At 63.0% G+C, this 57157-nt stretch carries 54 protein-coding genes and 2 pseudogenes (1 of these 56 cut by a window edge); 20 read left to right on the top strand and 36 right to left on the bottom strand.

Annotated elements, in window-relative coordinates; all coding sequences use genetic code 11:
- From FQP90_RS19520 to FQP90_RS19455, 14 genes are all read right to left on the bottom strand, one after another.
- Positions 1-419 carry the 5' end (the start) of a LacI family DNA-binding transcriptional regulator gene (locus tag FQP90_RS19520; RefSeq protein WP_144652725.1) on the bottom strand. 568 nt of this gene lie to the left of the window's left edge, so the window shows 419 of its 987 coding nt (coding positions 1-419); the start codon lies at positions 417-419; its stop codon lies beyond the left edge, outside the window.
- A 39-nt stretch (positions 420-458) separates the two neighbouring features.
- Positions 459-1742, bottom strand: coding sequence for a multiple monosaccharide ABC transporter permease (gene mmsB, locus FQP90_RS19515; protein WP_144652724.1), 1284 nt, complete (start codon positions 1740-1742; stop codon positions 459-461).
- Positions 1743-1747: 5 nt separating this feature from the next.
- A complete protein-coding gene (mmsA, locus tag FQP90_RS19510; RefSeq protein ID WP_144652723.1) occupies positions 1748-3277 on the bottom strand; it encodes a multiple monosaccharide ABC transporter ATP-binding protein in 1530 nt (509 codons plus the stop codon).
- Positions 3278-3394: 117 nt separating this feature from the next.
- Complete coding sequence (gene chvE / locus FQP90_RS19505; protein WP_368666126.1) at positions 3395-4519, bottom strand: multiple monosaccharide ABC transporter substrate-binding protein; 1125 nt, start codon at positions 4517-4519, stop codon at positions 3395-3397.
- Positions 4520-4837: 318 nt separating this feature from the next.
- Positions 4838-5317: a gluconokinase gene (locus FQP90_RS19500; protein ID WP_144652766.1), complete on the bottom strand. Its 480-nt coding sequence runs from the start codon at positions 5315-5317 to the stop codon at positions 4838-4840.
- 28 nt (positions 5318-5345) lie between these two features.
- Positions 5346-6575 (bottom strand): D-mannonate dehydratase ManD, encoded by a 1230-nt coding sequence (gene manD / locus FQP90_RS19495; RefSeq protein ID WP_144652722.1) that lies wholly within the window; start codon positions 6573-6575, stop codon positions 5346-5348.
- Positions 6576-6599: 24 nt separating this feature from the next.
- Positions 6600-7931: a mannitol dehydrogenase family protein gene (locus FQP90_RS19490; protein WP_144652721.1), complete on the bottom strand. Its 1332-nt coding sequence runs from the start codon at positions 7929-7931 to the stop codon at positions 6600-6602.
- The gene (gene uxaC, locus FQP90_RS19485; protein WP_144652720.1) at positions 7928-9325 is read right to left on the bottom strand and encodes a glucuronate isomerase; all 1398 of its coding nucleotides are present in this window, start codon (positions 9323-9325) and stop codon (positions 7928-7930) included. Before uxaC ends, FQP90_RS19490 begins: the two co-directional genes overlap by 4 nt.
- A gap of 2 nt (positions 9326-9327) precedes the next feature.
- Positions 9328-10260 carry a sugar phosphate isomerase/epimerase family protein gene (locus tag FQP90_RS19480; RefSeq protein ID WP_144652719.1) on the bottom strand — a complete coding sequence of 311 codons (933 nt, stop codon included), beginning with the start codon at positions 10258-10260 and terminating at the stop codon, positions 9328-9330.
- A complete protein-coding gene (locus tag FQP90_RS19475; RefSeq protein WP_144652718.1) occupies positions 10257-11453 on the bottom strand; it encodes a Gfo/Idh/MocA family protein in 1197 nt (398 codons plus the stop codon). The genes FQP90_RS19480 and FQP90_RS19475 overlap by 4 nt, the downstream gene beginning before the upstream one ends.
- On the bottom strand, positions 11450-12298 hold the full coding sequence (locus tag FQP90_RS19470) for a sugar phosphate isomerase/epimerase family protein (RefSeq protein ID WP_144652717.1): 849 nt from the start codon (positions 12296-12298) through the stop codon (positions 11450-11452). The genes FQP90_RS19475 and FQP90_RS19470 overlap by 4 nt, the downstream gene beginning before the upstream one ends.
- A 2-nt stretch (positions 12299-12300) precedes the next feature.
- Entirely contained in the window at positions 12301-13236 is a 936-nt protein-coding gene (locus tag FQP90_RS19465) for a carbohydrate ABC transporter permease (RefSeq protein WP_144652716.1), read from the bottom strand.
- Positions 13233-14294 (bottom strand): carbohydrate ABC transporter permease, encoded by a 1062-nt coding sequence (locus tag FQP90_RS19460; protein WP_144652715.1) that lies wholly within the window; start codon positions 14292-14294, stop codon positions 13233-13235. Before FQP90_RS19460 ends, FQP90_RS19465 begins: the two co-directional genes overlap by 4 nt.
- 12 nt (positions 14295-14306) lie before the next feature.
- Positions 14307-15665 carry an ABC transporter substrate-binding protein gene (locus FQP90_RS19455; protein ID WP_208760044.1) on the bottom strand — a complete coding sequence of 453 codons (1359 nt, stop codon included), beginning with the start codon at positions 15663-15665 and terminating at the stop codon, positions 14307-14309.
- Between the two features lie 135 nt (positions 15666-15800).
- On the opposite strand from FQP90_RS19455, the gene FQP90_RS19450 reads away from it, so the two are divergent.
- The 8 genes from FQP90_RS19450 to FQP90_RS19415 all read left to right on the top strand — a co-directional run bounded on the left by FQP90_RS19450 (position 15801) and on the right by FQP90_RS19415 (position 21844).
- A complete protein-coding gene (locus tag FQP90_RS19450; RefSeq protein WP_144652714.1) occupies positions 15801-16823 on the top strand; it encodes a LacI family DNA-binding transcriptional regulator in 1023 nt (340 codons plus the stop codon).
- A 68-nt stretch (positions 16824-16891) separates the two neighbouring features.
- On the top strand, positions 16892-17713 hold the full coding sequence (nadE, locus tag FQP90_RS19445) for an ammonia-dependent NAD(+) synthetase (protein ID WP_144652713.1): 822 nt from the start codon (positions 16892-16894) through the stop codon (positions 17711-17713).
- Positions 17714-17923: 210 nt separating this feature from the next.
- A complete protein-coding gene (locus FQP90_RS19440; RefSeq protein ID WP_144652712.1) occupies positions 17924-18583 on the top strand; it encodes a PadR family transcriptional regulator in 660 nt (219 codons plus the stop codon).
- Positions 18584-18671: 88 nt separating this feature from the next.
- On the top strand, positions 18672-19430 hold the full coding sequence (locus FQP90_RS19435) for a MerR family transcriptional regulator (protein WP_144652711.1): 759 nt from the start codon (positions 18672-18674) through the stop codon (positions 19428-19430).
- A 44-nt stretch (positions 19431-19474) separates the two neighbouring features.
- Positions 19475-20062, top strand: a complete 588-nt coding sequence (locus tag FQP90_RS19430; RefSeq protein ID WP_144652710.1) for a TetR/AcrR family transcriptional regulator — start codon at positions 19475-19477, stop codon at positions 20060-20062.
- 43 nt (positions 20063-20105) lie between these two features.
- Complete coding sequence (locus FQP90_RS19425) at positions 20106-20495, top strand: hypothetical protein (RefSeq protein ID WP_144652709.1); 390 nt, start codon at positions 20106-20108, stop codon at positions 20493-20495.
- 11 nt (positions 20496-20506) lie between these two features.
- Positions 20507-21427: a hypothetical protein gene (locus FQP90_RS19420; RefSeq protein ID WP_144652708.1), complete on the top strand. Its 921-nt coding sequence runs from the start codon at positions 20507-20509 to the stop codon at positions 21425-21427.
- Positions 21428-21625: 198 nt separating this feature from the next.
- Positions 21626-21844, top strand: coding sequence for a hypothetical protein (locus FQP90_RS19415; protein ID WP_208760043.1), 219 nt, complete (start codon positions 21626-21628; stop codon positions 21842-21844).
- On the opposite strand, the gene FQP90_RS19410 is transcribed toward FQP90_RS19415, so the two are convergent.
- The 3 genes from FQP90_RS19410 to FQP90_RS19400 form a co-directional block, all read right to left on the bottom strand.
- Positions 21824-22138 (bottom strand): glyoxalase, encoded by a 315-nt coding sequence (locus FQP90_RS19410; protein WP_244296870.1) that lies wholly within the window; start codon positions 22136-22138, stop codon positions 21824-21826. The genes FQP90_RS19415 and FQP90_RS19410 overlap by 21 nt on opposite strands.
- A 712-nt stretch (positions 22139-22850) precedes the next feature.
- Positions 22851-23258 carry an ASCH domain-containing protein gene (locus FQP90_RS19405; protein WP_144652706.1) on the bottom strand — a complete coding sequence of 136 codons (408 nt, stop codon included), beginning with the start codon at positions 23256-23258 and terminating at the stop codon, positions 22851-22853.
- A gap of 135 nt (positions 23259-23393) precedes the next feature.
- Positions 23394-24995 carry a molybdopterin-dependent oxidoreductase gene (locus tag FQP90_RS19400; protein WP_244296868.1) on the bottom strand — a complete coding sequence of 534 codons (1602 nt, stop codon included), beginning with the start codon at positions 24993-24995 and terminating at the stop codon, positions 23394-23396.
- Positions 24996-25132: 137 nt separating this feature from the next.
- Here FQP90_RS19400 and FQP90_RS19395 point away from each other — a divergent pair, with 137 nt between their 5' ends.
- The 3 genes from FQP90_RS19395 (at position 25133) to FQP90_RS19385 (ending at position 30031) form a co-directional block, all read left to right on the top strand.
- Positions 25133-26644 carry an aldehyde dehydrogenase family protein gene (locus FQP90_RS19395; protein ID WP_144652704.1) on the top strand — a complete coding sequence of 504 codons (1512 nt, stop codon included), beginning with the start codon at positions 25133-25135 and terminating at the stop codon, positions 26642-26644.
- A complete protein-coding gene (locus FQP90_RS19390) occupies positions 26645-28297 on the top strand; it encodes a GMC family oxidoreductase (RefSeq protein ID WP_144652703.1) in 1653 nt (550 codons plus the stop codon).
- A gap of 144 nt (positions 28298-28441) precedes the next feature.
- Positions 28442-30031, top strand: coding sequence for an APC family permease (locus FQP90_RS19385; protein ID WP_144652702.1), 1590 nt, complete (start codon positions 28442-28444; stop codon positions 30029-30031).
- Positions 30032-30048: 17 nt separating this feature from the next.
- Here the strand turns inward: FQP90_RS19385 and FQP90_RS19380 are convergent, their stop codons facing one another.
- The gene (locus tag FQP90_RS19380; protein WP_144652701.1) at positions 30049-31266 is read right to left on the bottom strand and encodes an acyl-CoA dehydrogenase family protein; all 1218 of its coding nucleotides are present in this window, start codon (positions 31264-31266) and stop codon (positions 30049-30051) included.
- Positions 31267-31399: 133 nt separating this feature from the next.
- Between FQP90_RS19380 and FQP90_RS19375 the strand changes: the two are divergent.
- Positions 31400-33117 (top strand): annotated as a pseudogene (locus FQP90_RS19375) (AMP-binding protein).
- 42 nt (positions 33118-33159) lie between these two features.
- Positions 33160-33666, top strand: coding sequence for a MarR family winged helix-turn-helix transcriptional regulator (locus FQP90_RS19370; protein ID WP_144652700.1), 507 nt, complete (start codon positions 33160-33162; stop codon positions 33664-33666).
- Positions 33667-33701: 35 nt separating this feature from the next.
- On the opposite strand, the gene FQP90_RS19365 is transcribed toward FQP90_RS19370, so the two are convergent.
- Complete coding sequence (locus FQP90_RS19365) at positions 33702-35024, bottom strand: HNH endonuclease (protein WP_144652699.1); 1323 nt, start codon at positions 35022-35024, stop codon at positions 33702-33704.
- Between the two features lie 145 nt (positions 35025-35169).
- On the opposite strand from FQP90_RS19365, the gene FQP90_RS19360 reads away from it, so the two are divergent.
- The 3 genes from FQP90_RS19360 to FQP90_RS19350 all read left to right on the top strand — a co-directional run bounded on the left by FQP90_RS19360 (position 35170) and on the right by FQP90_RS19350 (position 37328).
- Positions 35170-36375 carry an MFS transporter gene (locus FQP90_RS19360; protein WP_144652698.1) on the top strand — a complete coding sequence of 402 codons (1206 nt, stop codon included), beginning with the start codon at positions 35170-35172 and terminating at the stop codon, positions 36373-36375.
- A gap of 194 nt (positions 36376-36569) precedes the next feature.
- Positions 36570-36722, top strand: a complete 153-nt coding sequence (locus FQP90_RS19355) for a MerR family DNA-binding transcriptional regulator (RefSeq protein WP_306439416.1) — start codon at positions 36570-36572, stop codon at positions 36720-36722.
- 141 nt (positions 36723-36863) lie between these two features.
- Complete coding sequence (locus tag FQP90_RS19350) at positions 36864-37328, top strand: VOC family protein (protein ID WP_167510522.1); 465 nt, start codon at positions 36864-36866, stop codon at positions 37326-37328.
- Positions 37329-37394: 66 nt separating this feature from the next.
- Here FQP90_RS19350 and FQP90_RS19345 read toward each other — a convergent pair whose 3' ends face one another.
- Both FQP90_RS19345 and FQP90_RS19340 read right to left on the bottom strand, forming a co-directional pair.
- Positions 37395-38285 carry a helix-turn-helix transcriptional regulator gene (locus FQP90_RS19345; RefSeq protein WP_144652696.1) on the bottom strand — a complete coding sequence of 297 codons (891 nt, stop codon included), beginning with the start codon at positions 38283-38285 and terminating at the stop codon, positions 37395-37397.
- A 59-nt stretch (positions 38286-38344) separates the two neighbouring features.
- Positions 38345-39205, bottom strand: a complete 861-nt coding sequence (locus FQP90_RS19340) for a universal stress protein (protein WP_144652695.1) — start codon at positions 39203-39205, stop codon at positions 38345-38347.
- Positions 39206-39311: 106 nt separating this feature from the next.
- Between FQP90_RS19340 and FQP90_RS19335 the strand changes: the two genes are divergently transcribed.
- Complete coding sequence (locus FQP90_RS19335) at positions 39312-39974, top strand: TenA family protein (protein WP_144652694.1); 663 nt, start codon at positions 39312-39314, stop codon at positions 39972-39974.
- On the opposite strand, the gene FQP90_RS19330 is transcribed toward FQP90_RS19335, so the two are convergent.
- The 9 genes from FQP90_RS19330 to FQP90_RS19295 all read right to left on the bottom strand — a co-directional run bounded on the left by FQP90_RS19330 (position 39971) and on the right by FQP90_RS19295 (position 47533).
- Positions 39971-40549: a dihydrofolate reductase family protein gene (locus tag FQP90_RS19330; protein WP_144652693.1), complete on the bottom strand. Its 579-nt coding sequence runs from the start codon at positions 40547-40549 to the stop codon at positions 39971-39973. The genes FQP90_RS19335 and FQP90_RS19330 overlap by 4 nt on opposite strands.
- A 37-nt stretch (positions 40550-40586) precedes the next feature.
- The gene (locus FQP90_RS23385) at positions 40587-40742 is read right to left on the bottom strand and encodes a hypothetical protein (protein ID WP_167510521.1); all 156 of its coding nucleotides are present in this window, start codon (positions 40740-40742) and stop codon (positions 40587-40589) included.
- An 88-nt stretch (positions 40743-40830) separates the two neighbouring features.
- Positions 40831-41127: a DUF4190 domain-containing protein gene (locus tag FQP90_RS19325; RefSeq protein WP_208760042.1), complete on the bottom strand. Its 297-nt coding sequence runs from the start codon at positions 41125-41127 to the stop codon at positions 40831-40833.
- A gap of 62 nt (positions 41128-41189) precedes the next feature.
- A complete protein-coding gene (locus FQP90_RS19320; RefSeq protein ID WP_144652692.1) occupies positions 41190-41969 on the bottom strand; it encodes an enoyl-CoA hydratase in 780 nt (259 codons plus the stop codon).
- A 43-nt stretch (positions 41970-42012) separates the two neighbouring features.
- Positions 42013-42954: a 3-hydroxyisobutyrate dehydrogenase gene (gene mmsB / locus FQP90_RS19315; RefSeq protein WP_144652691.1), complete on the bottom strand. Its 942-nt coding sequence runs from the start codon at positions 42952-42954 to the stop codon at positions 42013-42015.
- An 11-nt stretch (positions 42955-42965) separates the two neighbouring features.
- Positions 42966-44030, bottom strand: a complete 1065-nt coding sequence (locus FQP90_RS19310; protein ID WP_144652690.1) for an enoyl-CoA hydratase/isomerase family protein — start codon at positions 44028-44030, stop codon at positions 42966-42968.
- Positions 44030-45529 (bottom strand): CoA-acylating methylmalonate-semialdehyde dehydrogenase, encoded by a 1500-nt coding sequence (locus FQP90_RS19305; RefSeq protein WP_144652689.1) that lies wholly within the window; start codon positions 45527-45529, stop codon positions 44030-44032. The genes FQP90_RS19310 and FQP90_RS19305 overlap by 1 nt, the downstream gene beginning before the upstream one ends.
- Before the next feature lie 170 nt (positions 45530-45699).
- Positions 45700-47091, bottom strand: coding sequence for a cryptochrome/photolyase family protein (locus FQP90_RS19300; protein WP_144652688.1), 1392 nt, complete (start codon positions 47089-47091; stop codon positions 45700-45702).
- 103 nt (positions 47092-47194) lie between these two features.
- Entirely contained in the window at positions 47195-47533 is a 339-nt protein-coding gene (locus FQP90_RS19295) for a hypothetical protein (protein WP_144652687.1), read from the bottom strand.
- 281 nt (positions 47534-47814) lie between these two features.
- On the opposite strand from FQP90_RS19295, the gene FQP90_RS19290 reads away from it, so the two are divergent.
- Positions 47815-50010: an amylo-alpha-1,6-glucosidase gene (locus tag FQP90_RS19290; RefSeq protein ID WP_144652686.1), complete on the top strand. Its 2196-nt coding sequence runs from the start codon at positions 47815-47817 to the stop codon at positions 50008-50010.
- Here FQP90_RS19290 and hxlA read toward each other — a convergent pair.
- Together hxlA and hxlB are read right to left on the bottom strand one after the other, a co-directional pair.
- Positions 49991-50614, bottom strand: a complete 624-nt coding sequence (hxlA, locus tag FQP90_RS19285) for a 3-hexulose-6-phosphate synthase (RefSeq protein ID WP_144652685.1) — start codon at positions 50612-50614, stop codon at positions 49991-49993. The genes FQP90_RS19290 and hxlA overlap by 20 nt on opposite strands.
- A gap of 48 nt (positions 50615-50662) precedes the next feature.
- Positions 50663-51256 (bottom strand): 6-phospho-3-hexuloisomerase, encoded by a 594-nt coding sequence (hxlB, locus tag FQP90_RS19280; RefSeq protein WP_144652684.1) that lies wholly within the window; start codon positions 51254-51256, stop codon positions 50663-50665.
- 148 nt (positions 51257-51404) lie between these two features.
- Between hxlB and FQP90_RS19275 the strand changes: the two genes are divergently transcribed.
- A complete protein-coding gene (locus FQP90_RS19275) occupies positions 51405-52736 on the top strand; it encodes a helix-turn-helix transcriptional regulator (RefSeq protein WP_144652683.1) in 1332 nt (443 codons plus the stop codon).
- A 33-nt stretch (positions 52737-52769) separates the two neighbouring features.
- Here FQP90_RS19275 and FQP90_RS19270 read toward each other — a convergent pair whose 3' ends face one another.
- Together FQP90_RS19270 and FQP90_RS19265 are read right to left on the bottom strand one after the other, a co-directional pair.
- Positions 52770-54179: a ferredoxin reductase gene (locus FQP90_RS19270; RefSeq protein WP_144652682.1), complete on the bottom strand. Its 1410-nt coding sequence runs from the start codon at positions 54177-54179 to the stop codon at positions 52770-52772.
- Positions 54176-55480 carry an aromatic ring-hydroxylating oxygenase subunit alpha gene (locus FQP90_RS19265; protein WP_144652681.1) on the bottom strand — a complete coding sequence of 435 codons (1305 nt, stop codon included), beginning with the start codon at positions 55478-55480 and terminating at the stop codon, positions 54176-54178. The genes FQP90_RS19270 and FQP90_RS19265 overlap by 4 nt, the downstream gene beginning before the upstream one ends.
- 170 nt (positions 55481-55650) lie before the next feature.
- Between FQP90_RS19265 and FQP90_RS19260 the strand changes: the two genes are divergently transcribed.
- Positions 55651-56583, top strand: a complete 933-nt coding sequence (locus FQP90_RS19260; RefSeq protein ID WP_144652680.1) for a LysR family transcriptional regulator — start codon at positions 55651-55653, stop codon at positions 56581-56583.
- Between the two features lie 20 nt (positions 56584-56603).
- On the opposite strand, the gene FQP90_RS19255 is transcribed toward FQP90_RS19260, so the two are convergent.
- Both FQP90_RS19255 and FQP90_RS19250 read right to left on the bottom strand, forming a co-directional pair.
- The gene (locus tag FQP90_RS19255) at positions 56604-56828 is read right to left on the bottom strand and encodes a hypothetical protein (RefSeq protein ID WP_144652679.1); all 225 of its coding nucleotides are present in this window, start codon (positions 56826-56828) and stop codon (positions 56604-56606) included.
- 5 nt (positions 56829-56833) lie between these two features.
- A pseudogene (locus tag FQP90_RS19250) lies at positions 56834-57157 on the bottom strand (pyridoxal 5'-phosphate synthase lyase subunit PdxS); the annotation flags it as partial.

Below are 57157 nucleotides of genomic sequence, written 5' to 3'. Positions count from 1 at the left end.
ACTATGGGAACGGGAACGGCGACCTCCCGCAGGACCGCCAGAACGTCCGGATGCGGAACCAGGATGACAATGCCGTCCACGGACTGATTCCGGAAATGGGCAATGGCGTCGTTGACGCTGTCACCGGTCACTTCCCTGAGGTTTGCGATGCTGACGAAATAGCCGGCTTCCCTGCCTGCCTGTTCAACGCCCAAAAGGGTGTTGGCAGGTCCGAACTGGCCGGTCTCGCAGGCCAGGACCCCGATGGTTCGGGACCGTCGGGTGACCAGGCTGCGAGCGGCCGTATTGCGGCGGTACCCGAGGACTGCGATGGCGGACTCCACACGCTCCTTGGTTTTTCCGCTGACGTTCGGATGGTGGTTCAGGACGCGCGAGACGGTCTGGTGCGAGACACCCGCCAACTTGGCGACGTCGCCCATCACCGGCGGTCTGGCCCCTCCCCCTCGGGACACCGGAGACTACTTCGCTTCGACGCCGACGGGCTCACCCTTGGCGGCCGGAGCCGCCTCGGTTGCCGGAGGCGTGGTCTTCCACTTGAAACGGCGCCCCATGGAGGAGCCCCCACCGGCACCGGTCCGGTTCTTGTTGAAGATGTCGAAGCCAACGGCGAGCAGGAGCACCAGGCCCTTGATGAGCTGCTGGTAGTCCGTGCCCAGGCCAAGGATGGACATGCCGTTGTTCAGGACGCCCATGATCAGGCCGCCGATCATTGCTCCGGCCACGGTACCGATGCCGCCCTGGACAGCTGCACCACCAATGAAGGCGGCGGCGATGGAGTCGAGCTCGAAGCCCGTGCCACCAGCTGGCTGCGCCGAGTTGAGGCGGGCCGTGAACACCAGCCCGGCCAAAGCCGCCAGGACACCCATGTTGACGAACAGGCGGAAGGTGACTTTCTTGGTCTTGATGCCGGAGAGTTCAGCCGCGTGGAGATTGCCACCAATCGCGTACGTGTGACGGCCGAAGATGCTGTTGTTCATCAACGCCGAGTAAACGATCACGAGGACGGCCAGGACAATCAGGACGATGGGGGTGCCTCGGTAGCTGGCCAGCAGGAACGTGATGATCAGCATCAACACGGCGATGAAGCCGTTCTTGACGGCGAACCAGGCCATCGGCTCATTTTCCAGGTTGAACTTGCGGCGGACCCGGCGTTCCTTCAGCGCCTGGAAGAGGATGGCAGCTGTGCCGCCGACGCCCAGGATGACGGTCAACCATTCAAGGACCGAAGTACCACCGGAGATGTCCGGCAGGAAGCCGCCGCCCAGGGCGCGCAGCTCGTTGGGGAACGGGGTGATCTGCTGGTTCTTGAGCGTGATCAAGGTCAGGCCCCGGAAGATCAGCATGCCCGCAAGGGTGACGATGAAAGCCGGTATGCCCACATACGCAATCCAATAGCCCTGCCACGCACCTACCAAGGCACCGACAAGGAGGCAGGCCGGGATGGCGAGCCACCACGCCCACCCCCAGTGGACGATCATCACACCGGCCACAGCTCCAATAAAACCGGCGATGGAACCGACAGAGAGGTCGATGTGCCCGGCGATGATGACCATCACCATGCCAATGGCGAGGATCAGGATGTAGCTGTTCTGGACCACCAGGTTGGTGACGTTCTGCGGCTGTAACAGGATGCCGTCGGTCAGGACCTGGAAGAGGATGACGATCAGGATCAGGGCGACGAAGATGCCAACCTGGCGGAGGCGGCTTGTGAGGAAGCCAAGGGATTCTCGTAGGGCGGACATGTTCGCTATTCCTTCTCTTTGGTCATGAAGTGCATGAGGGTTTCCTGGGTGGCTTCGGCGATGGGGACCTCGCCGGTGATGTGGCCCGCGGACAGCGTGTAGATCCTGTCGCAGATGCCCAGGAGCTCCGGGAGCTCGGAGGAGATCACAATGACGGCCTTCCCGGCAGCTGCGAGCTCCGCGATGATCGTGTAAATCTCAAACTTGGCGCCGACGTCGATTCCGCGGGTGGGTTCGTCCAGGATCAGGACATCCGGATCCGAGAACATCCATTTGCTCAGCACCACTTTTTGCTGGTTTCCACCCGAGAGCTTGCCGGTAATGGCAGCGACGGAAGGAGCCTTGATGTTCATGCTCTTGCGGTAGTGGTTGGCTACGGTAGTCTCTTGGTTCCCATCCACCCAGCCGCGCTTGGCCAGCTTGTTCAGTGCGGCCATGGAGATGTTGCGCTTGATGTCCTCAATGAGGTTTAGGCCGTAGTGCTTCCGGTCCTCGGTGGCATAGGCGATCCCGTGCTCGATGGCGTCGGAAACGGTGGAAGTGTTGATTTCTTCCCCGTATTTGTAGACCTTGCCCGAAACCGCCCGCCCGTAGGTCCGGCCAAAGACGCTCATGGCCAGCTCGGTCCGGCCGGCACCCATGAGTCCTGCAAGGCCTACGACTTCGCCCTTGCGGACGTTGAGGCTGGCATTGTTCACCACCATGCGGGAATGGTCCTGGGGATGCTGGACTGTCCAGTCCTCGATGCGGAGGACTTCCTCGCCGATGTTCGGGGTTCGGTCCGGATAGAGGCTTTCGAGGTCGCGGCCAACCATGCCGCGAATGATGCGTTCCTGGGTGATCTGGCCTTGGTCGAGCCGCAGGGTCTCAATGGACTTGCCGTCCCGGATGATGGTGACGGCGTCGGCCACCTTGCGGATCTCGTTGAGCTTGTGGCTGATGATGATGCTGGTAACGCCCTGGCCCTTGAGGTGCAGGATGAGGTCCAGCAGGTGATCGGAGTCTTCGTCGTTCAGGGCGGCCGTGGGCTCATCCAGGATGAGGAGCTTCACTTCCTTGGAGAGTGCCTTGGCAATCTCCACCAGTTGCTGCTTGCCGACGCTGATGTGCTGGATTGGTGTCACAGGGTTTTCGCTGAGCCCTACGCGCGCCAGGAGCTTGGCTGCTTCCAGGTTGGTCTTCCGCCAGTCCACCCAGCCGTTCTTGGCCAACTCGTTGCCGAGGTAGATGTTCTCGGCAATGGAAAGGTACGGGCTCAGGGCCAGTTCCTGGTGGATGATCACGATGCCGCGCTTTTCGCTGTCCGTGATGCTGGAAAATTCGCAGGGTTCGTTCTCGAAGAGGATGTCGCCGTCGAAGGTGTTGTGCGCGTAGACGCCGGACAGCACCTTCATGAGGGTTGATTTCCCGGCTCCGTTCTCACCACAGATGGCGTGAACCTCACCTCGGTTGACGTCCAGGGTGACGTCCTGGAGGGCTTTAACCCCGGGGAAGGTCTTGGTGATTCCTCGCATTTGAAGAATGGGTACGTTCATCGTCAATTCCCGCTGACTGGTTGAAACTTGGCCGCGCCGAGGACTCGGAGGCTCTGGGGAGACTGCGGCCCCGCCGCGCTGGACGGTGAAGAACAGCACGGTGGGGCCACAGAGGTGTTACTTGACGTCGGATTCCTTGTAGTAGCCCGAATCGATGAGCTCTTTCTGGAAGTTGTCCTTGGTGATGATGACGGACTTCAGGAGGAACGCCGGCACAACCTTGACCTTGTTGTTGTAGGTCTTGGTGTCGTTGGTTTCCGGCTCGGTCCCCTTGAGGACTGCGTCAACCATCTTCACGGCCTGCGCGCCGAGCTGGCGGGTGTCCTTGAAGATCGTGGAGTACTGCTCGCCGGCGACGATTGACTTCACGGAGCCCTTCTCTGCGTCCTGGCCGGTGACCACGGGCAGGTTTCCGGTGGAGTAGCCGCCGGTGCTTGTCAGTGCGGAGATGATGCCGATGGACAGGCCGTCATACGGGGAGAGCACGCCGTCCAATTTGGTGCCGGAGCTGTACGCCGAAGTGAGGATGTCTTCCATGCGCTTCTGGGCTACGGGTGCCTGCCAGCGGAGGATGGCTGCCTGCTCGAACTTGGTCTGGCCGCTGGGGACCTTCAACGTGCCCGCATCCATGTACGGCTTGAGGGTATCCATGGCGCCGGTCCAGAAGAAGTTGGCGTTGTTATCGTCCGGGCTGCCCGCGAACAGCTCAACGTTGAACGGGCCCTTGCCCTCAACCTTCTTGCCGCTTGCATCCACCAGGCCCAGGCCGGTCAGCAGCGAGGTGGCCTGCTGGACGCCCACGGTGTAGTTGTCGAACGTGGTGTAGTAGTCCACGTTCGGGGTTCCGTTGATGAGACGGTCGTAGGCGATGACCTTGACGTTCTGCTCCTTGGCCTTGGCCAGGACGTCGGTGAGCGTGGTGCCATCGATGGCGGCGATGATGAGGGCTTTCGCGCCCTTGGTCAGCATGTTCTCAATCTGGGAAACCTGCGTGGGAATGTCATCGTTGGCGAACTGGAGGTCCGTCTTGTAGCCGAGGTCCTTCAGCGACTTCTCAACGTTGGCGCCGTCAGCGATCCAACGCTCCGATGTCTGCGTGGGCATGGAGATGCCCACCAACGAGTCACTGGGATTCGCCGTACTGCTGGACTCGGCTGAGCCTCCGCGGCTGCCGCAGCCCGTGGCTCCCACGGTCAAGGTAAGGACAACCGCTACGGCGCCCAGGAGTTTCTTCAATCTCACGTTGCTCTCCTTCCGCGGCAGCATTGCCGCGAACTCTGATGCAGCCGGAGCATCTGCGCGTCCGGCACGGTAAAGCTGGGTGGCCTGTGAGCTGGGGGCGGCACATGCCATGAAAAGGTGATGCGAATGCCATTGTGAACGCTAACAATACCGTCGGTCAAGTGCTGTGGATCACGAAATGATTGCAGCCGGCGCCCACCACCGAAACCCTTGACTTGTAACGTTGTTAGCGTTCACAATTGTCTCCGCGAATACGCCCTGGACGAAGAAAAGCCCGGCACGGCCTTGTGGGCGGTACCGGGCTTCGCGGACCGAGGCCTAGAGCAGCGCCCGGCTGAGAACCGGGCTTACCTCGTTCACGATGTCTTCTACTGGCTTCGCAATATCCACCACTACCCCGTTCTCGTCGCCCTGCAGTGGCTCCAACGTCGCCAGCTGCGAGTCCAGCAGCGAGGCCGGCATGAAGTGCCCGGGCCGGGAATTCATGCGCTCGTTCAACAGCTCCCGCGTGCCGTGCAGGTGCACGAAGACAACGGAAGGGTCGCCGGCCCGGATGATGTCCCGGTAGGCGCGCTTGAGCGCGCTGCACGCGATGACAAGAACAACGTTCGACGCCGTGAATCGCCGTCCGATCTCGGCCAACCAAGGTGCGCGGTCGTCGTCGTTCAGCGGAGTACCCGAGGCCATCTTGTCGATGTTCGCCTGGGGGTGCAGCGAATCGCCGTCGAGAAATTCAGCACCAAGACGCGCGGCAAGGGCGGCACCAATAGTGCTCTTGCCGCAGCCGGCCACACCCATCACCACGATGTGGTGGCGAAGGTTCACATCACCAATCATGAACAGTGCCGTCCACGAGGCGGTTGTAGGGCAGGTACGCCTGCTGGTACGGGAAGGCGGCGGCGGCTTCCTCGTTGAATTCGACGCCAATACCGGGATTATCGCCCGGGTGCAGGTAGCCGTCCTTGAAGGTCATGGACTGCTGGAAGACCTCGTTGGTTTTGTCCGAGTGCTGCATGTATTCCTGGATGCCGTAGTTGTGGATAGCCAGGCCCACATGCAGTTGGGCGGCGAAGCCCACCGGAGAGATGTCCGTGGGGCCGTGGAAGCCCGACTTGATCTGGTACTGGGCCGCGAAGTCCATGACCTTCTTCAGCGGGGAGATGCCGCCGAAGTGGGTGGAGGCCGCGCGGACGTAGTCGATCAGCTGTTCCTTGATGAGGGTCTGGTAGTCCCATACGGTGTTGAAGATTTCGCCGATGGCCAGCGGGGTGGTGGTGTGCTGGCGGACCAGGCGCAGGCCTTCCTGGTTTTCGGCCGGGGTGCAGTCCTCCAGCCAGAAGAGGTCGTACGGTTCAAGGGCCTTGCCGAGCTTGGCGGCTTGGATGGGTGTCATGCGGTGATGGCCATCGTGCAACAGCGGGATTTCCGGGCCGAACTCGTTGCGCACAGCCTCGAAAACGGTGGGCAGGTGGCGCAGGTAGGCACGGGTGTCCCAGTCCTCTTCCAGCGGGAAGTTGCCGCGGCCGGCGGGCTCGTAGTCGTACCGTTCGCCCGAGGCCTGGGCCTGGGCGGCAACACCGTAGACGGCCTTGATGCCGGGGACTGCCGTCTGGATGCGGATGGACTTGTAGCCCAGTTCCAGGTGTTCGCGCACGGAGTCGAACAGGGACGGAATGTCCGCACCCGAAGCATGGCCGTAGGCGCGCAAACCGTTGCGGGAAGCACCGCCCAGCAGCTGGTAGACGGGCATGCCGGCCACCTTGCCCTTGATGTCCCACAGAGCCATGTCGACGGCGGCAATCGCCGCCATGGTCACGGGACCGCGGCGCCAGTAGGAGCTGCGGTAAAGGAACTGCCAGGTGTCCTCGATCCGGTGTGGATCCTTGCCGATGAGCAGCTGGGCCACGTGTTCCTTGAGGTACGCGGCGACGGCGAGTTCACGGCCATTCAGCGTCGCGTCTCCAATGCCCGTCACACCATCCTCGGTGGTGATGCGCAAGGTGACGAAGTTGCGGGACGGGCTGGTCACGAAGACGTCAGCGGCAATGATTTTCATGGTGACGGAGTCCTTCCGGTAGGTCTAGGCGTGGGTGGTGGCGGCAAACGAGTCGAGCTGCCGGTGAATCTGTGAAACAACGGCCGCGTCGTCAGCCAGCTCGGCGCTGATGAGTGCCAGCAACGCAGCGGTACGGTGCTCGCCGTCGAGGTTTTTGGCGTCCTGCATCGTGGCGGCCAGTGGGTCGTGAAAGTCGGTGGTGCAGGACAAGTACGCGATCCAGGCCGCGATCATTCGGGCCGCGCCGTCCCCGGAGCGGCCCGCGGCACGTTCGGCGGCCAGGACGGGCCAGGCACGCATGCGCAGCTTGGTGGTTCCGTCCATCGCGATCTGGGTTAGGTGGTGGGCGATCCGGGAATTACCGAAACGTTCCAACAAAGCCTGTCGATACGCCGGGATGTCCAGCGCATCATCGGACAGGTGCCGGGCAGCTTCGTCCCAGAAGGCTTCCACAGCGTCCCGGCAGAGGTCATCGGACAGCGCCTCCGCCACGGTGGAGTGGCCCCGGACCAGCCCCGCATAGGCCAGGATCGAATGGGCGCCGTTGAGCAGCCACAGTTTGCGATTCTCGTACGGTTCAATGTCGTCCACGAACACTGCGCCCGCATCCTCCCAACGGGGCCTGCCGGCAGGGAAATCACCGCTCAGGATCCAGTTATGGAACGGCTCGGCAACCACCGGCGCCGCGTCCCGGTAGCCGCAGGCCTGGGCAACCACGGCAAGGTCTGCTTCCGTGGTTCGGGGCGTGATGCGGTCCACCGAGGTGCTCACGAAGCTCACGTTTTGGTCGATCCACACAGCAAGGGCCGGGTCCGTCGCCTCGGCGAGGGCGCCCACCGCGGCGCGCGTCACATCGCCGTTTTCCGCGAGATTGTCGCAGCTGACCACGGCGATCGCTCCGCTGCCGGCATCCCTGCGGGCGGCGAGGGCCGTCACCAACCTGGCGAGCGGCGTCGACGTTGTCCCATGGCTTGCCGCGCCCGCAGCGTAGGCGGCTTCCGTGATGGTGAGCGTGATGACCGCGGTGCTGGGTGCCGCCACAAGCTCCGACAACCTTCCGACGTCGGCCCCGTCAACGGCCTCCACAATGCTGCCCACCACCTCGAATGAGTCGCCGCTGCCCGACCTTTCCACCAATGTGAACAGGCCACCCTGCTCTGCGAGGACTTCAGCGGCGTCGGGCCGCCGACCAGTGAATGCGGCGATCCCCCAGTCTGCCGAGTCGCCTGCGTGCTGGGTGTACCAAGCCTGGTGGGAGCGATGAAACGCACCCAAGCCGAGATGGACGATGCGGATGGGCGGCGTGGGCTGGGACTCACTGCGACCCAGCCGTGGCGGCGTCTGGTGGCTGTTCACAGTTTGAAGACCCTTCGAGGTGAGGAGTCCACGACGTCGACAATCAGCTCATGCGCGCGATCGTCGCTGATGCGGTGCTCCGCTACCAGACGCGCGAGAAAAGACGCTTCGATCCTCCGTGAAGCGTCGTGCCGCGCGGGGATGGAACAGAAGGCCCTGGTGTCATCGATGAACCCGGATGACCTGGAGAAGCCCGCGGTTTCCGTGACGGCTGAGCGGAACCGGAGCATGGCATCCGGAGCGTCAAGGAACCACCAGGGCGCCCCTATGTAGACCGAGGGGTAGAAGCCTGCCAGCGGGGCAAGTTCGCGTGAAAAAACCGTCTCGTCCAAGGTGAACAGCACCAAATGGAAGTCCTTGGCGGTGCCGAAATCCTGCAGCAACGGGCGGATGGCCTCCGTGTAGTTGGTTGCGACGGGGATATCGTGGCCGGTGTCCGCCCCGAAGGCTTCGAAAGTGGGCTGGTGGTGGTTGCGGAAAGAGCCCGGGTGGATGGTCATGACCAAGCCATCCTCCACGGACATCCGCGCCATTTGATACATCATGTGGGCTTCGAACACGTTGCGGTCTTGGGCTGTGGCCTCGCCGGAACGGGCCTTCTGGAACAATGCCTCCGCGTCGGCTTGGTCCAGTTTCAGCGTCGCAGGGGTCTTGACTCCGTGGTCTGCGGAGACCGCACCATGGTCCACGAAGTAGCGGCGGCGATTCTCCAGGGCGCTGATGTACCCCCGGTAGCCTGTGCCGCCGTCGGACGCCTCGGAGATGAGCCGCTCCACGTTGGTTGTCCACGACGGGTGGGCGATATTGATGTAGGCGTCCGGACGGAAGGTCGGCAGCACGCGACCGTGGAAGGACGGGTCCTCCGCAAGGGCCCGGTGGCTTTCCAGATTGTCCAAGGGATCATCCGTGGTGGCGAGGACTTCGATGTTGAAGTCCTTGAACAACTCCCGGGGCCGGAACCCGGGCTCCGCCAGCTTGGTTGAAATGGCATCGAAGCTTGCGTCCGCCGCCTCCGCGGACAATTCGCCCTGCCACCCGAAGACCGACTCGAACTGCGTCCGCAGCCAGTACCCGGAGGCGGTGCCATCGAACAAGGGCCACGCGGCGCAGAACTGCCGCCAGATCTCGCGTGGCGCGGCGTTGCCGGGCTGCAGCTGATCCAACGGGACTCCCGATGCATGGATCAGTCGCGTGACGTAGTGGTCCGGGGAGACCAGCAGCGCCGCGGGATCCGGGAACGGCGTGTTCTGTTCGATGACAGCAGCATCCACGTGTCCGTGCGGGGAGATGATGGGCAGGTCCTGGACGCGTTCCAGCAGGGAGCGGGCGATGCTGCGCGTCCCCGGGTCCGCTGGAAGGAGGCGGTCGGGATGGGTGGCAAGGGAATGGGACATTGTCAGCCTTTCGGGATGGAACCGGCGGAGAGATCGGCACTGGCCGGAACTGACAGTCCGGCCAGCTCTGCTACCCGGCGCAAGTACTGCAGATTTTCGGCGGTGCGTGCGGTGAGCGGAACGTCCGTGGAGAAGTCCTCTACTGTCACCCATTCGTCGTAGCCCACCTCGGCCAAGGCTTTGAAGTAGCCCAGGACGCTCCCCTGCCCTTCGGCCAGCGGCGCCCACTCGTTCACCCAAACAGCGGCTCCGGCTTCGTCACGTTCCTCCGTGCGGACCCACCGGGCATTCTTGACGTGGATGTGGGCAAGATACGGTCCCAGCAGCTGGAGGGCGGGCAAAGGTGATTCCCAGCCTTCGATCAACAGGTTGCCCAGGTCATGAATGACCCCAACGTGCTGCGGGTCCAGGCCTTCCAGGAGCCTGCGGGCCGATGATGCCGAGGCCGTCACCGTGCCGTGGTGCAGCTCCACCAGCGCCTTGACTCCGTGGTGCGCGGCGCGTTCGGCCACCCACTCGTAGTGTTCCCGGGTGGCCGCAAACAGCTCAGGGTAGGACAAGCCGCTGGGCTCGCCGCCCCCCATGCTGGAATTGCCCAACGGCAGGACGTTGACCCTGACCTGGCGGGCACCCAAGGCGGCCGTGGCAGCCAGGACCCTTTCAACGCCGTCGTGGTTGTCGCAGCGCGCGTAGCCGCCCAACCCGGAGTACTCAAGTCCTGCCTCCGAGGTGAGCCGGGCGATCTCCGGAAGGGAGTCCTCAAGCCCCGTCATGGGCCAGGTGGCTTTGTTCCCTGCCCAAAAACCAGGCTCCGGGGCATCGGCCTGATCCGTGACCCGCCATTCGATGCCGTGCCAGCCCTGGGCTGCCAGCTCCGAGGCTGCTTCCTGCGGAGTCCATTCCGGTGTGGAGGCCGTGAAGACGGAGAATTTCATGCCGTGACCTCCTCGAGGTGGCCGTTGCCGGTGCGCACCTCAACGTCGTTGTACTTGCCCGCAACCACATCGGCGATGAGCACGGGGCGGCCCAGCGTGGCCGAGACATAGAGCGCGCGCACTGTGGCCAGTGCCGTGACGGCATCCTGGATGGTGACGCCCGCTGGCCTGCCGTTCCGGATGGCGTCCACCACATCCCGGTACTGACGGATGTGGCCCGCCGGGTAAAGGGTTGGATCAAGGTTGGTCTGCACGGGTGGTTCAGCAAGCTTGGCCAGTTCCGCCTCAGCCTGGTTGCCCGCACCGCGAAGGCCCATGGGTCCGCTTTGCGTCTCCTCGTCCGAACCTGCCGCATGGAAGTACTCAAGGTTGTCATTGTCGATCACGGCAGAACCCTTGCTGCCCATGACCTGCAACCTGACGGTGAGTCCCGGATAGGCGGCCGTGGTGGCATGGAGCACGGCGAGCGCGCCGGACTCAAACGTCACGGTGGCCACTGCAGTGTCCTCCACCTCCACGTCCTTGTGTGCCAGGAGCGCTGTTTTGGCACTGATCTCCACCGGACGGCCAAGGAACCAGAGCAGCAGGTCCACGGTGTGGACGCCTTGGTTCATCACGGCCCCGCCGCCATCCATGGCCCACGTTCCACGCCAGGCGCCGGAATCGTAATAGCCCTGGCTGCGGTACCAACTCACCGATGCGATGGCGGACGTCAGGCGGCCGAAGCGACCTGCACGATTGGCTTGGTCCACCACGATGCTCGCCGGATCGAAGCGGTGCTGGCTGATGACGCTGGCTACCAGCCCCTTCGCTTCGGCAGCCTTGGCTGCAGCGAGGATCTGGTCTGTGCGGTCCAGCTTTACGTCCAGCGGCTTTTCGATGACCACGTGCTTGCCGGCGTCGAGTACTTCCAACGCTTGCTGGATGTGCAGTCCGCTGGGGGTAGCGATGATGACAAGATCGACGTCGGCACCAGCGAACGCTTCAGCCAGGCTACGGAAGGTGGCCGGGCGGGCGGTGCCGTTGTCCTCGATGTGCTGCGCCAGGGCGTCGGCGGCTTCCGTGATCTCGTCCACCAGCGCGGTAACGCGAAGTTCCGGGAGCTCACCGACGGAGGCGGCGTGTGTGCGGCCGATGCTTCCGCAGCCGGCGATGGCGACGTTCAGGACGGGATTCTGCGTTTCGGTACTCACTTGGTTTCCACTCCAGCTTGGTTGACGACGTTGGCAAAGGCACGGGCTGCCATTCCGAACGCGGTAGGCCCTGAGAAGCCACCCAGGCCATGTGCTCCGGCAAGATGCGGTTCCAGGCTCGCGAAGCCTATGAAGCCATCCGCTTTCAGCGCCTCCACGGTACGCAGCAGGTCGCCGTCACCTTCACCAGCAGGAACCACGACGCCGTCGGCGAACCGTGCGTCCTTGACCTGCAGGTACTCGAGGTGGGGACGGAGCTTGGCGTAGCCTTCGTCGAAGGGCTTGACGCCCACCTGGACGAAGTTGGCGGGGTCCCAGGCCACTTTCAGTGCCGGTGATGCCACTGATTCGATGATGTCCAGCACGCGATCGGGGGTGTCTCCGAAGATGTCCTTTTCGTTTTCGTGCAGCAGCACCACGCCGGCTTCCTCAGCCACGGTTGCCAGTGCGCGCATGCGGTCGATGACGTCGTCGCGGATGCTCTCCACGGCAACGCCTTCCCCGTAGTAGAAGGAGAAGATGCGGATATACCGGGAGCCCAGCACCTGGGCTGCGTTGGCTGCACGACGCAGTCGCTCCACCTCATGCTCCACTGGCAGCGTGACGTCCACTTTGCCGATGGGCGAGGCGATGGCGGAGACCCCCATGCCCGCTGTGTCCAGGATCTTCTTGAGCTCGCCCAACTGCTCCGCTGAGAGGTCCACGATGTTGGTTCCCCATGCGCTGCGGACCTCGATGTGGTGTGCACCCAAGGCTTGGAGCACCGCGATCTGCATCACGGGGTCGTCGTCGATTTCGTCTCCGAAACCCGAGAGCGTCCACTCCACTGTTGCTGAACCGGTCATTGCTACTTGACTCCTCCGGCGGTGAGACCGCCCACTAGGTAACGTTGGAAAATCAGGTAAAGAATCACGACGGGAGCCGCGCAGACCAGCGAGGCCGCCATCATTTGGCCGTACAGGGGGATAGCTCCACCCTCCTGCGAGGCGCCGAAGATCTGCAAGGCCACTGCCGCCGTCTGGCTGTCAGGCCTGGTCATCACTGAGGCGAACAGGACATCGTTCCATCCGAGCAGGAAGGCGAAGATTCCCGAGACCACAATTCCAGGCCAGCTAAGCGGCAGGATGATGCGGACCAGGACACCAAGGTTGCTGGCGCCGTCGATCCTGGCAGCTTCCTCAAGCTCACGCGGCAGGCCGCGCAGGTAGGTGACCATCACCCAAGTGGAGAACGGCATGGCGAACGTCAGATAGGTGATGAACAGACCCCACTGCGTTCCGATCACCTGGACTCCCAGGTAGCTGGCAGCCGAGGAGAAGAGAACGAACACCGGCAGGACCATGAGTGTTCCAGGTACAGACTGCAGTGCCAGGAGGCTTCGCAGAATGGTAAGCCTGCCGCGGAACTGGTAGCGGACCAGCACGTAGGCGATGGACACCGACATGGCCGCTGAGACCACGGCCGTGGCTCCGGCTACCAGCACGCTGTTGGCAAGGCCTTTGGCGAGGCCGACGCTGGACCAGATCTTGGTGTAGTTCTCCAGGGAGAACGTGGACGGCCAGAACTCACCGTTGGCCACGCCGATGTCCGAGTTCACCGAGGCCAGGAAAATGTAAGCCACTGGAATCAGCACAATGGCGCTGAGGACCGTCAGGATGATGGCCAGCATAGGGCCGGGCAGAAGGCGGGTCACTTCATGCTGCCGCCTGGAGCCGGGCCGGAACGCGCTTCCTGAGGAACCCCGGTTGGCCGTGCCGCGAACGGAGGTGGTTGATGCGCTCACTTCTTGCCTCCAGGCGTCTCGGCGTCGTCCAGTTTGACGGCGCGCAGGTAGATGAACAGCGGTATGGCGATCAGCACCAGGGACACGAACGCCATGGCGGCGCTGAGGCCGAAGCGGAAGCTCTGGAAGCTGGTGACGTACGTAAGGATCGGAAGGACTTCGACGTCAGCCGGGGCTGGCACGCCGAACAACACGAACGGGAGCGTGAAGTTGTTGATGTGGTGCAGCATGCCGATCAGGAACGCCAGTGCCAGCGGGCCCTTGAGATAGGGGAAGATGACGTACCGCAGCTTGTTCCACCACAGCGCGCCGTCCAAGGCCGAGGCTTCGTGGACCTCATGGTCCACGGATTGCAGGCCGGAAAGCGCCAGCAGGTAGATGAACGGCCAGGAAGCCCAGATCTGAACCAGGATGAGCGTCCAATACGTTTGCGGCCCATTGAGCCACAGGCCACCATCCATGCCGAACACGCCCAATGCCGAGTCCACCACGCCGTCCGGCTGGAACATGGTCCGCCACACAGTGGCCACCACGAAGGACGGAAGGACGTAGGGGATCAGGAAGATAGAGCGGACAAGTGCCCTGCCCTTGAACGCGTTCTGCGTGGCCACAGCCGCTGCGATTCCCAACGGCAAGGTCACCAACATTGCGATCAACGAATAGCTGACGCTCAGCCATACCGAATGCAGCAGCGGTGAGTCGGTCAGCGCCTCAACAAAGTTATCGAAGCCGATGAAGGGGGCGCTGACCCATTTGCGCAGCGTGTACTGGTCCAGGTTGAGGGCTGACATGTAGATGCCCAGGAACAGCGGAATCACGATGATGACGAACATCAGGAGGCCGCCGGGGATCAGCATCCACAGTGGACGGTTACGCTCGCTCAGGCCCTTGCGGCGGGCGGGCTTCTTGTTGCGGCCGCCTGGCTGGATGGTTCTGGTGCCTGCGTTCGGCGGCGTGCCGCCGTCGGACGCTTGGGCTGCAGTGCCGGACCGGGCCGGCTGCCCTTCGGCAGCCGGGCCGGCGACGGCCTTCATTTCCCTGAAGGAATCAGTGGACATGGGGGATCCTGCCTAGGACTTCGCGGCCCGGTCGAGGGAGGCTTGGCCCTTGGACTGGGCGTCCTTGAGCCGTGACTCCAGGGCAGCGTTATCCACCGAACCGTTGGCGAGGTCCGGGATGGACTGGACGGTGACGTTCAGGAGACCCAGCTGGATGTCGCCCCACGCGCCGGTAAACGGAGTTGCCTTGGACTTTCCTGCAGCATCGGCGATGGGTTGAAGCTTCGGATCAGTCAGGGAGGCCAGGGCTTCGGCGTTCGCAGGGAGCTCGCCGAAGATCTTCTGGTAGTTCAGCTGTTCATCCTTGGAAGTGATGAGCTCGATGTAGGCGAAGGCAAGGTCCTTCTGCTGGGAGTAGTCGGCAACCACCACGTTGTCGCCGGAGAGGATGCTTGCGGCTTTGTCGCCGTCGCCCTTGGGCGATGCCTCGCCGGGAGCAGTGGTGGGCATGATCGAGTAGGCGTACTTACCGGCGATGGCTGACTTGTCCAGGGTCGGAACGGAGCTGGAGGTCGTCATCATCAGGTAGCCGGCCTTGCCGGACGCGAAGGCCGCCACGGCGTTGCTGTTGCTCCAGCCGATCGCTGCCGGATCCACGACCTTGTCCTTGGTGAGCCAGCCGAAGTAGGTCTCGTAGGCTTTCTTGACGGTGGGGTCGTCCATCTTCAGCTTGTCGCCGTCCACCAGCGGGTTGCCGGCCTGGACGGACATGGCCCAAATGAACTTCCAGGGGTCGAAGTTGTCCTTGTACCCGGTGGCCAGGCCGTACGTTCCGGCACCGGCGTTGGTCATCTTCTTGGCTTGTTCAGCGAGTTCATCCCAGGTGGTGGCCGGTTTCTCAATGCCTGCAGCCGCAAGGAGGTCTTTGTTGTAAGCCATGACGAACGGGCGGCTGACAAAGGGAATGCCGGCCATGTGCTCGGCGTCCGGGCCGGAGATTCCGAGGGCAGCCTGGTTGAAGCGGTCTTTTCCGCCCACCTTCTTCCAGTCATCATCGGAGAGGGTCACAAAAGCTTTGGTGGCGTAGGCCGTGGGGGTGAAGGTTGTGCCGAGGCTGTAGACGTCCGGGCCTTGGCCGGAAACCACGGATGTCTGGATCCGGGTCAGTTCATCGTTCGCGGAGGCGAATGTTTCAAATTCAACATCCGCCCCCGTCTTTGCCTTGAACTTCGCGGCAATGTCCTTGAACCACTCCTTCTGCTGCTCGGGGTACTGGTTGTTCACCCCGGTCAGGACGCTCAACTTCTTCCCGGCGCCGTCCACGGCACCTCCGGTGCTGTCTGAACTGCTGCCGCCTCCCCCGCAGGCAGTCAAAGCCAGGGCGGCCGTGGCGATGACGGCGGCCAGCTTCGCTGATGGTGCAAACCTCATTGTTTCCTCCTTGGATACCAAGCCCGCAGGTGGTGGTGTCGTGCGTCACAGGGGCTTCGTTGTCGAGTCTAGGGAGATGGCAATCCATGCGGCAAGCGTTTGCCAAAAGTTGCCAAAAGTGTTGCAATTACCCCCATGGCAGACTCAAAAGCCCGCACCGCAGCACCCGTGCCCACCATCCGCGACGTGGCGGAGTTGGCCGGTGTGGCTACTTCCACTGTTTCCAGGGCACTCTCCAATCCCGGCCGGGTGAACCACGTGACGCGGGAGCGCGTCGAGCAGGCCGCGGCCGCACTGAATTACGTGCCAAGTTCGCAGGCGCGGGGCCTAAGCTCCGGAAGGACCAACGCCATCGCCCTGCTGGTCCCCGACGTCACCAACCCGTTCTACTTCGACATCATCAGGGGCACGCAGAACCAGCTCAAAGCTGCGGGTTACACGCAGTTGCTGGTGGATACCGAAGAGTCCGCTGAGATGGAGGCCGACACACTCCGCAAGATGCAGCGGACCGCGGACGGCTTCATCCTGGCAGCCTCCCGCTTGACCGACGCCCAGCTGGTGGAAGCAGCCTCCTCGCAGGCGATCGTCACCATCAACAGGTCATCCTCCAATGCGCCAACGGTCATGATCGACACCCCGGGCGCGGTGGTGCAGGCCTTGGAGCACCTTAGCTCGCTGGGCCACACCAGGATTTGCTACGTAGGCGGGCCGGCATCGTCATGGTCGAATGCCAAACGATGGAAGACCTTCGAAGACGAATGCCGGGAGCGCGGGCTCACGACGTCGCGGGTAGGACCCTTCACCCCCAAGACAACGTCGGGTGCGGCAGCCGCGGACGCCGCAGCCCGCACGGGCGCAACCGCCTGCATTGTCTTCAACGACCTCCTGGCTATCGGAATGCTTCAACGGCTGCGTGAGCGCGGCATCCGGGTACCCGAGGACATGAGCATCGTGGGCTGTGATGACATCTTCGGCGCAGATTTCTGCAACCCACCCTTGACCACCATGGCCTCACCCATTGAGCAGGCCGGGCGCGTTGCAGTCTCCATGCTGCTTGCACAGCTGGATCCTTTGCATGCCGGCTCCAGCCGACGCCTGGCCGTCATGCCCACCCACCTCACGGTGCGCGGCTCCACGGGCCCGGCCTCCCCCAACTGACTGTCACTTGGGTCATTCGCGTGCAATATGGTTGAGCCTTCGTGACCGCGCTGACTAGTGTGGAACACATGCGCGAACTCCAGGCCAAGATCATTGAGGAAATGGGCGTCCAGCCCCGGATCGATCCCGCGGAGGAGATCCGCAAGCGGGTCGCCTTCCTGAAGGACTACGTCAAAGCGACGGGCACCAAGGGCTTCGTCCTGGGTATTTCGGGCGGCATCGACTCGTCCCTGGCCGGCCGCCTCGCCCAGTTGGCCGTGGAGGAACTGGAAGCCGACGGCGTCGACGCGAACTTCGTGGCGGTCCGACTCCCCTACGGCATCCAGCATGACGAAGACGACGCCCAGGCTGCCCTTGATTTCATCAAGGCCAAGACCGAGTGGACCTACAACATCTCCCAGGCCGTGGACGGCTTCGAGGACGAGTTCGAGAAGACCACCGGCGCCCCGATCTCCGACTTCCACAAGGGCAACACCAAGGCCCGCGCGCGCATGATCGCCCAATATGCACTGGCCGGCGAACACAACTACCTGGTGATCGGAACCGACCACGGCGCCGAGTCCGTGACGGGCTTCTTCACGAAATTCGGCGACGGCGGTGCGGACATCCTGCCGCTGTTCGGCTTGAACAAGCGCCAGAACCGTGCGCTGCTTGCCGAGCTCGGAGCGCCTTCCCGTGTCTGGGAGAAGGTCCCCACGGCCGACCTCCTGGACGACAAGCCAGGCCGCACCGACGAGGACGAGCTCGGCATTACGTACGACCAGATCGACGACTACCTTGAAGGCCGCGACATCCCCCAGGACGCAGCGGAACTCATTGAGCAGAAGTACCTCCGGACCCGCCACAAGCGCACAGTCCCGGTCACCATCTTCGATACGTGGTGGAAATAACCACCGCTTTCCAGAACAAACCACGACGGCGGGTGCCGGCTTCCCAGGAAGTCCGCACCCACCGTCGTGCTTTAAGACCCTCTCTCACATCCCACCCCCTTTCCACCAACCCTCTCTCACATACTCTTGACGTTGCGATAGATACCGATATATCGTTAACTATCGCCGATACTCCTTCGGCGTAACAACAACCGAAAGGACGATGCTGCTATGAAAGGCATCAACGAACACGACAACTCATTCCCCGAGCTCGATCACGAACATGGACACCCCGGCCACGGACATGGACGAGGCCGCTTCAATCGCGGCAAAGGCCGACGCGGCCCTGGCGGACACGGCGGCGGATTCGGGCCAGGCGGCGGATTCGGACCAGGTTTCGGACCCGGCGGATTCGGCCCAGGCTTCGGCCCCAGGGGTTTCGGCCCCGGCGGTTCACGCCGAGCCAACCGCGGAGACGTCCGCGCGGCGATTCTCTCGCTGTTGGCCGAGGCTCCGTCCAACGGCTATGGCCTGATCAAGACCATCGCCGAGAAGACGTCCGGCGCATGGCGCCCCAGCCCAGGCTCCGTCTACCCGACGCTGCAGCAGTTGGTGGACGAGGAACTGATCGTCGCCGTCGGCGAAGGTCGGCGCACCGAGTTCACTCTCACCGACGATGGCAAGGCCTACATCGCCGAGCATGAAGAGGAACTGGCCAATGCCTGGAACACCGAGGCGGACGGCACCGGAGCGGCCTTCCACCAAAGCGTCGGCAAGCTCATGGGCGTCATCCACCAGTTCCGCTCAGCGGCTACTGACGAACAGCGTCAAGCTGCCATCGAGAAGCTGGACGAAACCCGCCGCGCGCTCTACCTGATCCTGGCTGACTAGTTCTCTCGGAATGAGGTCAAACCATCCCCTTGACCTTGACGTAGCGTCAACCCCTACTGTCGAAGTACAAGCACAGGACGGGGGACGAATGGACTGGTCAATCCAGGAAATCGCCAAGATGGCAGGAACCACCAGCCGCACGTTGCGTCACTACGACGACATCGGGTTGCTGAAGCCAAGCCGGACCGGTCATAACGGCTACCGCTATTACGACGGTCCGGCCTTGGTTCAGCTCCAGCGCATCCTCTTGCTACGGGAACTAGGGCTTGGCCTTCCAGCCATTGCCGAAGTTCTCAACCGTGAGACGGACACTGTCAAAGCGCTGAGCAGCCATCTTGACTGGCTCGCCCAGGAGCAGGACCGGCTGACCCGGCAGATCGCCTCCGTTCGGCAAACCATCGACACAATGAAAGGGGATGGAAAGTACATGGCACAGGACATGTTTGACGGCTTCGACCACACTCAGTACAAGGACGAGGTGGAGGAACGCTGGGGAAAGGACGCTTACGCAGCCGGTGATTCCTGGTGGCGCGGAATGAGCGCCGAGGAAAAGCAGCAGTGGAAAGATCGCGTCCAGAAGCTGGGCTCGGACTGGATTTTGACCGCCGAATCCGGAGTCTCGCCGGATAGCGACGAGGCGCAGGACCTGGCGAGGCGTCACGTTGAGTGGCTCAGCGGCATTCCGGGAACCCCGACGGCGGCACCTGGCGGAGACGTGAAGGGTTACGTCACGGGACTCGGAGAAATGTACGTTGCTGATCCGCGGTTCGCGGCCAACTACGGTGGGGAATCAGGGGCGACATTCGTCCGCGATGCGCTGCGAATTTACGCAGAACAGAACCTGTAGACGGCCGGGATGCGCTGATCAGGGTTTCGCAATAGTCTGGCCGAATGGGTACAAGCACCGTAAAGTCCGGCGAACAGGTTGACAGGCAGAAGCGCATTCTCGACGCAGCGCTGGAGTTGCTGTCCCGCCACGGCATTTCGGGCATCAATATGCGCGCCGTGGCGCGTGAAGCCGGCGTCGCACTTGGGCTTGTGAACTACTACTTCGAAGACAAATCGAGCCTGATCCGCGCGGTACTTCAGCAGATTGAAGAACACGATCTCCTGCTGGTGGAGCCATCGCCCACATCAACCCCGGACCAACAACTCCGCGAGTCCCTTCGTCGGGTTGCGAGCCCAAGCCTCCTGACCACGCCGTACCTATCCCTCCGCCTCCATTTGTGGGCCCTCGCCCAGGCGGACGAGGGCTTTGCACAGATCAATGCCGCAGCCTTTGATAGATATCTCCAGGGGCTTGCGGCCTTGATAGGCAACGCCGTTCCAGGACTTTCGCCTGAAGAATGCAGGGAGCGGGCAGACGACATCGTGGTGGTGCAGAATGGTATGTGGCTCACCACGCTTCTGGGCATCGACAAGGCGGCCATCGAGCGGGGAATTGCGCGCACGGAAGACATCGCCTTCGCCCCTCGCTGAGCACAACACGTGGGTAGTTCGCCCCATAGCGCCTAGGCAGGATGTGGCCGAATATCAAGTGACCACATTGGACGCCAAACAGATTTGGGGGAACACCATGAACATTTCTCGAAAGATTCTTGCTGCCAGCGCCGCCCTTGCCTTCATGGGCGGGACATTGCTCACGGCTCAGCCTGCGTTGGCTAACGATGGCTATGCCAACTGTAACGTCTGGATCCACTACGAGTTCAGTGTGGGAGGCACCTGCAATTCCGATGCGCCGGGCACTGAGTATCAGGTCGCGGGCAAGTGCCGTCATGTCCCCACCGGCCACGAGGCTATCGTGACCGGGCCCTGGAGGTGGCAGATGCCTGCCTCGCAAGGCCTTAACACCTCCTATGCCCAATGCCCGGCAGGCACCAGGGCGGTACAGGTTTGGCGCAACGTGCGATGAGCGGCCACACCATGAAACTCACCACGAAGCTGCTCGGAGGGCTCGCCGCGGGGGCACTGGCGCTCACCGGCATTGCCCCAGCCAGCGCCGCCACGCACTACCCCACCCCATCGCCGACGCCCACCGACTGCTACGGCGCCCTGCTGACCGTGGAACCCAACCGCAACCTCGGCGCCGTCTTCCTCAGCGAGGGCAAGCTTCGCTGGGAACACAGCAGCTGGTCCTCGCCCGTTCCGTTCGATGCGACCTATCTGACGCAACTCGGCGGTTTGGGCGACGATACCTTCGGCAAGTTCTCCTACTTCGGCACATCCTCAGACGGCAAAGCGAAGTTCTACAACCAGCGGCAGGACCTCCAGGCAGACGGCACGTGGAAGCACTCCATCGACGGACCGGTGACCACTCTGGGCAACGGCTGGTTCCAGAAGTCCATCACCACCGCCTACAGCGGCACAGCCGACGTCCGCGGACAGCAGTTCGTCTTCCGGCTCACCAATGGCGGTGAGCTTTACCGCTACACCATCGACACGCAGGCACGGACCTTAACGGGCACGGTCAAGGTGTTCGGTGGAGGTGCCTCCATCACGTCCATCGGCTCGGCGCCTGCAGTCGCCGCCAACGGCAAACCCGTCGCCGTGTTGATGGCCACCCTCTCCACCGGTGAGCTGCGCCAGTACCTCATCCCGGATGCCACACCCACCCAGTGGAGCTCCAAGACGATCCGCCCGGCTGCGGGGAACGGTTGGCAGAACTTCACGGCCATCACCGCCAGGAACTGCGATAGCAAGGGGCAGATAGTGCTGGGCTATATCAAGCAGCGCTTGGTGGCCGCCTACTACGACCCCACCGGCCTGACCGCCAATGACAAGGACCTCGGAGGCGGGACCTCCTCCATGCCCGCGATGCCTGAAGGTACCCGGGTGTTCGGCTAACGCCACTCACTGACGGGATGAGGAAGCCGACGACGGCGGCAGCACCCGCCGTCGTCGGCATTCAGCCGTGGGGCGATTGTCAGCATCATGGCGAGAGTGACTCCCCCAAAGGAACCTTGATTGTTGGCTGGCAGCCGTAGAATCCCTCGGAGCTGTCCGTAAGGGGATCATGAGTTCCTTGGCACTGTCATTTTCCTGATGATCGGGCCCATTCTCGTGATGGGGGCAGGCGTGGCGCTTGGCCTTCCTGTTCGCCTGAGCCGGTGGTGGCTGGGAAACTGGCGGGTGTACCTTCTCATTGCGGCAGCCGGAGCCGCGCTCCTGATTTCCGGCTTCAAGATACCGGAGCGCCAAGTTGGCGTAATAGAGGACGGACTGGAGACGGAAGGTGGGTGTCTATCGCAACGCCTGGACTAGCTCGCTCCCTTCAGGGGACAAGAACTCGAGCCGGTTGCCATTGTTGTCCCAAAGGTAGAAGCGCCTCATGCCCGGGAAGTTTTCGTCCCATTCCACAGTGAGACCAAAATTTTCAACTCGGCGGGCCAGAGCGTCCAGGTCGCCCACCAAAATTCCAGGATGAGCCTTTCGTTGGGGCCTGAAGCCCTCCTCAGCACCCAAATGGATTTCAAGATTGTCAGCGCGGACCCACAGTCCGCCACGTGCCGCCAGCACCGGCGGTTTCTGCACTTCCGTGAGGCCGAGAACGCCCACGTAGAAGTTCCTGCAGTCATCCTCACCACCCTTTGGGATTGCCAACTGCACATGGTGAAGCCCCCAGCCAAAAGAGGTTCGCGTGGGACTGGATTCATAGGCAGCAACTTCTGACACAGAGACTCCTTCGACGTTTTGAACCCGAGTATGGCACCAATAAAACGTCTTTCCTTGTCAACTGAGTTGAACGAGGGGCGCGAGCGATGGCCAATTTGATGTTTGCGGCCGATAAGGGATTTGTGATTCAGGTGGGTGGCCTGTCACGAGCAGAGGTCGTGCAGTTGCTCCTCAGTAAGGGAGTCCTGCTGAATAGGCACGCTGAGACGCTGCTCGCCCACCCCGCATTTGAAACTCCAGCGGGTCAGATCTTGCGAATAGTCGAGCGAACCGTAGACGAGCTCGGCTTCAAACACGGCGCAGTGCAGTCCCGGATCTTCGCCGCTGCGAGGAGCCAGGGCCTCGAGCTCTGTCCCTTGGTGACCGGACCTTATCTCCGGTTGGCGATGATGGACCAAGCGAACGCACCCGACTCCACTTTGTCAGCGGGCCGCGCCCCGACCGGAGCAATTCACATCGCATCCGAGCCCCTGAGCAACGACGTGGAGGACCCTAAAGGTTTCTACCTCCGTGTCTTGGACAGGCGTATTCCTGGTCCCAGCTGGCTAGCCAGTCACAAGCTCGAATTGTCGTCGTCCTGGCGTAGACGGATCCCTTAGCCGGCAAGCCTGAACTGTTCGAGCACAATGAGCGACGCGTCGGTAATTTTGAAGCCGTCGCCTAGCTCAGCTTGCATTGCTTCTGAAGACCAGAATTCAGTGTGGCCTGCCCGCCATTCTGCGACCGTTTCATAACCCTCCCCCTCTGCCAGGGCGTGTTCCAACGGAACGTTTTGCAGCGGGACGATTCGGACCGCGGTGGTTTCGATTATTGCTACCTGTTCTCCGTTCGAATTGATGACCCCACCCCTGTCTCCCACAGCAGGAAGCGGCTCGTTGCCCGCCTCGTATTCATGGAGAAGAGAGCTCGTAGCAGTCTTGTGCCCAGACCGGATCGCACTAATAAGGCGATCGCGAAGTGGACCGGGAAAAGCGAACTCAATGACGGGCAGCTGTGCATCCATGGCAACAGTCAATCAGCTCTGAAGCTGTCCGTAAGCCGGTCCTCCACCGGCCGCCATGCAGTCCCAGATAGCGCTCATCAACGTCCTTCACCATGGAACGCCCCCTGGGGGGAATCAGGTCGAACAGTCGAAAAGCTACTCCACAGTCACCATCACCGACGGCCAGCCCGAGGCTCCATCAGGCACCGGATCGGCGCGCTTTTCCGTCTGGACTTCGCCGGTGCCGTCGGTAGCGCGGGCTTTGACGTAATGGATGCCGGGTGTGGCGTCCCATTCATAGGACCACTGGCGCCAGGTGACTGTGGAGGCTTCGGTGGACAGGGTTGCTTCCGCCCACTCACCGTCGTCGATCTGCACTTCCACCTTGGTGATTCCCCGAGTCTGGGCCCATGCAGTGCCCCCCACGGCGACCTTGCCTGGCGGGAACTTCGCAAAGGACTTGGGCACGTCCACACGTGCCATGGTCTTGATGGGCCCGCGCTCCGACCAGCCACGCTCGGTCCAGTACGCTTTGCTGTCCGCGAAGCGGGTGACCTCAAGGTCCACCACCCATTTGGTGGCAGAGACGAATCCATACAGTCCCGGAACCACCATCCGCACGGGGTATCCGTGCTCCAAGGGAAGCGGTTCTCCGTTCATGCCGATGGCCAACATGGCATCGCGGTCATCCTGCAGGACCTCCAGAGGAGTGGAGGCGCTGAAGCCGTCAATGGATGTGGAGAGCACCATGTCCGCGCCCTCCTTGGGCTTGGCCCGGGCCAGAACTTCGCGGATGGGAAGGCCCAGCCACTTGGCGTTGCCGGCAAGCTTTCCACCCACCGGGTTGGAGACGCAGGTCAGCGTGACATGCGATTCGATTAGATCCGCATCGAGCAGGTCCTGAAAGGTGAGGGTGACCTCTTCCTCAACCATTCCGTGCACTCGCAGTTCCCAATCATCGATGTTGATTTCCGGGACGCTCAGTGCCGTGTCAATGCGGTAGAACTCGCTGTTGGGGGTCAGCCATGGCAAGACTCCCGGAACCGGGGACTGAACGCCAGCCGGTACAGGAGGTGCAGCCCTGACAGGTGTGGGCAACCGAAGGGCATCCCGCGCCTGGGCTATGTTGTTGCGCGCGGCACCCAGCAGCCGCCCACCGGTCGCTGCGATTCCGGCGGCCACCGCGGTGACACCGGCAGCGGCAAAGAAACGACGGCGGCTGGTGCCACCGCTTCCAACGCCGGCGCCTCCATCGCGAACCTCGACGTCGGACGCCAGGTCCGCCGGCGCTTCCGGCCACGCTTTCATCCCCCACAACGGGACCATGAGCCGGCGAAGGACGATGAGTCCTGAGACCGTTCCCAGAATTGTAGGGATGGCATCGGCCGGCCCCACGCCGGCGCGGGTCAGGACAGCGGCCACAATCACAGCGCCCATAAACAGCACGCCCAGGACGCCCAGCGCCCATTTTCGGTAGGCCACTACCCCCAGAATGCAGGCCAGCACGGCAATCGTCAGGCCCATGCCTACGAACAATGCGGCCTTGTCGTTGGTACCGAAGGTGGCGATCGCAAAGTCCTTCATCCACGAAGGTGTGAAGTCGATGAACGTGGATCCTAAGGCAAACACCGGGGTTGCCCTGGCGGTGAAGAAGGCGCCGATCAACTCGGCCACGGCGAGCACGACGCCGGCCGACACCACGCCTGCCAGCGCTGCCATGGTTTCGGGGCCTTTGGTCCGGAGTCCGAGCTTTTTCATGTGAGTGGTTCGTAGCAGCCGCGGGCAGGGATGGGTGAGTGTCAGCCCTATCCTCCAAGCCGACCCTGCACGTCATTTTGAACATCTGTTCATAATTTTCCTTGAACAGATGTTCAAGATGCACTAACCTCCCTCGTATGACCCAAGCCACATTTTCCGATTCCGCCTCCACTCTTTTCATCAATGGATCGTGGGAGCCAGCCGCTTCCGGTGCGGTGCGCGCAATCCACAACCCGGCCGACGGCGAACTGGTCGCCACGGTGTCCGAAGCCGGCCGCGAAGATGCCGAGCGTGCCATTTCCGCAGCCCGCGCGGCCTTCGACTCCGGCGTTTGGGCGAACGTCCCCGCTCCCGAAAGGGGCGCGTTCCTACTGAAGGTCGCCGCAGAACTCCGCGAACGACGGGAAAAGTTCGCCCGCGCCGAATCCCTGGACACGGGCAAGAGAATCATCGAAAGCCGTATCGACATGGACGACATCGCGGCCTGCTTCGAATACTTCGGCAGGCTCGCCGGGCAGTCGGCAGGCAGGATTGTCGACGCCGGGGACGCCGCCGTCGTCAGCAGAATCGTCTACGAACCCGTTGGCGTCTGCGGCCTCATCACCCCGTGGAACTATCCGCTGCTGCAGGCCGCCTGGAAGATCGCGCCCGCGCTGGCCGCAGGCTGCAGTTTCGTCCTCAAACCCGCCGAGCTGACCCCCTCCACCGCCATCCTTGCCATGCAGTTGCTCAAGGATCTCGGCCTGCCGGATGGCGTTGCCAACCTCGTCACCGGCCCCGGCGCAAAGGCGGGCGCGCCGCTTTCCGAGCACCCCGACGTCGACCTCGTATCCTTCACCGGCGGACTGGAAACCGGCAAGCGCGTGGCGGCAGCAGCAGCGGGCACCGTAAAGAAGGTGGCACTGGAGCTCGGCGGCAAGAACCCCAACGTGGTGTTCGCTGACGCTGACTTCGACGCCGCCGTCGACAACGCGCTGAACGGTGCCTTCGTGCACTCAGGGCAGGTCTGTTCAGCGGGGGCGCGGCTGGTGGTGGAGGAATCCATCGCCGAGCGCTTCGTTGACGAACTGGTCCGCAGGGCACAGGAGATCCGCCTCGGCGGCCCCTTCGATGAGTCCGCCGAAACCGGACCGCTGATTTCCGCAGCGCACCGCGACAAGGTCCACAGCTACGTCCAGCGCGGCGTAGCGGAAGGTGCCCGGCTGCGGTGTGGCGGCTCAGCACCTGAAGGGGAAAAGTACGACGCCGGCTTCTACTACCAGCCGACCATCCTGGACCGCGTGACCAGGGGAATGTCCGTAGTGATCGACGAAGCTTTTGGCCCGGTAGTAACAGTGGAAACCTTCCGCACCGAGGACGAAGCCGTAGCCACCGCCAACGACACCATCTACGGGCTGGCTGGCGCAGTGTGGACCCAGGATGCCGGCAAGGCCCAGCGGGTAGCGGGACGGTTGCGGCACGGCACGGTCTGGATCAACGACTACCACCCCTACCTTCCGCAGGCCGAGTGGGGCGGCTTCGGCCAGTCCGGCGTCGGCCGCGAACTCGGCCCCACCGGACTGGGTGAATACCAGGAAGCCAAGCACATCTACCAGAACACCAGCCCGCAGGTGACCGGCTGGTTCGCAGACCACGGCAAGGAGAACTAGATGCACCTTGACAACATTGAGAACCTCAGCGAGCGCGGGTTCGACTACGTCGTCATTGGCGGAGGATCGGCCGGCGCCGCCGTTGCCGCCAGGCTGAGCGAGGACCCTGACGTTACAGTGGCGTTGGTAGAGGCGGGTCCGGATGACAGGAACCTGCCGGAGATCCTGCAACTGGATCGCTGGATGGAGCTGCTGGAATCCGGCTACGACTGGGATTACCCGGTGGAACCCCAGGAAAACGGCAACTCTTTCATGCGCCACGCCCGCGCCAAGGTGATGGGCGGCTGCTCCAGCCACAACTCCTGCATCGCTTTCTGGGCTCCCCGCGAAGACCTGGATGAGTGGGAATCGAAGTACGGCGCCACGGGCTGGAACGCTGCTGCCGCCTGGCCCTTGTACCAGCGCCTGGAAAGCAACGAGGACGCTGGACCGGAAGCTCCACACCATGGCCACGACGGCCCGGTGCACCTGATGAACGTTCCTCCGAACGATCCCGCCGGCGTCGCGCTCCTTAATGCCTGTGAGCAGACGGGCATTCCCCGCGCAAAGTTCAACGACGGCACCACCGTGGTCAACGGCGCCAACTTCTTCCAGATCAACCGCCGCTCTGACGGGACGCGTTCATCCAGTTCCGTCTCTTACATCCACCCGATCATTGACCGCCCCAACTTCACGCTCCTCACGGGCCTCCGGGCCCGCCAACTGGTATTCGACGCGGACAAGCGCTGCACCGGCGTCGATGTCGTGGACTCGGCCTTCGGCCGCACACACAGGCTGAACGCACATCACGAGGTCATCCTGTCCACCGGCGCAATCGATTCCCCCAAGCTCCTCATGCTCTCCGGCATAGGCCCGGCCGCGCACCTCGAGCAGCATGGCATCGAGGTCCTGGTGGATTCCCCGGGCGTCGGCGAGCACCTGCAGGACCACCCGGAGGGCGTGGTGCAGTTCGAGGCCAAGCAGCCCATGGTGCAGTCCTCCACCCAGTGGTGGGAGATCGGCATTTTCACTCCCACCGAAGAGGGCCTGGACCGCCCGGACCTGATGATGCACTATGGCTCCGTCCCGTTCGACATGAACACCCTGCGCTACGGCTACCCCACCACGGAGAACGGCTTCAGCCTGACTCCGAACGTCACCCACGCGCGTTCCCGCGGCACGGTCAGGCTGCGCAGCCGGGACTTCCGGGACAAGCCCATGGTGGACCCTCGCTACTTCACCGATCCGGAGGGCCACGACATGCGCGTCATGGTGGCCGGTATCCGCAAAGCCCGCGAAATCGCCACGCAGCCGGCCATGGCTGAATGGACCGGTCGGGAGCTCTCCCCTGGTATCGAAGCGCAAACCGATGAGGAACTGCAGGACTACATCCGCAAAACGCACAACACCGTGTACCACCCCGTCGGCACTGTCCGCATGGGATCGGTGGACGACCATATGTCACCCTTGGATCCCGAACTGCGGGTCAAGGGCGTTACCGGATTGCGCGTGGCGGACGCCTCCGTCATGCCGGAACACGTCACCGTCAACCCGAATATCACCGCGATGATGATCGGCGAACGCTGCGCCGATCTCATCAGGGCCGATTTCAACAGCAACCGGACGGAGGAAACCACGACGGCGGAAGCCGGCTTCAGCTTGTCTGTCGCCTGAACGGGCACCCTGCTTTTAGACCCACGCAACAAACAATGGGGGAACAGCCGGAGGCACAGCGTGGTGCCCGGCCTTTGATTTCGACTGCGACCAACGGCGGCCGCAGGTAATCACCATTCGTGCACGTCTGAACTAGGAGTTCGCATGTCAGAACCCAGCAAATTAGGACCCTGCAAGAGCGATGCAAGCGGCATGGACGAGTTTGGCTACGCCCAAACCCTGGACCGCAGCATTGGTAAGTTCGCTAGCTTCGCCGCCGGCGTCAGCTACATCTCCATCCTCACCGGCGTTTTTCAACTGTTTTACTTCGGATTCTCGACGGCGGGACCCGCCTACGCTTGGTCGTGGCCCATCGTCTTCGTCGGCCAGCTCATGGTCGCCCTGTGCTTCGCGGAACTGGCCGGACGCTACCCCGTGGCCGGATCGGTCTACAACTGGGCCAAGAGGCTCTCCACCGGAACGTGGGCTTGGTTGGCGGGCTGGTTGCTGCTGCTCTCCTCCATCATGGCCCTGGGTTCGGTTGCCTTGGCCCTCCAAATCACGTTGCCCCAGATCTGGAGCGGCTTCCAACTGGTGGGTGATGGAACGGGGCCCTATGACTTTGCGGTCAACGGGGTTGTCCTGGCCAGCATCATGATCGGCATTTCCACCCTCATCAACGCGTTCGGCGTGAAACTGATGACCATGATCAACAGCGTGGGTGTGTTCGTGGAACTGGTTGCGGCCGTCCTGCTCATTGCGGCGCTTATCTGGCACTCCGTGCGGGGGCCGGAAGTCCTCCTGGATACTGCCGGATTCGGTGAAGAGCATCCTCTGGGCTTCTTCGGAGTGTTCCTCATTGCTGCCGTGGCTTCGGGGTACGTCATGTACGGCTTCGACACCGCCAGCTCCTTGGGCGAAGAAACCAAGGACCCCAAGAAGACGGCACCCAGGGCGATCCTGCGCGCCGTCACGGCGTCCTTCCTTCTCGGAGGCCTGCTCCTCCTGGGCGGAATCCTGGCCGCCCCCGATCTTTCAGATCCAAAGCTGGGCGCAGCCGATGGTGGACTGCAGTACATCGTGCTGTCGGTGCTGGGCGGGCCTTTCGGCAAGGCCTTCCTGGTGTGCATCGTGGTGGCCGTGGTGGTCTGCACACTGGCCGTCCATGCAGCAGCCATCCGGATGATGTTCGCCATGGCCAGGGACAACAACCTTCCCTTCAGCCGTCAGCTCAGCAAGGTGCATCCCACGCGTAAGACTCCCACCGTCGCTGCCATCGTCATTGGTGTGGTGGCCGTTATTCCGTTGATCGTCAACATCTCCCAGCCGGCCATCTTCACCATTCTCTCCAGCATCAGCATCGTCCTGATCTATCTGTCCTACCTGCTGGTGACCGTGCCCATGCTGCGGCGCCGTTTCCTGAAGAAGTGGCCCCTCAAGGACGACGGATCAGAACCGGGCTTCAGCCTCGGAAAATGGGGGCTGCCCGTCAACATCCTGGCCGTGCTGTGGGGCGGTGCCATGACGCTGAACCTGGTGTGGCCGCGGCCGGAGATTTACAACTCGGTGCCGCCGTTCGAGTGGTACCTGCAATGGGGCGGTGTGATCTTTGTTGGCACAGTCATCATCGGCGGCACGCTGCTTTACCGCCTGCGCATCAGGCACAAGACCGGAGTCCTGGCCGAACACGCAGCCGTCGCTGCGCCTTCGGACCCGGAGCCGGACCCGGCCTTGGTGGTAGCTCAGAAATCGTGACCCACGCCCGGGCGGTCTCAGACAAACGCAGATTTACCCGTTACCGCCCGGGCCACGATCATGGAATTGATCTCGTAGCTGCCCTCGTAGGTGTAGAGAATCTCGGCGTCACCGAAGAGCTTGCCCATCTCGTAATCCGTGGTGATCCCGTTCCCGCCCAGGAGGGAGCGTCCCATCGACACGGATGAGCGCGCCAGCCGGGTGGTGGTGGCCTTGCACATGGCAGCCTGCACCATTTCGAGCTTCCCGGCCTGCTGGATCCGCGCGAGTTCCACCATCATGGACAGCGATGCGTTGGCATTACCCAGAATGTCGGCGAGCTGCTGCTGGACCAGCTGGAAGCGAGCCAGTTCCTTGCCGAATTGATGACGCTCCAAGGCGTAGGACCGGGCGATATCAAAGGCAGCCAACTGGATACCCGCAGCCTGCCACCCAACCCAGGCCCGGGAATCCCGCAACAAGTCATTGGCCCGTGAGAACTCGGTTGCTCCGGGCAGCAGGTTTTCCGCCGGAATGCGGACATCGTCCAGCACGATGTCCGCATTTTGCATGATGCGGAGGCCGATCTTGTTGGAGATCTTGGTAGCCGAATATCCGGGGCGGTCCGTCTCCACGATGAAGCCCTTGATCTGCCCATCGGATTCGTCACGAGCCCAGACCAACGCGAAGTCGGCAATCGTGCCGGCCCCAATCCAGCGCTTGACACCGCTGATGACCCATTCGCCGCCGTCGCGCCGCGCCGTCGTCGAGAGTCCTCCGGCGATGTCGGAACCGTGGTCCGGTTCGGTCAGGGCGAAGGCGCCAAGCTGCGTCAAGGCCTCCAGTCCAGGCAACCAGCGGCGCTTCTGCTCGGGAGACCCAAGCTCGTCAATCATGCCAACGATGAGTTCGTTATGGATGCCCACCAGGGCCGATAGAGACACGTCGGCCCGGGCAATCTCGGTGTACATGAGGCCTTTGAACAACTTGGAGGAGCCGTCCGTCTGCAACCCTCCGAGTCCCAACTTGGCCATGTCGGCCAGCAGCCCGAACGGGAACTCTTCCCGGTTCCAGTAGTCAATGCTTGCCGCCCGGATCCGTGTTTGCAGGAACTCCCGGATTTCGAGGTATCGCGCACGCTCTCCCGCCGGAAGCAGGTCTATGACGTGCATCAGGTCCGCCTCCGGATAAGGAGGGAGGACGTGTTCTGTCGCCGCACCACTGGTAACGGTGCCGGCAGCTTTGTCGTCGAGCATCAGACCCCTTCGTCATGTCCCGCACAGGCTCTTCCAAACCCTTGGATGTCCTAGTATATTGCAAGGTGATGTGGATCACTAGGCGGGATGCTGTGGCAACGGTGCCGGGCACTCCGAAAGCGAAAGGCGGACTATGACAGTCACAGACGACTTCCGTGCGGCCCGCGACCGGCTGCTGGAGCTGCGCGAGGACTACAAGCAGGCACACGCCGAATTCCAGTGGCCACGCTTCGAGGAATTCAACTTCGCCCTCGACTGGTTCGACCAGATCGCCGCGGACCGGACCAAGGGCAACAAGCCCGCGCTGGTCATCGTGGAACAGGACGGCAGCTCCACCCGCCGTACCTTCAAGGACCTCTCGCAACGGTCATCCCAGCTGGCCAACTGGCTGCGGGACCAGGGAGTCAAGCGCGGCGACCACATGATCATCATGCTCGGCAACCAAGTGGAACTCTGGGAACTCATGTTGGCCGGCATCAAGCTGGGCATCGTCATGATTCCCACCACCACCCTCATGGGTGCCCGCGATCTCCAGGACCGGGTGGAACGCGGCGGGGCCAACTGGGTTGCCGTCGGAAACGCCAACATCGGCAAGTTCGCGGCGGTGGAGGGTGACTACACGCTGATCGAGATCGGTGCGGAGCGCACCAATGCGAACGCTAAACAGTACGCGGATTCGTACGACGCCGGCACGGACTTCACGCCCGACGCAACCACCAAGGCAGACGAGACCCTGCTCCTCTACTTCACCTCCGGCACCACGTCCCGCGCCAAGCTGGTGGAGCACACTCACACGTCATACCCCGTGGGCCATCTGTCCACGATGTACTGGATCGGCCTTGAACCCGGCGACGTACACCTGAACGTGGCGTCGCCTGGTTGGGCCAAGCACGCGTGGTCCAACGTCTTTACGCCCTGGATCGCCGAGGCCTGCGTCTTCATTTACAACTACGAACGCTTCGACGCCGCCGCCCTCATGGACCAGATGGGCCGCGAAGGCGTCACCAGTTTCTGCGCTCCGCCCACGGTGTGGCGCATGCTCATCCAGGCCGACCTTACCCAGCTCACTACCCCTCCGCTGAAGGTCGTCTCGGCCGGCGAACCCCTCAACGCCGAGGTCATTGGCCAGGTGGGGAAGCCTGGGGCGTCACCATCCGCGACGGTTTCGGGCAAACAGAATCCACCGTCCAGATCGCCAACACACCGGCCCAGCCGGTGAAGATCGGCTCCATGGGCAGGCCACTCCCCGGATACGACGTTGTCCTGGTGGATCCAAACACCGGGAAGGAAGCCGACGACGGCGAACTCTGCTTGCGTCTGGACCCCCGGCCCGTGGGGCTCATGAAGAGCTACTTCGGAGACGCAGCCAAAACGGCCGAGGCCTTCCGCGACGGCTACTATCACACCGGCGACATGGCCAGCCGGGACGCCGAGGGCGTGATCACTTATGTAGGCCGGGACGATGACGTCTTCAAGTCCTCCGACTACCGTTTGTCCCCGTTCGAACTCGAAAGCGTGCTGATCGAACATCCCGCAGTGGCGGAGGCCGCCGTCGTACCCTCGCCTGATGCCGTGAAGCTCTCGGTGCCCAAAGCGTTTGTGGTGCTGGCTGCCGGCTACCAACCCGGGCCGGCGGTCGCGGAGGACATCCTTAGGTATTGCCGCGAGCATCTGGCGCCGTTCAAACGGATTCGCCGGCTCGAATTCGGTGAGCTGCCCAAGACCATCTCAGGCAAGATCCGGCGAGTTGAACTGCGCGGGACAGAGGTTGCCCGGCATGGCGATGGCCCGCTGCCCGCCGGTTTGGGCGTCGAATACACCGAGGAAGAGTTCCCGAATCTGAAAGACTAGCCACCCGGGACATCAGGCCAACCAAGCAACCGAAGGAGGCCCATGGGCACCCCACTCCCCCGCGACCCCATCGCCGACGCCCAGCGTAACTGGGAACGGCATGGCTGGGGCGACGTCGCGGCGCCCATGGCCGCCATCACCGCGATCATGCGCACCCAGCAGATCCTGCTGGCGCGCATCGAAACGGTGCTCAAACCGTTTGGGCTGACTTTCGCACGCTACGAACTCCTGGCGCTGCTGAGTTTCGCCCGCAGCGGCGCGCTGCCCATGAACAAAGCCAGCGCGCTCCTGCAGGTCCATCCCACTTCGGTGACCAACGCCGTCGACCGCTTGGAGAAAGCCGCCCTGGTGGCGCGTTCCCCGCATCCAACAGACGGACGCACCACCCTGATCGAGCTCACCGCCGAGGGCCGCACCCTCGCGAAGAAGGCGACGGAGGCCCTCAACGCCGAGGTTTTCGGCAAGTCAGGTTTCGGGCCCGACGACGTCGATCACCTCATCCGCGTCCTGGGCACCTTCCGCAGGGACGCCGGAGACTTCGAAGACTAAGGCGCTGAACGGGCTTTTCTACGTGTCCGGGGTTTCTACGTTCTGGAAGGCTGATGCCCGGGCAGGCGTGGCGCTTTCGATTGGTAAGTATGCCCAGTGGGCGTACGGATTTCCACGGTGTGCACGTCGGCATGCACAGCACGGGTGCTCCACCGAGGGGATTCCTTCGTGTGGTTGCATGCTTCGCATAGTCCTGCGCCATTAGCGAGGTTTGTTTGCCCACCGGAACGCCACGGAACCACATGGTCAATATGCCGTATGGGCGCATCGCAATACGGCGTCCGGCAGGTGTCGTCACGGGTTTCGATGAAGCGCCGGAGCCCACCAGCGAAGACCCGGGCCTTGGAGTCGGCGGCAAGGAGTTCTCCCGTAGTTGGAGCCGTGTAGAGCCGGCGAAGCCAGACAGTGAGCTCTGTCTTCGGCACTGCCGCGTGACCTTGACCGGTTTGCCCTGTTCCGAGCAGTTCCCTTCCCCATTCAGCGGGGACGATTCCATAGCCCTTGAGCCGGGCTGGTTCACTGTCACCTTGGAACAGGGTGCGGTCAGTCATAACGAGGTCCAGGTTGACTCCCGTAATCCCGCCCGGGGTACCGGTGATGCGTTCGACGAGGGTATCGGCCATGGCTTGACCGCGGTTCCGGCCATCGCCGCTGGAACGGGCTGAATCTGCGGCCCGGGTCAGCGCCGCGTAGACCGCCACTCCCTGGGCAACGGGAAGGAGGGCCGTCAGGTAGGTCATGGTGTCCGGCGCCGGACGCAGGCTCACTGTCCTCTCGGTTGCAGCGCGGCTGGCACGCCCGGCCACTGACCGGGGATCCCTCCGATATGCGGCAGCTTTCGCCGCGGCCACGATCGCTTTGTCGCCCTTCCCGGCAAAGGTCCCTGTGTCGGGGGCGAGCTCCTCGTCGACAGCGGCACGGTCCTCAACAGACAGGCACGCGGTTTCTTTCACCAGCAGCGTGGCACGCCACTCATTCAGCTGCCCGGACTGCAGCGCTGCCAAGGTGTGCGGCATCTCGATCACGAGGGCCTTCGCCAAACCAAGCAACCGGGAGCCGCGGTTCGGTGATTCCCTCCTTGCCAGCGCCACTTGGGCTCCCACGCCCTGGCCGCGCTCCGAGGAAGGGACCCCTGCCTCGGCCTGCTCCTGACGTTGAGCCAGATCAAAAGCCACAGCAACCCGCGCCTGCAAAGCGGTGATCGCCGATTTCATCTCCTCCAGGGCCCGCAACTGCTCGATCAGGTCCCCACTAACGGTGCTGGCTGTACCCCTGCCTGGCTGAACGGAATCCACAACGACGGGAGCGCGCCCGAGCGCCACTGCTGTGCCCGTATGCCTCTCCCCAGTTTGTTCCATTCCCCTACTCTGGCAGCAGGCACTGACAATATAAGGTCAGCGATCACAGGGGAGCCCCATAGCCTTTGCGCAGCGAGGGAGTCCCTCGGAGGACCTCCCTCAAGCGGGACTCCCTCCCCCGCTGTGAACCTGATGTTCTGGATCCATGACCACAACCTTTCCCACCGCCAAGACCCGGCGTCTGCCGTTGGTGACCTACGTCCTGGCAGCCGGAGTGTTCCTCATGGGGACCACGGAGTTCATTGTTGCCGGCATCCTGCCGGAAATCGCCACTGACCTCGGCACGTCCGTAGCCGGTGCGGGCCTCATGATCACGATCTTCGCGTTGGGGATGATCGTGGGTACCCCTACAGTGTCCATCCTGACTCTTAAGCTGCCACGCCGCCTGACTCTGAGTCTCGCATTGGTGGTCTTCGCGGTGGGTCATGTGATTGTGGCGCTTTCCTCGAACTTGACGATCATTCTTGGCGCGCGTTTCCTCACGGCGTTGGCGACAGGCGCTTTTTGGGCGGTAGCCGCCGTCGTGGGTGCCAAAGCGGCAGGCGCTGCGGCAGCTTCGCGGGCGCTAGGGGTGGTGTTGGGCGGCGGGATGCTTGCCAATGTGGTGGGTGTTCCCCTTGGGGCGTTTGCCGGTCAGGTGATTGGCTGGCGGGGACCGTTCTGGATACTCGCTTGCCTGGCCCTGGTGGGTGCAGTTGCCGTGTACCGGTTGGTTGCCGAGGATCCTGTTTCGGGACCCACCCCGTCGGTGCGTGCTGAGCTGGCGAGTATGCGGGACTCGAGGGTTTGGCTTGTCCTGGCGGGCTGCGCGATGGTGTGCGGATCTTCCTTGGCTGCCTACACCTTCATCTCTCCGCTGCTCACCGAGAACACCGGGCTTGCCGCAGCCGCGGTTCCGCTGGTGCTGATGGCGTACGGTGTCGGGGCGTTCATCGGCTCCACCCTGGGTGGCCACTTCGGTTCCCACCGCCCATACCCGGCACTGTTCATCTCAGCAGGCATGACATTCCTGGTTCTCGGCGCTCTCTTCCTGTTCTCCCACTTTGCGGTGGTCGCAGTGGTCCTGATCTTCCTGCTGGGCCTCTTCGGGATGGCAACGAACCCGATATTGATCGGCAAGGCAGTGAGCTATGCCGGGCAAGCTCCAACCCTGGCCTCGGCGCTCAGCACTTCGGCGTTCAATCTGGGCACGGCAGTGGGTTCCTGGATGGCCGGCTTCGCATTGGAGTCCGCGCTGGGAGCCAGCGGTCCGGTGCTGGTGGGTGCGGGAGTAGCTGCGCTCTACTTCCTGCCGCTCCTGGTGTTGTTTCGGAAGGACCCGCGGGAACGTCGGCCGGAAGAAGAGCGCTGATCTCCCCATGGACCTCAACCTCGGAGGGTCTCCTGGGCCCGGTGTCTTGACAGAGACGCCTCGGAATTCGTGTCCATAGCGAGGGTGGTTCTTGCCCGAAGTGAAGCAAAGGCTGCCTGTTACCCCGTCGGCATTTCCGCCGGGAGCAACTCAATGGTGGGGACAAAGTCCCCCGTCGTGGAGTTGACTGTTATATGGCGGATTTCTTCGACGAGGACGGTTGTATGAGGATTGGAGAATTATCCACGAGGACTGGCGTCAGCGTCAGGTCGCTGCGTTATTACGAACAGCAGCTCTTGGTTGAGCCGCAGCGGACTTCGGCGGGCCACCGCATTTACGTGATCTGATCCTAGCGGCCGTGACAGCTGCGCGGGCGCGGCTGGAGAGCGAGAAAGAAACCGTCGAAGCCGAACTTCGGCAGCTGAAACGGCTAGGAGATCGCTACGGACTTGCACCTGACACGCATGTCACCCTCCAAGATGATGGACATGAACCTTCCACAGCCGCCCAGACAGTTGCGTTTGATCATCGAAACAGACGACTTCGATAGCGCCCTACATTTTTACCGTGACGTCCTTGGGCTTACGGAACAGCCTGCTTTCGCAACCGACGGTGAGGATCGAGTGGCAATACTGAACGTCGCCGCGGCGACGATTGAGCTCGCCACACGCACACACATTCACAACATCGACGCTATCGAGAACGCACCATCTGTCGAAGGGCCTACTGCCCGAATCGCCCTTGAGGTGGACAACACCGAAGTCGCAATGACCTCCGCCGAAGAGTTTGGATTGAAGGTGCTCGCACCTTCAATCAGAACTCCCTTCGAGACCATTAACGGAAGAGTTCAAGGTCCTGCTGGCTGGCAACTGACCTTCTTCCAAGAACTTGAAACTCTGCAAGAACGGACCCAGAGGAAGGGCTTCACCACTGATGCCCATCGGTCCCGGTAAGGTTCCTCTGAAGCTGCACGCCTTGCCGGCGGGAGCGTAGGTGAAGACGCAGCAGCCGTCCGGCAGTCAGCTGTCCGCGACGGTCCTTTCGGGTGCAAGCTGGACACCGTATTCGCTGGCCGCCCACGATGCCAACAGCTGGAGACGCTCGGCCGACGGCGATCCGGGTTCCGCAGCGTAGATGGTCAGCGTCAGCCCGGGTTCTGCGGCCATTTCCAGGCCCTCGAAGGCGAGAGTCATCTCACCGACGATCGGATGGTTGAACGTCTTGAACCCCGTGCCGTGGTGGCGGACGTTGTGCGCACCCCAGCGGGTGCGGAACTCCTCGCTGCGGGTGCTGAGTTCACCAATGAGATCGTGAAGCTCTTTGTTGTGCGGGTCCCTGCCGGCTTCAGTACGCAGGATGGAAACCGTCACCTCGGCGAAGGCGTCCCAGTCCGGGTAGAACTCATGCGCACGATCGTCCAGGAAGGTGAAGCGGGCAATGTTGGGTGCCTGGCCCGGCATGTCGTAACAGTCGTTGTAGAACGCCCGGGCCAACGGATTAACCGCCAGTAGATCCATCCGGCCATTGCGGACGAACGCGGGTCCGGCCGTGACAGCATCCAAGGCCCACTGCAGGCTCTGGTGGGGCACATAGGATTTCGAGTTCCGGCGTCGCGGCGGTCGGGCAACTGGACTCGCTGCATGGGCCAAATCAAAGAGGTGGGCGCGCTCGGCATCATCCAGATTCAGCGCCCTGGCGAGGCTCTCGAGCACTTGCGGCGAAGCGCCACTGATGGCGCCGCGCTCCAGGCGGGTGTAGTACTCGACGCTCAGCCCGGCAAGCGTGGCCACCTCGCTCCGACGCAAACCTTTGACGCGTCGATTCGAACCGGCTGGCAGCCCCACCTGCCCGGGTGCCACCTGGGCGCGCCGGGAGATCAGGAATTCGCGTACTTCTGCCCGATTGTCCATACCTTCACACTAGTTCCGGGCCGCAGCGGGAGGGAGTCCCTTTGAGGGCCCCCAACGGCTTACGTCGGCTCGGCCTTCCGGCGCGACACCAACACGGGACTATGGGCATGGTGAAGCACAGCGTGGGCTGTGGACCCAATGGTGCCCTTGATGAGTCCATGCCCCTTGGTCCCCACCACCGTTAGGCGTGCTCCTTGCGAGGCTTTGACCACCGCCCGTGAGAAGGAAGCATCCACCAGCAACTCTCCGGCCACCGTGATCCCGGGTGCTTTGTGGCGGGCCTGGCTCAACACCGAGTCAAGCAACGCTTCAGCGTCCGGGTAAGCCTCCACTGGCTCCCGCAACCGCCGGTAGCCATCGGGTTCGTGCAGTACGTGAACGATCATGAGTTCGGCACCCGTTGCTGCCGCGAAAAGACAGGCATCCTCAAGGGCTGCCGGTGACCCTGAGTCATCGATGGCAAGCAGCACCCGGCCCTCCGGATGGTCATCCGAGCGGATCACTGCCACCGGGCACTCTGCCGTTGCGGCCATTTCCAGGCTCACTGACCCCACCAGCAGCCCCATGAACCCGCCCAGGCCCCGGCTTCCGAGCACCAACATCACAGCGCCAACCGAAACGTGGGCGAGATGATCGCGGGGCATTCCGTGAAGCAACGTGGTGCGGACTTCCAGATCGGGGACGGTCTCTTTTGCGAGCGCCAGACCCTCTTCCAGGACTTTCTGGGCCGCACGTTCCAGGCCGCTGTCGGCCACACCGGGAACAGGCCCCCTGTTATGGGACAGCAGGACCCACAGGGAGCAGTGAACAATCTGCAGGGAACAGCCCCTCAGGACCGCGTGGCGGGCTGCCCATTGGACGGCACGCTTCGCTTCTTCGGATCCGTCATAGCCAACCACGATCGTGCGGGTTTCCGTCATGGCCAGAGCCTACGCCGGCGCGGGAAGCGGCACCATAGCGTAACGCCCGCCGCCAAAACCCAGTACGCTGCTAGGCTCCGATGCTGACACTTCAGGAGGAAACACCGTGGGCTTTGCCGAAGAACTCAGGAACCAATCCGCCGGGGATTGGGACGCCGCCGTCAACCATCCGTTCGTGGACCAACTGCTGGACGGGTCCCTCCCGGACGAGGACCTGAGCCACTACCTCGTGCAGGATTACCAGTTCTGCGACGCGTTCACCGCCCTCCTGGGCCAGGCCGTGGCGTCGGCTCCCTCGCTGCCTTCGCGGCTGGTGTTCGCTGGAGTCCTCGGCGCTTTTGCTTCGGACGAGAACACGTATTTCCAGGATTGCTTTAGTGAACTGGACGTTCCGGAAACGGACAGGACAACACCAGCCCTCGGACAGGCCACCCGCGATTTCGATGCCCTTATGCGCAGCGCCCTCGCCACCCGTTCCTACCCGGATGTCCTGGCCGTGCTGCTGGTTGCCGAGTGGCTCTACGGCGACTGGGCAGCCCGCGCAGGCAATCCTGACAGCTGGCCCGCAGAACCCAAGCACGCCGAGTGGATCCGTCTCCACAACAACCCTGAGTACAACGCGTGGGTGGCGTGGTTGCGCGACGAGTTCGACGCCGTCGAACCTTCGTCGCCGCAAAAGCGGCAACGCGTGGCTGCGACGTTTGCGGAAGCAGTCCGGCTGGAGCGGGCGTTCTTCGACGCGGCGCTTGTCAGCGCAGCTATCCGCTAGGGCTGCTTCCGCAGGGTGTAGCTGAGCTCCACCAGGCCTTGGTCGTAACTGTTCACGTCCACGAGTTTCAACAGCGCGGGGTCGTGTCCGGCGGGGAAGACACCCCGGCCGGCGCCCTGCCCCACCGGCATGACCACCAACCGGACCGCGTCAACCTCGCCTGCCGCGAAGAACGTCTCACCGAGGGACAAGCTCCCCCACAGAACAATGTCCTTGGTGGACTCGCGCTTGATGCGGCGGATCGCTTCGATCGCATCGCCGGATTCAATGGTCGACGGCGGGAAGTCACCCCACGGGGCTTCCTTCAGTTGGCGGGAAAACACGTGGCGGCGCAAGCCATTCAGGGCTGGCGCGATGATCTCGCCCTCCGACGCGGGCGTCGGCCAGAACTCCACGAAGTATCTGTAGGTGTTGGCACCCAGAACCATGGCTTCAACGCTGCCGAGCCATTCGAGTTGGGCGCGATCGAACTCGGCTGTTCCACCCTCCAGCAACTCATAGGCCTTGAACTCGTTGTTGGTGTCGGCGGCGAATCCGTCGGCGGTAACAAAATCCTGGACGATCAGCTGTCCCATGACTCACTCCTCGAATGCGGTGATGGCCCGCAGGAGCCTACGCCGCGAAGTATGAGTGGACAACCCTTCTGCGGTTCTCCTGCTCAGCGGACCTGTGTTCATCGGACCCGCGGCAGGCCTCGGGAGTTCCCGCCAGGTTCGTCCAGTGCCAGCTGTCAGGGCAGTCATCGTCATCGCAGAATTGCCACGTCATGAATTTTCCTCGTGTCCGTCTGTTCGTGTCCCTTAACAGGAGGTGCGATCAGCCGAATCGTGACGTGGGATGGAGCGTGAGCTGCGCCCTACTGGGTTGCGGAAGTAACAGCGAAGATCAGCGCCGAGCCCAAGGACAGGAGACCGATGCCGTAACCCACAGCCAAAGCGGCAATGGCGAATCCGCGTCCCCGTTCGCCGCGCTGCTGAATCTGGTTCAAGGCCACGTGTCCTGCCCCAACGACGAAGACCGCGATGACGGCCATGCCCGCGAAGAACAGCCCCACGAGGGCAACGACTGCCATTGCGGCGGCTACGAGGGCCTGCCGGTTGATCGGCTGGGTGGATGCTTCAGTGTGGTTAGCCTGAACGATCTCCGTTGACATGTTCTCTCCCCATTTGTAAGTGCACCGAGTCTATCCCCGCCGCACCCGAAAACACGCGCGAATTACCGGTGTTTGAACTCCGGTTGGCGCTTCTCGCTGAACGCCGCCATGCCTTCCTTCTGGTCCTCGGTAGCGAAGAGCGAGTGGAACACCCTCCGTTCGAAGACAACCCCTTGGGACAGTCCCATCTCGAAGGCCGCGTTCACTGCTTCCTTGGCCACCATGGCGGCGGGCTTGGACTTGGACGCGATGACTTCTGCTGCCTTGATTGCTTCGTCGATGACCTCAGCAGCGGGAACCACCCTGGAGACCAAGCCGGAGCGTTCGGCTTCGTCCGCGTCCATGAACCGGCCGGTCAGGACCATGTCCATCGCCTTCGCCTTGCCCACGGCGCGGGTCAACCGCTGGGAACCGCCCATGCCCGGGATCACGCCCAGGTTGATCTCCGGCTGGCCGAACTTGGCGTTATCCCCGGCGATGATGAAATCGGCCATCATGGCCAGTTCGCAGCCGCCACCCAGGGCAAAACCGGAAACCGCAGCAATAACGGGAATACGGAGGCGTGTGAGGTCCTCCCACCGACGGAACCAGTCTGCCGCGTACATGTCCATGTAGCTGTTGGAGGACATTTCCTTGATGTCGGCCCCGGCAGCGAACGCCTTGGCGGAGCCCGTGATCACCACGGCCCCCACCTCCGGGTCGGTGTCCATGGCCGTCACAGCATCCACGAGTTCATTCATGAGTGCCGTGTTCAGCGCATTCAGCGCTTCCGGCCGGTTCAGGGTCACCAGGCCAACGCGGCCCCGACTTTCCACCACGATGTTCTGGTACTGCTCCGTCATGCTCTCCCTCTCGTCAAAAACCTCATGTACACAGCTCAACCTCTCACACGGACTTGTCGCGGATCTCCGTAATGATGCCGGAGAAATCCCTGCCGGCACCCTCGCCGGCGGCAAAAGCATCGTAAATACGCGACGCCAGCGGTCCCATCTCCGCCGCAACACCAGTGCTTTCCAAGGCGTTGAGTGCCAGACGCAGGTCCTTGGCCATCAACGCACCGGCGAAACCCGGCTGGTAGTCGCGGTTGGCGGGACTGGTGGGCACCGGTCCCGGAACGGGGCAGTTGGTGGTCAGTGCCCAACATTGCCCGGATGCGTTGGAGGCGACGTCGAACAACGCCTGATGCGTCAGCCCGAGCTTCTCGCCGAGCACGAAGGCCTCCGCAACGGCAATCATGGACACACCCAGGATCATGTTGTTGCAGACCTTCGCTGCCTGGCCGGCCCCGTGGTCACCGCAATGGACTATCCGCTTTCCCATGAGTTCGAGGATGGGCTTGACGGTCTCAAAGTCCTCCGGCAAGGCGCCCACCATGAAGGTCAACGTGCCCGCTTCGGCTCCCACCACACCGCCGGAAACCGGGGCGTCCACGGACCGGTGCCCGGCTTCCACAGCGATCGCCGCGGCTTCCCGGGCTTCGTCCACGTTGATGGTGGAGCAGTCCAGGAACAGGGTGTTCGGCCCGGCGACGCTCAACAGCCCTGGCCCGTCCACTCCGCGATAGGCGTCCAGTACATGCTTGCCGCTGGGCAGCATGGTCAACACCACGGCAGCCTCCGCCGCAGCCTCATGTGCCGTGGAAGCCATGGGAATCCCGTGGGCCAACGCTGCTTCAACCGCCGCGGGAACGGGGTCGTAGCCAACAACGTCGTGTCCGGCTTTGATCAGGTTCGCCGCCATGGGTCCACCCATGTGGCCGAGACCGAGGAAAGCGATGAGTCCCGTTGCCGGGGCTTGGATATCTGACATGGCTGCGTTCTCCGTCATGCTCGTCTCCTTCAATTCGACTGGACTGGACTGGCTGCAAGCCCCAGCTCACGGTCGCCCAGCGTCGCAAAGTAGCCCTCGACGTCGGACGGCTGCACTTCTGCGAGCGTGGCCGGTTTCCATTGGGGGTTGCGGTCCTTGTCCACCACCTGCGCGCGAATCCCCTCGCGGAAGTCAGGCCCGGCCAGGCACCGCAGCCCAACACGGTATTCCTGGTCCAGCGCTTCCTCGAGGGAAAGCCCCCGGACCCTCCGCAGCGACTCCAGAGCGACTTTCACCGAGGTGGGCGATTTCGCCTCTATGGTGTCAGCGGCAGCAACAGCCTCGGCGGAACCGGAACGAAGGCTCCGCACGATTTCCTCGGCATCGTCGTGTGCGTAGGCGGCGTCGATCCACTCCTGCTGTCCCGCCAGCGCCGAGTCCGGCGCCGCTTGGGCATAGCGCTCGACGGCGGCCTCCGCCGTCGAGCTTTCCAACGCTTCAGCCAGCGCGGGGAGGCTTTCGGACGGCACGAAGTGGTCCGCGAGTCCGAGGAACAGGGCGTCCGCGCCGGACAGGTGGGCGCCCGTCAATGCAGCGTGGGTTCCTGCCTCGCCCGGGGAACGGGACAGCAACAGGGTGCCGCCGACGTCGGGCACGAAACCGATGGTGGTTTCCGGCATCCCGGTGCGGGTCCGCTCAGTGACGACACGGACCGAGCCGTGGGCCGAGACGCCAACGCCCCCTCCCAGGACCAGCCCATCCATGAAGGCCACGTAGGGCTTGGGATAGTGGGCTATCAAAGCATTCAGCCGGTACTCGTCCGCCCAGAATTCGGCCGTCTCCGTGCCGCCGTGCAACATGTCCTTATAGATGGCTACGATGTCGCCGCCGGCGCATAGCCCGCGGTCCCCGGCGCCACGCACCAGGACCGTGGCAATCGCGTCGTCGTCCGTCCAGGCGGTCAACTGCCGGAGCATGGCTTTCACCATGCCGGCATTCAATGCATTGACTGCCTTGGGGCGGTTGAGCGTCACGATGCCAAGGTGGCCGCGGCGTTCGAAGAGGACCTCGTCTTCTGTCTCCCCAGCCCCCATCAGCTGCCTGCCGGCATGATGAAGCTGGCGCCCTGGCGGATGCCGGAGGGCCACCGCGACGTCACGGTCTTGGTCTTGGTGTAGAAGCGGAAGGCGTCGGCGCCGTGCTGGTTCAGGTCGCCGAAGCCGGACGCCTTCCAACCGCCGAACGTGTAGTAGGCAATCGGGACGGGGATGGGCACGTTGATGCCCACCATGCCCACCTCGACGCGGCTGGCGAAGTCGCGGGCGGAGTCGCCGTCGCGGGTGAAAATTGCGACGCCGTTACCGAACTCGTGCTCGCTGCAGAGCCTGAGCGCTTCGTCGTAGTCAGTTGCGCGGAGCACGCTGAGGACGGGTCCGAAGATCTCTTCCTTGTAGATCTTCATGTCCTTGGTGACGTTATCGAACAGCGTGGGGCCCACCCAGAAGCCCCCGTCATAGCCGTCCACGGTGAGTCCGCGCCCATCGGTGACCAGGGTTGCGCCTTCGTCCACGCCGGACTGGATGTAGCCCTCGATGCGTTCCTTGGCAGACTGCGCTACGACCGGCCCGAAGTCGGAGTCCTTGTCCAGGCTGTGGCCCACCTTCAGGTCCTTGACGCGTTCGGTCAGCTTGGCCATCAAGGCGTCGGCCGTTTCCTGGCCAACGGGCACCGCTACGGAGATGGCCATGCAGCGTTCGCCTGCGGAACCGTACCCGGCACCGATCAGGGCGTCGGCAGCCATGTCGAGGTCGGCGTCGGGCATGATCACCATGTGGTTCTTCGCCCCACCAAAGCACTGCGCGCGCTTTCCGTGCGCAGCTGCCGTGGCATAGATGTACTGGGCGATGGGCGTGGAGCCCACAAAGCCGATGGCCTTGACGCGCGGGTCTTCAAGCAGCGCATCCACGGCTTCCTTGTCACCGTTGATGACGTTGAAGACACCGTTCGGCACGCCGGCTTCGCTGTAGAGCTCGGCGAGGCGCAACGGAACAGAGGGGTCCCGTTCCGAGGGCTTCAGGATGAAGGCATTGCCGGCCGCGAGCGCCGGGCCGGACTTCCACAACGGGATCATGGCCGGGAAGTTGAATGGCGTGATGCCTGCGACGACACCCAAGGGCTGGCGCAGCGAGTGGACGTCGATCCCCTGGCCGGCGTTGTCCGAGAATTCGCCCTTGAGCAGGTGCGGTGCCCCGGCGGAGAACTCGACAACTTCGATTCCACGCTGAATGTCGCCCTTGGCATCCGCAAACGTCTTGCCGTGTTCCGAGGACAACAACCTGGCGAGCTCGTCCATGTTCTCATTGACCAGATCCACGAACTTGAGCAGGATGCGTCCCCGGCGTTGCGGGTTCATCGCCGCCCATTCGAGCTGGCCCTTCTCGGCATTTGCGACGGCGTTGCGAACCTCGTCGGCGCTGGCCAGCGGAAGCCGGGCCTGGACTTCGCCCGTGCAGGGATCGTAGACGTCGCTGAAGCGGCCCGATGTGCCGTCGATCCTTTGGCCGTCTACGTAGTGTGAAAGCTCGCGCACCATGGTGGAATGCTCCTTTGCATCGTGAATGACTGCCGTGCCGCTGGGTGCTGGGACCGCTGCGGGGAACGTGACCAACTGTGATCCAGGTCATCTCTGAACCCGAATATACTCGGACTTCCTACTAATTTCCAGAGGGCGGTTTTTCCGCCGCCCTATTGCTTGTGGAGCGGCTAGTGGACTTCCTTCATCCCCTTGTACGCCTCCAGCGCCTCGGCCCTGGTGGTCTTGAGATCCACGATCTCCTCGGCATAGTCGGGCGTGCCGAACTCGGGGATCCAATGGGCGATGTATTTGCCCTGCGGATCGAACTTGGTTCGCTGGGCCTCCGGGTTGAAGATCCTGAAGAACGGGGAGGCGTCAGCCCCGGAGCCCGCCACCCATTGCCAGTTGGCCGGATTCGACGCCGGATCCGCGTCCACCAGGGTGTCCCAGAACCATTGCTCGCCGAGCTGCCAATGAATACCAAGGTTCTTCACCAGGAAACTCGCCGCCACCATGCGCACGCGGTTATGCATCCACCCCGTGTGCCATAGCTGCCGCTGACCGGCGTCCACCATGGGGAACCCGGTACGGCCCTGCTGCCAGGCGCGCAGCTCCTGGGGTGCGGTCTGGTGGCCGGGGTGCTTCCCTTGACTGCCGTTACTTCCCGGCCAGGCCCACGGGAACCTATCGAATTCGGGGCGAAGGTTGGCGGTGGCCAGCTGCGGGTTATGGAAATACTGGTGCCAGCAAAATTCTCGCCACCCCAATTCGGAGGCGTAAATCGAGGAGCTCTCCGAGCGTTTGGAACCCAGGGCGTGCCACACCTCGAACGGGCTGAGCTCACCCCAGCGCAAGTACGGGGAGAGCCTGCTGCTTCCGTCCGTATCCGGCCGGTTGCGCCCTTCGCTGTATTCGCCCAGCCCGTTGCCCACGAACTCGGCAAGCCGTTGATGGCCTGCAGCCGAACCCGGCGTCCAAGCCTCCGCCAGTCCCGCCGACCAGTCCGGTGTGGTGGGCAGGAGGTGCCATGACTCCAACTGGTCATAGGCGGGCAATTCACCCGTGAACCCATGGCCCGCGACGGGCGCAGGCAACGGCTCACGGAAGTCCTGCGCGGAGATGGTGCGCCAGAAAGGGGTGAAGACCTTGTACTGCCCGCCGGTCTTGGTGGTCACTTCCCAGGGCTCGTGCAGGAGGGAGGCTTGAAAACTGGACACGTGCAGTCCAGAGTCGCCCGCCCAGGTCTTGATGCCGGCGTCGACCGTTCTCTCTGCGGCGCCGTACCGGCGGTTCCAGTACAGCGCTCCGGCACCAATCGCCGTCGTGGTCTTCTGTACGACGTCGGCCGCGGGTCCGCGCCGCAGCAACAAAGGGATCCCGAGGGCGTCGAGGTCCCCACGGAGCGAGGCCAGCGAATGGTGCAGCCACCAGCGCGCCGCACCACCGTGCGGGCGAATGCCTGGCGATTCTTCGTCAAGGACGTAAAGGGCTACTGCCGCGCCGTCGTCAACAGCTGCGCGCAAGGCCGGGTTGTCGGCGACGCGCAGGTCGTCACGGAACCATACGATGGACGGCTTCACATACTTCCTTTCAACGGACCCGGAAATGGGAACAGCCCACACCCCTATTGAATCCTAGGGGCATGGGCTGGACGCTCACTGTCGAGCGGGTCAGGCGAGTGGGTCAGGCGATGGAAGCCACAGCTTCCTGGCGGATCTCTGAAACCTGGAGATCGGTGGCGGTCTCCGTCCACATGGGAACGGCGTTTATTACGTAGTCCCTCGCGGCAGGTCCCACCATGCTCAGGCCCGGATAGATCCGCCGGCCGTTTTCCTTGATGGGCTTGATGCCTTCGAGGGTCAGGGCAGTTTTGAAAGCGGAATCGGGGATGGGGATCTTGCGCCCGAGAACGCACCAACTGATGTAGAGGCCATAGAAGGTGTCAAAGTCCAGGCCCTTCTCAGTGTCGTCCTCGAACACCACGCAGTCGCGCATGAAGCTGCTGATTTGGGTGTCGGTCATTGCGGGGCCTCCGGCGTCGGAAGAAAAGCGGGCCGCCGGGCTGCATCAGCGAATGTCCTGTTCCCTCACTATAGCCCTCTTCAACCCGTGAGCAACCGGGAGAAAGATTAACTCTGAGTTTCCAACAGGTCATTCTCTTCGCAAAAGGACTTGAGAACTGCCCACCTCTGGTGCCCGCACGCTCTCCGGCGTAGCGTCGGTTACATCCTTGCAGCAGGCCGCCCCGCGCAGCGGGCGCCAAGCTCAAGCGATCCGCAAGCTCAGTGGTAAGGAGCATCAAAGTGGCTGGATGGAATGCCGACACCGCAGCGGGGCCGCTGGGAACGGGAACGGTCACGTTGGTGGAAGGCTCGTCCTTCTGCATTTCCTCCGCCAACGGAGACATTCACTCCGAACTTCCCCACGGCGTCTTCCACCTGGACACCCGGATACTTTCCCGATGGGAGCTGACCATCAACGGTCAGATGATCGAACCCCTGGCAGCAGAAACCCGGGAGCCTTACCGCGCCCTCTTTGCGGGCCGGGTTCCCCGCTCGGATGGTTACGCGGACAGTCCCCTGTTGGTTGAGAGGTTGCGCGAAGTCGGAGCGGGCATCCTTGAGGAAATCACCATCCGGAACTACTCAAGCCAAGCAGCAGAATGCAGCATCACGTTGACAGTTGAGGCAGACTTCGCGGATCTCTTTGAAGTTAAGGAAGCCCGGATCACGCGTGAATGGAAAGAAACCCGGCGCCTGGAGAACGACTCCCTGGAAATCCGCGGGCAGTGGGAAGGCGTGCGGAAGAGCGTGACAATCCGCGCCGAGGGAGCTGGTGTCGGCGCCAAAGCCTTGGGATTCCGGACAAGTATTCCGCCGTACGGGAAGTGGAGCACACGGGTCAGCGTTGTGCCTGCACTGGACGGACAGTCCATTCCTTTCGCTCACCCGGGCCGTGGCGACATGTCCCCCAGTGACCGGCGTCGGGCAGAGTGGGTGGCCAAGATACCGGTGCTCCAGGTGGGCAACCGTTCCATCGAGCGCACCCTCCGCCGGAGTTACGAGGACCTGGGCGCCCTCAGGATCCAGGACCCGGACCACCCCGACCGTGTGGTTGTGGCCGCGGGAGCGCCGTGGTTCATGACGCTCTTCGGCCGGGACTCCCTCTGGGCTTCAGAAATGGCACTGCCCGTTGATCCTTCCCTGGCCCTGGGTACCCTGCGCACTTTGGCCGACCGCCAAGGGAGCGTGGTGAACACGGCCACGGAAGAGGAACCCGGCAAGATCCTGCACGAGGTGCGGCTGGACGTCAGCAGCGGCCAAGCACTCGGTGGGAAGTCCGCCTACTACGGCAGCGTGGACGCTACCCCGCTGTTCGTCGTAGTCCTGGGCTCGGTGAGCCGCTGGGGCTTTGGCAAGGACACCATTTCCGCGCTGCTCCCCAACGCCGACCGCGCGCTTCAATGGATCAGCGACTACGGCGACCGCGATGGTGACGGCTTCGTGGAATATGGCCGCCCCAACGAGCACGGCCTCATCAACCAAGGATGGAAGGACTCCTGGGACGGCATCAACTTCGCGGACGGCACCATCGCGGAACCACCGCTGGCGCTGTGCGAAGTCCAGGCGTACGTCCACGGCGCTTATGTGGCGCGGGCCTGGATGGCTTACGACGACGGCGACCACGCTTTGGCATCCGAGCTGCGGGAACGCGCGGATCGTCTCAAGCAAAAGTTCAACGATGAGTTTTGGCTCCCGGACAAGGGCTACTACGCCGTTGCCCTGGACCGCGACAAGCGGCCCGTTGATGCGTGCGCTTCCAACATGGGCCATTGCCTTTGGTTTGGCCTGATTGATGACGACAAGGCCCCGTCCGTGGTGGAGCACCTGATGTCTCCAGAGATGTTCAGTGGATGGGGAGTCAGGACACTAGCCAGCACAATGGGCGCCTACAACCCTGCGAGCTACCACAATGGTTCGGTCTGGCCCCATGACAATGCCCTGATCATGTCCGGGCTCCTTCGTTACGGCTTCGTTGAAGAAGCCCAACGCATCGGCACCGCGTTGCTGGAAGCCGCCGAGTACTCCGGCGGCCGGCTCCCCGAACTCTTCTGCGGCTTTGACCGCCAACAGTTCAGGGAGCCCGTGCCGTACCCCACAGCCTGTTCCCCACAGGCATGGGCTGCCACCACTCCCATCCACGTGGTCACCAGCCTGATGCGGTACGACACCCACATCTCCCTTGGCGGCATCTGGCTGGACCCCGTTCTGCCCCGTTCCTTCGGAGACCTCCACATCAGCAACGCCCCCATGGGCGATGCCCGGATCACTATTGATGCCTCCGGAACGGAGTCCACCGTGTACGGCATACCGGAAGGCCTCACAATCCACCATGGTCAACGTCCGTGGATGTCAGAGCTTGTGGAGCGGGCGGATCTTCAGAAGCCACCGGAGAAAGCCACCCGAAGACCGCCTGACCTTACTGGATGGCGGCTTTGAGTTCCTTCGCGGCCAGCTCCGGATCGGCGGCGCTGTAGATCGCACTGCCGGCTACTGCGACGTCGGCGCCCGCCAACTGCACGGCCGCAATGGTTGAGACGTTGACGCCACCGGCAACAGAGAACGGAACACGGGCTTCTTCACCGGCGTTGAGCAGTCCACGCAGGTCGTAGCCCGGCTGCGCTTGCTCGTCCAGACCGGCGTGGAACTCGATGAACTTGGCCCCGAGGACGCGGGCTTCCTTGGCGCGGGTGACCTTGTCAGCGACGCCAATCAGGTCCACGACGATGCCCTTGTTGTGGGACTGCGCTGCCTTGACGGCACCGGCGATGGTGGAGTCGTCCGCCGTTCCGAGCACGGACACCAGGTCTGCACCGGCCTTGAAGGCGATCTCGGCTTCCAGTTCACCGGCATCCATGGTCTTCATGTCCGCGAAGACGATCTTGGTGGGGTGTGCTTCCTTGATGGCGGTGACGGCGGAGAGGCCTTCGGCCTTGATCAGCGGCGTGCCCAACTCGATGATGTCCACGTGCTCGGCCACTTTGCCGGCCAGTTCCAGGGCTGCTTCGGTGGTCAGGAGGTCGAGTGCGACTTGCAGTTTCATGGTGTTGGTTCTTTCTTTTGCGGGGTTGGAGGCGGAAAACAAGGGGTTTTATTCGAGGTTGGCGTGGCGCAACCACAGCTGCTCGGCTGGTTCATCCGTGGCCTCCCAGAGAGTGTGGAAGACGGCCTCGGTTACCAGGAAAAGGGACTGTTCGAAGAGGCTGCCGGAGTACTGCCGGGAAACATCGGAGCCGTGATCCGTCTTCTGTGCAGCGGGGATAACCACCACGGAATCGGCGAGGCCGGCCAAGGGAGAAGCGGAGTTGGTAGTGATGGCAGATACCTGGGCCTCGGCGGCGAGGGCGGTTTGAGCTGCCTTCACAACGCCGGACGTAGTACCCGAACCGGAAGCGACCACCAGCAAATCCCCTGCCCGGATGGCAGGCGTTGTGGTGTCGCCGGCAACATGTACTGTCTTGCCAAGGTGCATGAGGCGCATGGCTGCCATCCTCAACACCAACCCGCTCCGGCCGGCTCCAGCCAGGAAAACCCGGTCAGCCTCTCGGATCCTGATGGCCAGATGTGCCACCTGGCCGTAGTCAACGCCGGCTGCAACCTCCGCAAGCTCGCCAAGGATCAGGGAGGCGTTGCCGGCTACGTCGCTGTGGCTGACGGTTGTTGTTGCTTCTGCGGTGACATTCACTTTCACTCCTCGCGGGTAGGTTCTGCTCCCATCAATGGGCTACGTCCTCATTCTTTCGAGTGAATCGGGTGGGAGTAACGCCAAGAAAGGACGGTTCTGACCATCCTTTTGGGTAGTCAATGCGAAGAGACGCCTCTAGGCTGGTGTTATGTCCCAGCCCACCGATGCCCAGCCGGCGCCGCATGTCAGCATCAAGCCCTCCGGCCACGACCTCCCGTGGCCCCTGCTGGACGCCATTGCGTCCTTGACCACCGCACCCTTGATGCGGATCGCCGAAGAGCTCCGCACCGCCACTCTTCCGTTCCTGGCGTCGAGCTCCCTGGTGATCTTCACTGAGGACTGCACGGGTCGCCCGCAGAAGAAAGCCGGTGCGGAGGACATCGTCAGCCGGGTCTCCATTCCGGAACTGGACCGGTTACGTGCCGCGCTGGAAGGTGAAGGACCGTGGCGGGGGCCCGCTGTCATTGGAGGCCAGGAACGGGAAGTCCTGGCCTTCCGCTACGCACCAAGCAACGCCCTGCTGGTCCTTACCGATCCCGCTCCAGCGCCGGCGAACGCGGCTGCGGATACGGACAGCGCAGCACTACGGATGGTGAACTACTTTTGGCGGCTGGCAGCGGCGCGCATCCAAGAGAAGGTCAGCGACGCGCCGCCGTCGTATCTCCTGGAGTCCCGGGCCGCATCAGCGGAGCGTGTCCGCGTCACCGGCGAGCTGGTGGACCAGCACTCGACAACTTTGGAGACGGTTCTGGCGGCCCTTCGGTCGAACTCCCTGGACGATCACGCTGCCCGCACATTGGTGACCGATGTGACCGTCAAGGCCTTGGTGGGCCTCCGAACGCTCAACGACCGCACCAGCAATCTCGTGGAAGAGCCTGTTGCCACGGCCTTCGAAAGGCTTCGGGAGGACCTGCGGCCACTCATGCACTTCAGCAACATCGACATCCAGTTCGTCGAGCCGCCCGCCAAGGGAAGGGCCCTGCCCGGCGAGGTGGCCCACGCCGCCAGGGCTGTGGTTCGCGGTTTGGTCCTGGCCATCGCCGAACAGTCCAATGTCCATCGGGTCCGGACACAGTGGGACTGTGATGGCGAGAACCTGCTGATCAACGTCAGGGATGACGGCGGTGGGGAGCTTTCCCCTGCAGCACCCACCCTTGAACGGTTGCTGCAACGTGTGCAGGCCGTGGACGGGACCATGAGCGTGGACATCATGCAGGGGTGGGGCGCCGACATCTCCGTGGTCCTGCCTTTGGATCCGCCGCCGACTCCCGCAGGGGATGTCGCTGAGTGGGGCTTGGCTTCCAGGGAACTTGAGGTCCTTCAGTTGCTGGCCGCCGGCCAGCGCAACCGCACTATTGCCACGGACCTTGGCATCAGCGAAAACACTGTCAAGTTCCACCTCCGGAATCTTTTCCGGAAGCTGGACGTCCGGTCCCGCACCGAGGCCATTGCGTTGGCCCACAGTGCGGGACTCCGGTAGTCGCCGGTTTTGACCGGAGCACCCGAATAGCGGCTAGGCGTCGATCACCATGTCAGTCTGCGCGGTGGAACAGCAGGGCAGGAACTTGCCCGCATCGATTTCCCGCGCCCGGATTCCGCCCTGGTGGTTCATGTCGACCTCTCCGGACAGCTTGACCACCTTGCAGGAGCCGCACATGCCCTCCTTGCAGTTCGCGCCGATCCGAACGCCCGCACGCTGGGCCGGACCCAGGATGTGCTCGGTGGGGTCGATCCGCACATTAATGCCGGTGCGCATGAAGGACAGGGTGAGGCTACCCGTTCCGACTGTTTCAAAGCTCGAAGCATCGGGTGGCGCTGCTTCCGCTTCCGCAGCCGAACCGCCGTCGGACGCTTCGGCCACGTCCGGGTCGACGGTTTCCAGCGGCAAACCTGTGGCCTTCAGGGGCCCCTCAGCGTCGTAGCCGGGCTCGTAGAGTCCGAACGCTGCGGGCTGGCTTTCGTAGTAGTCCTCGGCGGAATCGGCGATTTCCTCGGCAATTTCTTCGGCAATGTCCACTGCGAGCGCCAGCTCCGCCTGGTATTCAAGGAGCGTCTGACGATCTCCTGAGAAGAACTCCATGTAAATGGAGGTGTCGTCAACGCCAACCTTCCCCAGGAGCTCGGTGGCGGTATTCAAGTAACCCTCGGGGCCGCAGGCATAGACCTGGCGCCCGTTGGCATCCGGGGCCACTTCATCCAGCATGGCTGCCGTCAGCCTTCCGCTGAGCCCTTCCCACCCCTCGGGTTTGTTGCGGTCGCCCAGTGAGTAGAAGACCCTGATGCGCGAGTCCACGGAGGCGATGTAGGCCAGCTCCTTGTGGAAGGCAAAGCCTCCAGCCTCCGCTCCGTGGTAGAGCACCACGACGTCGGCATGTCCGGGCAGGGAGTGGATGGTCCGGACCATGGACATGATGGGGGTGATGCCTGCGCCGGCGGCCAGGAGGAGATACCGCGCCCGCCGGTCGGCATCGGGTAGGTGGAATGCGCCTACCGGTCCCAGCATCTCCAGCACAGTGCCCGGTTTGACGTTCTGGTGCACCCACGGTGAAACCAGTCCGGTGGGGTCGCGTTTGACGCTGATGTTGAAGGTCCACGGCTCGGTGGGGGAACTGGACAGCGAATAGCTGCGGTCCACCGGGTCCTGGTCCTCGCCGTTCACCGGGAAAGCGACATTGACGTACTGGCCCGCACGGAACGCCAGGGGCGCACCATCGCAGCGGCGGAACACGAAAGTCATCAAGCCGCCCGACTCGGGAACGGTCTCCACGCATTCGGCCATGAACTCCTGGGGATGCCAGGGGCCCAATGCACGGGCAGCCCGGGCCGGCGCCTCGGTGCTGCCCATCACCCTGTTCCAGGGCATCTCAAGACCGCGAATGCGCTGTGGCTCCTGGACTGCCGTCTCGGTGAGGAGTTCAATCATGCCAAGTGCTCCTGGACGCGCTGCACGTACCAGTTGATGAACGCCTCCACCTGGTACTCGCTCTTCATGTACGGGCCGGGCTCGTAGGCGGGGCTGCCGGCGCCGGTCTGGCACAACTCCACGAACGCCTTGTCCTGCAGGTTCGTCTGCTTCCAGGTGTAGGTGAGTTTGTCCAGGTCGTAGTCAACGCCTTCTACGGCATCGTCGGCTACCAGCCAGGTGGTGCGTACAAGCGTCTGGTGTTCGTTGACCGGGAAAACGCCAAACGTGATGACGTGATCGCTCTGGAAGTGGAACCAGCTGTTGGGCTGGAGGTGCATCGAGCAACGGCCAAGGCGGAAGTCCGGCAGGTCACCGAGCAGCTTCTTGGAGAGCCTGCGCCCATCGGCCGAGAACGATTCGCCCTCGCCGTCGAGGGATTCACGTGAGATACGGATTCCGGCGATACGGGTGTCGAGCTCCTCGACCACCTCGTAGGGCAGGCCATAGCGGCGGCAACGCTCCTCGAGCGAGGACTGGGCTTCCTTGTTGCGGTCCCACACTTCTTCGAGGTGCGCCGGGATCAGGCCCTCCGTCAGTCCCCAGGTGGGAAAGAGCGAACAGGCGAGCTCCGGGTGTCCGTCACAGTGGTAGCACTCACGGTTGTTCTCCATGACGAGCTTCCAGTTGCCCTCTTCGATGATGTTCTGCTGGTAGGCCACTTTCGTCTTCGACAGATCGTGGGGCGCCAGGTACGGCTCGAAGATCTTTGAGGTTTCGTCGAAGTCGGTGGGTGGTTCGTTGGCGATGCAGACGAAGATCAGTCCGGCCACTACGCGGCTGTGGGCGCGCTTGAGGCCGAAGCAGCCCTTGTCGAACTTTGTTTCCCCCGGAGCCGAAGCATGGATGAGGTTACCTTCGGGAGAGTAGGTCCAGGAGTGGTAGCCGCAGACCAGGTTTCCCGTTGACCCTGCGGCTTCAGTGAGGACGCGGGCGCCGCGGTGGCGGCAAACGTTGTGCAGGACGTTGACGCCGCCATCGTCGTTGCGCAGCACAATCAGGGAGTAGGGCCCATAGTCGACCGTGATGTAGTCCCCCGGCTCCGGCAGCTCGGCCACGCTGCCGGCAAAAATCCAGTGCTCGCCAAAAATTGCTTCCATGTCGATCTTGAAGATCGTGGGATCGGTGTAGAAGGGAGCATCCAAGGAGTAGCCGGTGCGTCGGAACTCGAACAGGGCGCTGATCTCCGCCAGCTGCTCAGCAGGCAACGACGAAGCGAGTTTTCCGCGTGATTTGAGGGGCGAGTTCACTGGAGCAGTCATGGGTTTCCTCCCGGGAGGCTGGGTAAGTTTGGGGTTCTTGGGGGGCCGCGGATGCATCGTCGCAGGCGGCGTTATCGAAGTCTTCGTAGTACGAGATTAGGGACGTTTGCACTGCAACAAAAGCGCAATATTTAGGAGATAACCATGCGCAATGGGTGCATGATAGGTGCATGATCGATCAGAGGCTCATAACACTGCGGGTGTTCGCCAGATGCGGCACCGTGGGGGCCACTGCCGAGCTCACGGGATACTCCCCCTCCGCCGTCTCAGCGCAGCTGCGCGAACTCCAGCGCGTACTGGGGATGCAACTGTTGACCAAGGATGGCCGGGGCGTGCGTTTGACCGCCACAGGACGCTTTCTGGTGGCGGGATCGGACAAACTTATCGCCGAATGGGAAAGCCTGCGCGCCGCGGCAATGGAGGCCGGCGACCAAGTGCAGTCCCATTTTGGCCTGGGCGGATTCTCGACGGCGGCCGCCCAGTTGCTCGCGCCGCTCGCCGCCACGCTGCGCTCCACCCGCCCCCAGCTGGAGGTACAGGTCCTGGAGGCAAATCCGTCTCGGTGCTTCGACCTGCTTGTTGCAGAGCGGATCGATCTGGCAGTCATTGTTGCCATGCAGTCCGATACCTACGGCGAGGACGACCCCCGCTTCGAGCAGACGGTCCTGCTCGACGATCCACTGGACGTCATCATTCCCGCCGACCATCCCTTGGCTTCACGGCAAACGGTGACACTCGAAGAGCTGGCGTCGGAACCCTGGATCACGGAGGCGGCCGGGTCCACCTACCACTCGTTGTTCACGGCGGCGTTCACGGCAGTGGGGGTAACACCGCGGATTGCCCACGAAGCCGTTGAATGGGAGACCCAGATCGCGTTCGTAGGGGCCGGGCTAGGCGTTGGCCTGTTGCCCCGGCTGGCGCCGCTGCACAGCGCTGAGAATGTGGTGCGGCTACGCCTTACGGGCAAGGGGAAACCCGCGCGCCGCATCGTGGCAGCAGTCCGCAGGGGCAGCATTGCCTCGCCCCTGATTCAGGAGTCATTGGGCATCCTGCAGACCAGCGCCAAACGAATCCTCGCCGCCCGCCCCGAAGACGACCGGTGAAGTCCATAGGGCTTGGTACCTCAGGCCCAGACCTGGTAACCCGTCGACTTATCGAACAGCCTCCGGGTGGAAGGACCCGCCGCCGCGATCCACAGCACGGAATCATCGTCCGCGGCCTGCTCCACGACGCCGGTAAGAATATGGTCGCCCAGTAACCACACCTCCACTGTGTGGCCGGTCAGCTGGGCCCAGTCCTTGCGCAGGCCGCGGCCGTGGACGGTTTTGACCAGACCAATGTCCGTCATTTCGCTTACCAGCCGCGTTCTGCGAGGCGGTGGGGCTGGGGGATGTCGTCGACGTTGATGCCGACCATTGCTTGGCCCAGGCCGCGGGAGACCTTGGCGATGACATCGGGATCGTCATAGTAGGCAGTAGCGTTCACGACGGCGGCCGCACGCTCTGCCGGGTTGCCGGACTTGAAGATCCCCGAACCAACAAACACGCCGTCGGCACCGAGCTGCATCATCATCGCAGCATCAGCCGGGGTCGCGATGCCACCGGCAGTGAACAACACCACGGGGAGCTTGCCGGTCGCGGCGATTTCCTTGACCAGCTCGTACGGGGCCTGGAGCTC

The sequence above is a fragment of the Paenarthrobacter nitroguajacolicus genome, from assembly GCF_007786235.1.
Taxonomy (GTDB): Bacteria; Actinomycetota; Actinomycetes; order Actinomycetales; family Micrococcaceae; genus Arthrobacter; species Arthrobacter nitroguajacolicus_A.
Note: the sequence above shows the minus strand (reverse complement) of the source record. Positions and strands in the feature narration are given on the sequence as shown.

Coding starts and splice junctions, on each gene's coding strand:
- FQP90_RS19400 (WP_244296868.1), bottom strand. CDS start 24,995: ATGAAAAAGCTCGGACTCCGGACCAAAGGCCCCGAAACCATGGCAGCG.
- mmsB (WP_144652691.1), bottom strand. CDS start 42,954: ATGACGGAGAACGCAGCCATGTCAGATATCCAAGCCCCGGCAACGGGA.
- FQP90_RS19370 (WP_144652700.1), top strand. CDS start 33,160: ATGGGCACCCCACTCCCCCGCGACCCCATCGCCGACGCCCAGCGTAAC.
- FQP90_RS19470 (WP_144652717.1), bottom strand. CDS start 12,298: ATGACCGGTTCAGCAACAGTGGAGTGGACGCTCTCGGGTTTCGGAGAC.
- FQP90_RS19450 (WP_144652714.1), top strand. CDS start 15,801: ATGGCAGACTCAAAAGCCCGCACCGCAGCACCCGTGCCCACCATCCGC.
- FQP90_RS19415 (WP_208760043.1), top strand. CDS start 21,626: ATGATCGGGCCCATTCTCGTGATGGGGGCAGGCGTGGCGCTTGGCCTT.
- FQP90_RS19440 (WP_144652712.1), top strand. CDS start 17,924: ATGAAAGGCATCAACGAACACGACAACTCATTCCCCGAGCTCGATCAC.
- FQP90_RS19265 (WP_144652681.1), bottom strand. CDS start 55,480: ATGACTGCTCCAGTGAACTCGCCCCTCAAATCACGCGGAAAACTCGCT.
- uxaC (WP_144652720.1), bottom strand. CDS start 9,325: ATGTCCCATTCCCTTGCCACCCATCCCGACCGCCTCCTTCCAGCGGAC.
- FQP90_RS19420 (WP_144652708.1), top strand. CDS start 20,507: ATGAAACTCACCACGAAGCTGCTCGGAGGGCTCGCCGCGGGGGCACTG.
- FQP90_RS19455 (WP_208760044.1), bottom strand. CDS start 15,665: ATGAGGTTTGCACCATCAGCGAAGCTGGCCGCCGTCATCGCCACGGCC.
- hxlA (WP_144652685.1), bottom strand. CDS start 50,614: ATGAAACTGCAAGTCGCACTCGACCTCCTGACCACCGAAGCAGCCCTG.
- FQP90_RS19385 (WP_144652702.1), top strand. CDS start 28,442: ATGTCAGAACCCAGCAAATTAGGACCCTGCAAGAGCGATGCAAGCGGC.
- FQP90_RS19350 (WP_167510522.1), top strand. CDS start 36,864: ATGAACCTTCCACAGCCGCCCAGACAGTTGCGTTTGATCATCGAAACA.
- FQP90_RS19430 (WP_144652710.1), top strand. CDS start 19,475: ATGGGTACAAGCACCGTAAAGTCCGGCGAACAGGTTGACAGGCAGAAG.
- FQP90_RS19380 (WP_144652701.1), bottom strand. CDS start 31,266: ATGCTCGACGACAAAGCTGCCGGCACCGTTACCAGTGGTGCGGCGACA.
- FQP90_RS23385 (WP_167510521.1), bottom strand. CDS start 40,742: ATGACGTGGCAATTCTGCGATGACGATGACTGCCCTGACAGCTGGCAC.
- FQP90_RS19390 (WP_144652703.1), top strand. CDS start 26,645: ATGCACCTTGACAACATTGAGAACCTCAGCGAGCGCGGGTTCGACTAC.
- FQP90_RS19295 (WP_144652687.1), bottom strand. CDS start 47,533: ATGACCGACACCCAAATCAGCAGCTTCATGCGCGACTGCGTGGTGTTC.
- FQP90_RS19275 (WP_144652683.1), top strand. CDS start 51,405: ATGTCCCAGCCCACCGATGCCCAGCCGGCGCCGCATGTCAGCATCAAG.
- FQP90_RS19435 (WP_144652711.1), top strand. CDS start 18,672: ATGGACTGGTCAATCCAGGAAATCGCCAAGATGGCAGGAACCACCAGC.
- FQP90_RS19395 (WP_144652704.1), top strand. CDS start 25,133: ATGACCCAAGCCACATTTTCCGATTCCGCCTCCACTCTTTTCATCAAT.
- FQP90_RS19255 (WP_144652679.1), bottom strand. CDS start 56,828: ATGACGGACATTGGTCTGGTCAAAACCGTCCACGGCCGCGGCCTGCGC.
- FQP90_RS19360 (WP_144652698.1), top strand. CDS start 35,170: ATGACCACAACCTTTCCCACCGCCAAGACCCGGCGTCTGCCGTTGGTG.
- FQP90_RS19405 (WP_144652706.1), bottom strand. CDS start 23,258: ATGGATGCACAGCTGCCCGTCATTGAGTTCGCTTTTCCCGGTCCACTT.
- FQP90_RS19500 (WP_144652766.1), bottom strand. CDS start 5,317: ATGGGTGTGGCCGGCTGCGGCAAGAGCACTATTGGTGCCGCCCTTGCC.
- FQP90_RS19320 (WP_144652692.1), bottom strand. CDS start 41,969: ATGACGGAGCAGTACCAGAACATCGTGGTGGAAAGTCGGGGCCGCGTT.
- FQP90_RS19340 (WP_144652695.1), bottom strand. CDS start 39,205: ATGACGGAAACCCGCACGATCGTGGTTGGCTATGACGGATCCGAAGAA.
- FQP90_RS19310 (WP_144652690.1), bottom strand. CDS start 44,030: ATGGGGGCTGGGGAGACAGAAGACGAGGTCCTCTTCGAACGCCGCGGC.
- FQP90_RS19480 (WP_144652719.1), bottom strand. CDS start 10,260: ATGAAATTCTCCGTCTTCACGGCCTCCACACCGGAATGGACTCCGCAG.
- manD (WP_144652722.1), bottom strand. CDS start 6,575: ATGAAAATCATTGCCGCTGACGTCTTCGTGACCAGCCCGTCCCGCAAC.
- FQP90_RS19345 (WP_144652696.1), bottom strand. CDS start 38,285: ATGGACAATCGGGCAGAAGTACGCGAATTCCTGATCTCCCGGCGCGCC.
- mmsA (WP_144652723.1), bottom strand. CDS start 3,277: ATGAACGTACCCATTCTTCAAATGCGAGGAATCACCAAGACCTTCCCC.
- mmsB (WP_144652724.1), bottom strand. CDS start 1,742: ATGTCCGCCCTACGAGAATCCCTTGGCTTCCTCACAAGCCGCCTCCGC.
- FQP90_RS19260 (WP_144652680.1), top strand. CDS start 55,651: ATGATCGATCAGAGGCTCATAACACTGCGGGTGTTCGCCAGATGCGGC.
- FQP90_RS19325 (WP_208760042.1), bottom strand. CDS start 41,127: ATGTCAACGGAGATCGTTCAGGCTAACCACACTGAAGCATCCACCCAG.
- FQP90_RS19460 (WP_144652715.1), bottom strand. CDS start 14,294: ATGTCCACTGATTCCTTCAGGGAAATGAAGGCCGTCGCCGGCCCGGCT.
- FQP90_RS19355 (WP_306439416.1), top strand. CDS start 36,570: ATGGCGGATTTCTTCGACGAGGACGGTTGTATGAGGATTGGAGAATTA.
- nadE (WP_144652713.1), top strand. CDS start 16,892: ATGCGCGAACTCCAGGCCAAGATCATTGAGGAAATGGGCGTCCAGCCC.
- FQP90_RS19305 (WP_144652689.1), bottom strand. CDS start 45,529: ATGGTGCGCGAGCTTTCACACTACGTAGACGGCCAAAGGATCGACGGC.
- FQP90_RS19365 (WP_144652699.1), bottom strand. CDS start 35,024: ATGGAACAAACTGGGGAGAGGCATACGGGCACAGCAGTGGCGCTCGGG.
- FQP90_RS19270 (WP_144652682.1), bottom strand. CDS start 54,179: ATGATTGAACTCCTCACCGAGACGGCAGTCCAGGAGCCACAGCGCATT.
- FQP90_RS19330 (WP_144652693.1), bottom strand. CDS start 40,549: ATGGGACAGCTGATCGTCCAGGATTTTGTTACCGCCGACGGATTCGCC.